The organism is Leptolyngbya sp. FACHB-8 (genome assembly GCF_014695575.1).
Classification (GTDB): Bacteria; Cyanobacteriota; Cyanobacteriia; order Elainellales; family Elainellaceae; genus Vacuolonema.
Genome location: NZ_JACJOO010000072.1, coordinates 57,672 through 107,162 on the forward strand (window position 1 = coordinate 57,672; position 49,491 = coordinate 107,162).

Genomic DNA, 49,491 nt, shown 5'->3' on the forward strand with positions numbered 1-49,491 from the left:
TTTCCCAAGTCTATAAAAATAGCAGGACTCATTTATTCACGATAGTCCTTGCTAATAAATCCGGGGATGTTTACAAGAGCTTACACATCTAGAGAGACCATCACAGCAACTTGAACGACCTCTGGAGTACTGTCAAGCTCCTGAAATTGCCAACTAAAGCTGGCTCCATAATCATTAATCATCGTCAAGATGCCAATACAGGATTCTCCAGTACCTAAAGCTGTTTTTTCAAGCTGTTGAGCATAGAGCATATCGGGGTCAGAATGGCTCAGCTCTTCAATGAATTGTTGATAGCTTTTGGTGGTGGAGCGATCGCTAAAATTGACCACCTGAAATACGATTTTCTGTTTGTAGAGGTAGAGAGAAATGGTGATGGGGCGATCGCCAACTGTTTCGCTGTATTTCACTGCATTTTCCAACAGCTCATTGGCAATAAAGCTAACAGCGGCCTTAACTGTATCACGCTGATTAATCTGCCCATTTGTGGGAGTATCGCCTGGAAAAAATGCAGCAAAATAATCTCCCAGAAAGTCAGCCGAGAGGCCATAGTTACGCCACCGTTGCTTGCGGGGAGCGTTGCTGGGGGAGAAATGCAGCGTTAGGTACTCATCACTAGCTGCAATTGTGGATGTGAACTCACCATAAACATGAGTTCCAGTAGTATCAATCATAGATGTGAGGAACCAGCAAGTAGGTTCGTAGTGTCTGAACTGCTTGTAGGATTGGCTTTGAGCGTGTGTTACACACCCGAAGTCAAGGCTGAATCTAGTATTCCTCAAGTTGAGGAGAGCTTAACATAGAGCCATGGGATAGGATGCCCCGGTAGATGATGCGTGCCCGACCCTGTTGTTTCGCCTGATAGAGGTGATGATCGGCCTCGTCTAACAAACCCTGAGAAGAACAGCTCATGTTGGGCAGCACGCTAGAAATGCCGATGCTAAGCGTTACGTAAGGCGACACCCGAGACTGTACATGGGGAATCCGCAAGGCTTCCACAGCCGTCTGCATTTGGCATGCCACCGCAATGGCTCCCCGCAGATCGGTCTTTGGCAACAAGCCGACGAATTCTTCGCCCCCATAGCGTGCGAGTAGATCCGTAGGACGTTTGAGAATCTGGGCTAAGGCTTGGGCAATTTGTCGTAGACAATCATCGCCGGCAAGATGCCCGTAAGTGTCATTATATTCCTTAAAGAAATCAATATCGCATAAAATAGCAGAGAGGGGTGCCATCTCCCGGGCCATCTGCCGCCACTGTTGTTCCAAATACTCGTCTAGGCGACGACGGTTGGGCACCTGCGTTAGCCCATCATAGGATGCGAGTAAGTTGGCATAGCGCAGCTTCTCGTACCACTGCATATCCAGAACGTCCCCATGCTCTGTAATCGTTTGCAAAATAATTTCTAAGTCTTCCTTTTGACGAGAAATTAAATGGAGTAATGTGCTTAGGGTAGATTCAGCCCGCCGCCTCTCGGTAATTTCGGCCTTTAATTGACGATTTGCTTCATGTAATTGAGACTCAATTAGGTCGCCATGTTCGGCTGTTGTTGTCAGGGAAATTTGTAAATCTTGATTGACTTGCTGCAGTCGTGCAAGCTCTCGTTCTAAATTTGTAATTCTGGCATCAACAGGCTGAGCATCTGACGTGTCGTTTGAGTGAGGTTCGATCATGAGAAGCGCTTCGCAAAGCGGAACAAAATTTCTTTTAAAAAGAGGTGTTCAGCCTTGCCCCTGATTGCATTTGTGCTGAAACTTTTTGAGTGAAGCTCATACACAGCATAAATATTTTGTGGAACAGATGCAAACTGCAGGGGCGATCGCAAGTCTCCACGTTTGTTAACCAACAGAAGTTTCGTAAAACAGTTCGGGAATTCTAAAGCTAACCTACCTGGCCAATCGATTTTAGAACCCATGAAAAAGTTAATTTTTTAGGCATGGAAAGCACAAAAAATTAACTTTTTATGGAATTTCTCAAATATTTCCTGCTGCCAGAGGCGTTCATCATTGGGTGCATCCCACTTTTGTAAGTGAGGCGGGCTTCACCCGCCTCACTTACAAAAGTGGGTTTCCAACTCTGCAAAAGTGGGATGTACCCTTCATCACTTCATCTATTTGTATTAGCCTTAGCTATTCTTAAAGGTTTTTATGCCACGCTTGTCCCGTCCCTCGTTGCGATTCGTTTTGATTGTTCCGTTTGTTCTACAAATTTTTGGAACGGTGGGGTTAGTGGGTATCCTGTCATTTCGCAATGGGCAACGGGCTGTCAATGATCTGGCCTCTCAACTCCGGGGTGAGATTGCGGCTCGAATCGAACAGCAACTACGCAGCTATGTCAATTCCCCCTTTTTGTTGAACCAGATCAATGTCAGTGCCATGCAACAAGGCAGCCTGAATATGACCCGCTTACCGGATGCCTATCCCCTCTGGCAACAGGCTCGAACCTTTCCTGCAACTAACTTGATCTATTGTGGCCGTGAGTCTGATGGGGCATTTATGGGGGTCGGGCGGCCTAACGTTCCTGCGGGCCAAGATACGTTTGAGGTGCAAACCAGCAACGCTTCCACGAACTACCTATTCCGATACTCGGCCATTGATACAGAAGGTAATGTGGACAAGGTCGTGCGGCGAGGCGATCGCCCCTACGATCCCCGGGTTCGCCCCTGGTACAAGGCCGCTCAGGAGACGAAACAACCGGTTTGGAGTGATATCTACCTTGATTTTGATGCTCGGGTTCCAGTGATTACCGCCAGTCAGCCCGTGTTTGAACGTAGAAGTGGGCAATTTCTGGGGGTGTGCGCCGTGGATTTTCTCCTCTCGCAGGAGTTGGATACCTTCCTGAGTCAGTTGAATGTGGGAAAGACTGGAGAGACCTTTATTCTGGAGCGCTCGGGCACCGTCATTTCCAGTTCTAGTTCCACAGAGGAGGATTTGCTCGTCGGGGAAGATGACAATCTGCGGCGGATTCAGGCGGTTCAGAGCAAAAATCCTACCGTACGAGCAACGGCCCAATTTCTGGAAGATCAATTCGGCACCCTGGCGCGAATTCAGGAGCCTCAGCAGCTAAGTTTCACCCGAGAGGGGGAGGGGCTTCGCTTCGCTGGGGGCGATCGCCAATTCGTTCAGGTTACTCCCTTCCAGGATGGCAAGGGGCTGGATTGGTTAATTGTGGTGGTGATTCCAGAATCAGATTTTATGGCCCAGATTCAAGCCAATACCTATAACACTGTCCTGCTTTGCTTTGGGGCATTAGGGCTGGCAACCGGGCTGGGCATTCTGACCGCTCGCCAAATCACCCGTCCTATTCTCAACCTCAGCACAGCTTCCCAAATCCTCGCTGCTAAGGCGAGCTCTGCTGATCTAGGTAAAGAAACGGGTATCGCCGCTATCAAATCCAGCGGTATTGCAGAAATTGAAAGTTTGGCCCAATCTTTTGAGCAAATGGCCCATCAGCTTCAGGATGCATTTCTAGCCCTGGAAACCACAAATGAAGCGTTGGAAGATCGGGTCGAGCAACGTACCCAGGAGCTCCAGGTTGCGAATAGTGAAATTACCAAACTGAATCAACAGTTACAGGCTGAAAACCTGCGCATGGGAGCGGAACTGGAGGTTGCTCGCCAGATGCAGCAGATGATTTTACCGCGGGAGCATGAGTTGACGGCGATCGCCGACCTTGACATTGCAGGTTTTATGGAAGTAGCAACGGAGGTAGGTGGCGACTACTACGACATTATCTGTAATGAGGGTCGGGTTACAGTGGGAATTGGAGATGTCACCGGACACGGGTTACAGAGCGGTGTGCTGATGATTATGGTGCAAACTGCTGTCCGCACATTGCTTGCAACCCGAGGAGAAGATTTGCCGCAGTTTTTGAATTTGCTGAATCAGGTGATTTACGAAAATGCACAACGGCTCAGTCCGGGTAAGAATTTAACCCTAACCCTATTGGATTACCGGGATGGACAATTGCATGTCAGCGGCCAACATGAAGAAGTGCTAGTGGTACGGGCCAATGGCGAGTTGAAGCGACTCGACACCATAGACTTAGGGTTCCCATTGGGTATGGTGTCTGATATTCGAGAATTTGTCGCCCAAACTCAAATTCATTTGGAGCCGGGGGATGGGGTTGTACTCTACACCGATGGCATTACCGAAGCGGAGAATGCTGACCGCCAATTTTATGGGATAGATAGGCTCATCACCGTGGTGAAAGAGCATTGGGATGAAACATCTCAATTGATTCTGGAAACTGTATTGGAAGATGTGCGATCGCACATTGGCGACCACACCATTTTTGATGACCTGACCTTAATTGTTTTAAAGAAGAAGCTTGCATAATCTTTTCGTAGTCGCCAAAACTGAAGCATTTTTGTTGACTGGGATGCATGAACCACTCCAACCAGAATGCACGAATACCAATTCAATAAGAAGCTGCGCCTTTTCTGCGTCCTGACGCATCAGGACACAGAAAAGGCGCAGCTTCTTATTGAAACTTCAGTTCGGGATAAGCTGAAGTGCCCATTTTGGCGTGCGCAAAGCGCACGCCAAAATGAGCGTTTTCGAGTGCCGCGCAACGCGCGGCACTCGAAAACACCCTTAACCCGAACTCAGGTTATTGAAAAGACATCACTGAGCCAACCAGTGGACGCACTGACACAGTGCATCCGCTAGGGGTGGATAGAAACCCAATAAACAGGTTGAAAAAGGGTATGCAGATGCTCTTGCAATGGCTTAAATTGCAAGAGCAATTCGGGCTTTATGATTCTGAATCTCGCACATAGGCGGTCTGCTTGGCTGATATTTGGGAATAGACCGGGGAACTCTCCGAGGCCGGAAGCAGCAACTCTTCTGGGGAATCATCCTCATCCTCATCCCACCGAGGAATATTCTCTCGAACCGGTTTAGAGGCACGGTTGGCAACGGTACCCAGCAGGGGTAGGTCGTATTCTTTAATTTTCTTGATGCTCTGAGCCACCTTGGAACGGCTGGTCTGGCGGACCGACACCACCATCAAAATTCCATCAGCGTTAGCGGCTATAAAATTAGCATCCACCGCTTCCACCAGGTTGGGGCTGTCATAGATCACCAAATCATAAAGCGATTCCAATTTGCCCATTAACCCCTTCATTTGAGGCGATGCCATCAGGCGTGTGAGCCCAGATGTAACCGGTCCGGTCGTGAGCACATCCAGGTTTTCTACCTCAGGTGCGGATTGAATTACCTCATCGTGACTGGCTTTGCGGCGCAGTATATCCGACAGACCCCGGTTGTTGGACAAGCGCAACTTCCGGTGAACCTGGGGCGATCGCAAATTGGTATCGACCAATAGCACCCGCTGCCCTGTTGCCGCCGCCGCCCGAGCCAGATGTAAGGAGGTGGTGGTTTTTCCATCCCCCGGAGTGGCTGAGCAGACAACGAGCGATCGCACGGGTGACGTGCTATGTAAGAACCTGAGATTGGTATGGAGGGTTTCAAATGCCTCCTGAAAATCAAACGACCCCTGGCTCAACTCTTCAATCTGACCATTGGAGTGGGAGATCGTAACCAGTTGGAGAGACGGATCGCCATCGGTGCAGACAGGGATGATGCCCAATCGTGGAGCGGGTACCAGATCCTTTACATCATCCACATCGTAAAAGGTATCTTGCTTCCGTTCGATCAAGATTGAAAGACCCAGGCCCAGAGCCAAACCAGCAGCAGCTCCCGCTGCCAACGCCTTCATGTTACTGCTGGGGGTGCCAATGGCATTGCCGAATTCATCCTTGGGTACCTGAGGTTCTGCAATGACTTCCCAGGGCACTTCGTTCTGAGCTGCGGCAACTCTCAAAGATTCTCGCTGGCTTTGTAACTGGTTCAGGGTTTGGGTTGCAATCTGCAACTGTCGCTGAAGTTCGATATAGCGTCGCGAAATTTCAGGAAACTGCTGCACTTGCTGTTCTACAGCGACCCGGTTTTGAGCCAGGATGCGGTTCCGTACCTCTAGAACTTGAAGCTGATTGGTAGTTTCAACTAATTGGTCAATTAACCCAAGCCGTACGTCGTCCTGGAAGGTTGTCAGTTCCGTATTTTGGTCAACCTGAGCCAGGCCTCCCAAAATCTGCTGACTCCGCTGGGACAGCAAGTTATAAAGATTGTCTCGCCGTTCAAGCAGGCGTTGTACGGGAGGGGCTTCATCGCTCCAACGGGCTCTTTCAGTGGCCAGTTGTGCTTCCAGGTCATTCATATTTGTCAGCAATTGCTGATAACGAGGGTCCTGGCTAATGGCAGCTACGGCGATCGCTTCATCTGGGGTGAGCTGCAATTGACGTTGAAGTGCCGTGTAGAGTGTTCGGGTTTCCTGTAAAGTTTGCTGGGTTTCTAACTGCCGATTGCCAATATCTTGCAAACGTGTGTTGAGATCTTGCCCCTGGCTAGTCGGGTCGAGCAAATCATAGTCTTGCTGTAAAGACTGGATTTCCTCTTCTAGAGCATTAACCCGCGTTTCCAGGTCAGGCAGTTGATCATCAATAAACTTAACCCCTTCACCGATGCGGCTCTTACGATCCTGCAAACTGTAATTGAGATACTTATCTCTCACCTGATTCAAGACATCCTGCACAACTTCAGGATTTGTGCCTTGATAGCTGACGTCAAGGATACGGGTTTGGCTCTCCTGAGTTTTGCCGCCAGCACGAGCTACGGTTAACCCTTGTGTCAGTGCAAAGTAGGTAAATTCCGGATGTTTAGCATGAACCGCTTCGTAAACATCTTGAAGTACCTGGGGGCTACGCAGGATTTCTATCTGAGTCGGATAGTCCAGTCGGAACATATCCTGGCTGGGAACCCCGCCCGCTGTACGTGAAAGGCTAGTCGGTTCCGCAATCCGCGCTTCTGACGTAACCGGCTCTACCAGCAGACGAAAGTTGCCGCTATAGACGGTTGGGTCAGCAGATGTGGACATCCAAGCTGCGGCCGTTGTTGCCCCGGCCAACCCTACGATGATGGGCCAACGACGGAGGAGCATACGAATCAACGGGAAAATAGGAAGCCCTTGTTTCGGTGTACTACTGACTTCAAGGGGTTCCAGAGAATCTTCGTCGAGTAGATCCAATTCTTTAACCATTACGACCTCGTAGGGGATGACGATCTTCGGCTTGATGCACTCTCAAAGCCCTATAGCTTAAGGGCGTGGTTAAAACCCGAACAGACGGAAAATTGAAAAGACACTCGTTACAGGTGTCAAAACGGTATCCAGGAAGTCTGATGTACTTGCAATCCCTGATCGTCCCACCACAATGATGTCATTATTCCTGAGCGAGGGGTTATTGTCTTCACTAATTCCCTCTGCAAAGTCGACTGGAATGGTTCGCTTATCAACGGTGCCATCGTTATTCAAACGAATGAGTTGGACGTCCCTACGACGAGCTCGCCGGTTATCAAACCCACCGGCGGCCAAAATCGCCTGATTGAGGGTCGCATTGGGCAGCACAGCCAGTTGTCCGGGGTTAACCACTTCACCTACAACGTTGACATTGATGCTTTCCGGAGAAAAGCTAGTGCTCGCCAGTTGCGTGGCTTCTTCTGGCGTCAGTGCGGTGACCTCAGGAATGACCAGCGTGTCTCCGTCTCGGAGTACTAAATCTTCGCTTAAATCACCAGTTTGCAGGAAACTCCACAGGTCAATGGAGATGTTTTCATCCCTACCGTTGGATTGGGGGCGGCGCACCTCAATGCCTCGAACATTGGCCAGTTGGGTAATTCCGCCCGCATTTTGAATAGCCTGGGTTACGGTAAAGCGCTGTGTATCGGTGGCATTGGCCGCAACGGTATAGACACCAGGACGGTTGACCTGCCCAACAACCCCAACTCGCAGGGGACGGGGGGTCAATAGCGTGACGGTAATTAACGGATCGTTGATGAAGCGAGCATATCGCTGAGATAAAACTTGAGCCGCCTGTTCCAGGTTTAACCCCTGTACGGGAACTTTCCCAACCCAGGGCAGGTTGAGGGTACCGTCAATTAGTACGGTGTATTGCCCGTTTTGCCCGCTGAACTCTGGCACATCAAAGATGTCGATTTGAATCCCATCGCCGGCCCCCAGGATGTAGGGTTCTAAGTCAGGTTGCCGGTAGGGGGAAATGCCGGGTACCACACTGCCTGTATAGGGCGTGTACTGAGCTTGCGGTGACTGAGATTGAGCCGATTGAGGTTGGGCCGGCTGGGCCAGGCTGGGGGAAGGCTGGGCGATCGCGACGACTGCTAACACCCCGAGGCTAATGAACGCTCGCACAGAGAAATTAGAACTCCAGGCACGGGTCGTGGAGATAGGGGAATCATGCATGGGACTAGCAAATGGCAATGACATGAAGTTCAGTGACTTGAGGGGGGGCAACGTCATCTTTCAGGAGTAGCAGGGAACTCAGGCTCGCGAAGCGGTCATGCTCTGGCGACGGCTGGGTACCTTCAGAATGCCCATCTCCTGTAACGGATCATCACAAATCCAAAAAGTTGCCCTGGACATCGTTACAAATACGGATCAGTCAGTATAGGTAGAACAACGCAACACTCTGATTACTGCTAATGCTGGCAAAAGATTGGGATAGGCTGATCCGTATTAGGAACAACTTTACATAAGCAACATTAACAAGCCAGCTTGATGAAAAAATTATGGAATTTGAAAAAAATCAGGATTATCCTCAGTGTCATGATCCAAACACTCTTTTTGTATTGTTGATTTTGTTCCTCCATTCAACGAATCTTGATGAAGTGCATTCCAAATCTTTAAATTTAAGAACTCAATGGCTTACGTGGTTGTCCTGCTCATTAAGCTGAAATTTTTGATTTCCTGCGTATAAGCTCTGTACAGGAATCACAGATTTAGAAGAAAGGCCTCCATGACTTTCCTCAAAACATCTGATTTTCCTGGGAAAAACTGGATGTTTCGGTTGTGTCATTGGAAGTCTAAAAGCGGAATTGCTATAGCAATTTCCTCCTGAAAATACAAGCAAACTTTACAAAGAATTTATAGACCTCTGTCCTGCCGTAAAATCTCCTTCCACGGAGGCGATCAATGCCAGTACCCTACGTCAGCTGACCTATGGTTAATAAAGAAATCAGGGTAGACAACCCTCTCCATCATGTAAATGAACTCACTCTTGGTTTTATAGTCTTACGCCCGGACTCATGCCCGACGTTATCTAGAAGGGAGACCTGGGAAACCTTTGAGAGGGTGACATTCGAAAATCACAATTTCTCTTGATCCAATGGGCTTTTCACGTCTCATTGTGTAATGTCTACTGTTTCCTCATCGAGCACGACCTATGGCGATCGCCTACTTTGTGAATCAATACCCAAAAGTGAGCCACAGCTTCATCCGGCGGGAAATTCAAGCATTGGAAGCGCAAGGGGTTCCCATTCGACGGTTTTCCATTCGGGCATGTGATTCAGAACTGGTAGACGAAGCGGATCAAGAAGAGTTAGACAAAACTACTGTTTTGCTCAAGAACGGCTTGAAAGGGTTACTTGCGCCTCTGCTACAGGTGGCGATCGCCCATCCACAAGGTTTGCTCGCTGCCCTAAAGCTGGCTTTTCAACTCAGTCGCACCTCTGATCGCAATCTGCTCTATCACCTGGTTTACATAGCGGAAGCCTGCGCCCTATATCAATACACGGCTCAAGATGGCATTCGGCATATCCATGCGCACTTTGGCACCAATTCCACGACAGTTGCCCTTCTGTGTAAAGCCCTGGGAGGCCCCTCCTATAGCTTTACTGTGCATGGCCCTGAGGAGTTTGACCGGCCCGAAACTCTGTCCCTAACCGAAAAAATTCGTCAGGCGGCTTTTGTGGTGGGGATTAGTTCCTTTAGCCGCAGTCAGCTTTATCGCTGGTGCGATCGCCAACAATGGGACAAAATTCACGTCATTCACTGTGGTGTCGACCAGCAGTTCCTGGCCCTTTCCCCTACGCCTGTTCCGGATGTGCCACAACTTGTTTGTGTTGGGCGTCTAAGTGAACAAAAGGGACATCTACTTTTACTGGAAGCGATTAAGCAACTGGCTGCCGAAGGGCTGCCGTTTAAGGTTGTGCTGGTAGGGGATGGCCCGCTGCGGCAAGAGGTGGAGGAGGCGATCGCCCAGTATCGTTTGCAAAACCATATTGAAATTACCGGTTGGGCCAGCGGCGCACAGGTTCAGAAACACCTCCAGGCTTCTCGTGCCTTGGTTCTTCCCAGTTTTGCTGAAGGGTTGCCCGTTGTCATTATGGAAGCGCTGGCTCTGGGACGGCCTGTGATTACAACCTATGTGGCAGGTATTCCTGAATTGGTAGAACCTGGGCAATGTGGTTGGCTGGTTCCACCCGGCTCTACAGAAAGTTTAGTGAAGGCTATGAAAGATTGTTTGAACACGCCTCTCGCAACCCTGGAGGCTATGGGGCAGAACGGGCGCGATCGTGTGCTTCAGCGCCACAATATCGTTACAGAAGCCACCCATCTGGCTAACTGTTTCAGGCGCTACCGGGCGCTACCCCTGTCAGAAACACCCCGCTCCGCACCCACCTCAGACGTGTCAATGCCGTCAACCCCCATTGTTTGAGCGTACTGCACCATCCCAGGAGATCATTGTTCATGGCGTCCACAACTTCGCTCAATAAGCTTGCTGTCAATGGGGCATTCTGGACTGTTTTAGGATACGGTGCATCCAACGGACTGCGCTTTATTGGGAACCTGATCCTAACTCGTTTACTGGCTCCTGAACTCTTTGGCCTCATGGCCCTGATGAATACGTTTCTGATCGGGCTGGCCTTGTTTTCAGATATTGGGATCGGCCCCAGCATTGTTCAGAATAAGCGTGGGCAAGATCCTATTTTTTTGAATACGGCCTGGACGCTTCAGGCCATTCGTGGCCTTTGCCTCTGGGTGATCTGCTGCATTCTTTCCTATCCCGTTAGTCGCTATTATGGTGACGCGCGTATTTTGATGATCATGCCCATTTTGGGCCTGAGCAGCCTCATGGCGGGGTTTAACTCTACATCCCTGATGCTGCTGAAGCGGGAGATGAATCTTCGAACCTCTACCCTGCTAGAGCTTGCAATTCAAGTGCTCTCGCTGACCATCATGGTGAGTTGGGCTTATTTCCAACCCACTATCTGGGCCCTTGTCGCAGGAACTATGATCAGTGTTGCGCTGAAGCTAATACTGAGCCATTTTTGGTTGCCCGGGGTGCGGAACCAGTTTGCCTGGGACAAGACCTGTGCTCAAGAGCTGTTCCGCTTTGGCCGCTGGATTTTTCTTTCTACTGCATTTACGTTCCTGGCAATGCAGAGCGATCGCTTGATTGTCGGAAAAATCGTCTCCATCGAAATGCTGGGGATTTACACCGTTTGTTTGTCCCTGTCGGATTTGCCGCGGCAAGTTGTGACGACATTAGGCTCAAATGTTATTTTCCCGATTATCGCTAAATCTGCAGACACTCCACGTTCAGAACTTCGTCGTAATTTTTTGAAGAAGCGATGGGTGTTACTGATGGGGGCAGCTGTGTTTGCAAGTATTCTGATAGCGGGGGGCGATCTGCTTGTCAAATTCTTGTATGACAGCCGCTATAGCCAGGACGCCTGGATTTTGACAGTACTGGCTATAGGATTCTGGCATACAGTACTTTACGACACAATGAACTCGTGTTTGTTAGGGTTGGGCAAACCCTACTATGGCACCACGGGTTACATGATTCGGTTTTTGATCCTGATACTGGGAGTTCCAGCGGCTTACAACGTTGCTGGTTTTGAAGCTGCCGTTTTTGTTATTGCCTTCCACGACTTACCCATGTACGTTGTCATCAGCTATGGGGCTGTCCGGGAGAAATTTAACAACCTGAATCAGGATTTAATGGCAACGGGAGTTTTTCTTCTGATTCTGGCTGCTGCCATTGGCATTCGGGTTGCTTGCGGCTTTGGTTTCCCACTTGAGCATCTGTTTCATTCCGCTGCAATGTGATGTTGCTTCTGCTAGGTCGCTTGATGCCTGCTTGGGATAGTTATCCCTGCGTCCACATAATGATCACCCCCTTTGAGCTATGAGCCCACTCGTCCCCCTGGTCATGTTTGGTTGGATACCCATGGTTTTGTACCTGTTTTCGAGGTATCCAGCCAGTCGGGCGATCGTGATCAGCTTTGTCGCAGCCTGGTTATTCCTTCCGCAGGCATCATTTCCATTGCCCGGTCTGCCAGACTATACCAAAATGTCGGCAACCTGCTATGGTGTTTTACTCGCGACGGCTCTATTCGATAGTGGGCGTTTTACAACCTTCCGACCCCATTGGATTGACATTCCTATTTTGCTCTGGTGCGCCAGTCCAATGGCCTCCTCTTTAACCAATGGTTTGGGGGCTTATGATGGTTTCTCCCAGAGTTTAGAGCAAACTATTTCGTGGGGCTTACCCTACTTTCTGGGACGGCTATATCTTGGAAATTGGGCAGGTCTCAAGCAATTAGCTATTGCCATTTTTATTGGTGGCTTAGCCTACATTCCCTTTATCTTTTTTGAGTTACGCTTTAGCCCGCAGTTGCATCGCATGGTGTATGGCTTCCACGCCCATGCAGATTTCTCCCAAACAATTCGCTACGGCGGATATCGACCCACTGTATTTATGCAGCACGGTCTAGCGGTTGGAGCCTGGATGATGGCGGCTACCCTTGTTGGCATTTGGCTCTGGCAAACAGGGGTGGTTAAAGAAGTATGGGGGATTAAGATGAAATGGTTAGTCCCTATCATCCTTGTTACATTCATTCTATGTAAATCAACAGGAGCTTATATGTTGCTCCTGTTTGGTCTTGCCATCCTCTATGCCGGAAAATATCTGCGCACGTCAATTCTGCTGCTGCTGATTGTCGCATTGGTGAATGTTTATTTGTATACGGCAGCAAGCGGTATGATTACCCCTGAACGCCGGGAAGTTTTAATCGAGAAGATTACTAACACGTTTGGTGAGGAACGTGCTCAATCCCTGGAATTTCGTATGAAAAATGAGGAAATTTTAGGGGAAAGGGCTCGGGAACAACCTGTGTTTGGCTGGGGCGGCTGGGGACGAGCTCGCGTTTATGACGAGAACGGTAAGGATCTGACAGTGACGGATAGCTTGTGGATCATTGCGTTTGGCGATCGCGGTCTCTTTGGGCTCATTAGCATGACAGCTGCCATGCTAATACCACCGATAATATTTAGCCTGGGAGCGTATCCTATTCGAGCATGGTCGCATCCCATCGCGGCCTCATCGGCCGTGCTTGTTACAATCATTACTCTCTATATGGTGGATTGTGTGCTCAACGCCATGATTAACCCAATCTATGTTATGGCTCTGGGTGGGGTATCGGGATTACTGGCTGCACATCCGCCAATCGTGAATCCTCGAAGGCGTTTGAGGCAGGCCCGATCCAAAGAGAAATATGCTCTGCCAAGCTCCTAGGGGTTGTTCTAAAAGGGTTTGTTTTTCGTGCGCAAAATACACGAAAAACGAACCCTTTTAGCGAGTTTTAAAGCATGTCCTATTAAATCAAGCCATGTTTGCAGGTGAGGGTGCTTCGCACCCCCACCTACAAACTCGGAAAGCTTAGCCGTCTGAGTATCAGCGACTAAGCATTGGAAATCAGCTTATGTTTGGCAGGGATAGGAAATACTTCCCGCTTTCAATCCCAGGCAAGGGCAAGAAACAGGGGGAAAGTGTAAAGCACCCACCTCCGCTTATTGCCTACCCATGATTGTTGTGATGCAAAATCCCTCTGGGAAATAGTATTTTTCGCAGTAGGGACAGCCATTTATCCCTGCATAAGGAAGCTTAAGTTGTGATGCTTGACTGGATGAATTTCCTAAGAGAATAGATAATCTGCTTATTCCTCATCAGAATATTCCTCTTCTTCCTCGTCGCTGTACTCTTCTTCCTCTTCTTCTTCCTCTTCTTCTTCCTCCTCTTCCTCGTCGCTGTACTCTTCTTCCTCTTCTTCTTCCTCTTCTTCTTCCTCCTCTTCCTCGTCGCTGTACTCTTCTTCCTCCTCTTCCTCTTCCTCTTCCTCTTCCTCTTGTCCACTACTGTTTCCGATTACGTAGTCATAGTCTTCATCTATGGCGTACTCATTGCAGAGTGTGTTCAGAGCTTCCAGAAATTCAGTAGCGTCCTCGATTGTTAGATCGAAGTTTCGGATTTCTAGATGAGTGAATTCTTCCTCAGATTCTTCGTAGTTATAGTCAAAGTAATAGTCTTCCTCGCTCTCAATGTACTCCTGACACAAACTATCTAGAGCTTCAGCAAAACCTTCAGGGTCTTCCGTCGTGATGTAAAAGTCATACAGAAGCAAAGAGTTTTCATCGGCGAAGTATGATTCATCTTCCTCCCAAACTTCTGATGTGAAGTCTAAATCGTTAACTGATTTGATAATCCAGGAATCATGACCGTTGTAATCCTGGTGCATTACATAGTCGTAAGGAATATAGCAATATCCGTTATCACCCCACTCTGGACCCCAGGAGTTTCGGACAATGAACATTTGATCTTTATCGGAATAGCCAACACAAAGCATGGCATGCCATGCATGGGTTTCGCGCACGTTCTCTGATTTTTTAGGGAGTGAAATACGGCCTCGATTTTCAGTCGCACTATTGAATGATTCAAATAGATTCAGGGCGAACGCAATAGGATAGCCTTCTGCTAAGGTATGTCGCCACAGATCTAAGTCTGTTTCAATAAACTCTGCTTCCGTAATTGTGAAATTAGCTGCATTCTCATAGGAAGTATCATCGGGTGACTGAAAAATCATGGCTTCATCATTCGGCCACAGATTTTCGCAACAGGCACCGTGTTCAATTAAGCTTTCAATCGCACAGTACATAGCTGTGCCGCTATCCTCATGTTGGCCGTTATGGCGAGCACGAGCGTTGTAATACACAAAGAGACGGCTTACATCACCAGATTCACCGTTCTCGCGTTTAGCTAAATATTCATAGGCTCCAACAAAGGCGTTGGCAACACAGCTATTGCCAACCTGCTCTTCTACGTCGGTCATAAATTTCCGCAGGTCAACACGAGGAGGAAGTTGCTTCTGCTGAAATCGTCCAATCTGATGAACTTTAGCCTGGCTGGGGCGGCCACCTGCTTGATAACCACCAATCCGATATTTCAAATTCGTACCCATTGAAACGTTCCCTTCTGGTACTAGCCCAAAAATCTTGTGTATCCAACTATTCCCAAGCGGGTTTATTGGCTCCCAAGCCTCATCAATTCTTCAAAACAGTTGTACAGCCCTGTACGGATTGGTTCAGTTCAAAAGAATGTGGTGTGAGGTGTGAAGAACACCTCCTACAAAATCAATCTATGAGGCACTTAAGCGAGAACTGCTAAGGTGTTTAGCAGATTAGGCAGAGCATGCTGATTTCTAGGTTTTGAGAGTTGGCAAGCTAAGGGTGACTTGCACAGCAGGATACCCTTAGCTAGGACATTTTGCTGGACAACAGAAAGGATTAAGCGCCGTGCAGCGCACGGCGCTTAATCCTAAACAGAGAACGATCGGGACAGAATGAACTTTAGAGAATATCCCGGCTCATAAATGATTGCAGTACCTCGGGAATCTTAACGGTACCGTCTGGTTGCTGATAGTTTTCCAAAATGGCAGCCATCGTACGGCCTACCGCTAGACCAGAACCATTTAAGGTATGCACAAATTGAGTTCCCTTTTTGCCCGCTTCCTTAAAGCGTATATTGGCACGGCGGGCCTGGAAATCCCAACAATTAGAACAGCTGGAGATTTCTCGGTACTTGCCCTGGCTGGGCATCCATACTTCCAAGTCGTAAGTTTTAATCGCAGAAAACCCCAGATCTCCAGTACAGAGTTCAATCACCCGATAAGGGAGCTTAAGGGCCTGTAATACTCCTTCTGCGTCCTTCAGAAGTGCTTGATGCTCACGCTCTGATTGTTCGGGGTGGGTGAACTTGTACATCTCGACTTTGTCGAATTGGTGTAAGCGAATTAGCCCTCGGGTGTCGCGGCCATAGCTGCCTGCTTCTCGACGGAAGCAAGGGGTGTAGGCACAGTAATGCAAGGGAAGGGATTCAGCTTCCAAAATTTCATCACGGTGGAAGCTGGTGATGGGCACCTCGGCGGTGGGAGTGAGCCATAGGTCATCGCGATCGCACTTAAAGCTCTCCTCCGCAAACTTGGGCAGTTGCCCCGATGCCGTAAGCGAAGCGGTATTAATCAGGAAGGGTGGCAGTACCTCGGTATAGCCCGCTTCCAAGTGGCGATTGAGCATGAAATTAATCAGCGCCCGTTCCAAGGCTGCTCCGGCTCCCAATAGGGTCACAAAGCGGCTTTGGGCAATACGGGTAGAGCGCTCAAAGTTGAAGATGCCTAACTTTTCCCCGATTTCAAAATGGGGCAAGATGTCAGGATTTTGAGAAATGAACTCGTCTCCCCAGCGGTACAACTCAACGTTCTCGTCTTCGTCTTTGCCTGCAGGAGTTGTGTCGCTAGGCAGGTTAGGCAGCTCCATCATGCGAGCTTCGATCTGGGCCTTGAGGTCACGTTCCTGCGGCTCCAAATCTGCGATCTGGGTTTTGACCTGGTTTCCTTCCTCTTTCAATGCCAACACAGAAGAATCATCAGGTTTTGTGCCCGACTTCATCTTCTGGCCAACTTCCTTGCCAATTTCATTGCTACGGGCCTGAAGTTGCGATCGCCGTCCCTCCAATTCCCGTTGCTGCCGATCCAGTTCCAAAATGGGAGTCAGATCATAGCCGCCCCCCCGGCGGTTCAGCCGCTCCTGGACGTACTCTGGATTTTCGCGAATCTGTTTAAGGTCCAGCATGCTCCGTTAACAATGATGAAGATAGGCCAACCATGAGTTTAGCGCGAGTTGGGGCGTTAGCTGAGCACCAGATTGTCCCGATGAATGACGGTCTCTGCCCCTTCGTAACCGAGAATTTGAACAATTTTGTCGGAATGGTGCCCCCGGATTTGTTGAAGCTCTCTACTACTGTAATTAACGATCCCTCGGGCGATTTCGTTGCCATGCTCGTCACACAATTGAACCGAATCGCGGCGGAGAAATTCTCCATCCACCTGAATTATGCCGGCGGCCAAGAGCGATCTGCCTGCGTGGGCGATCGCCCGTACCGCTCCCGCATCCAGGTACAACTTGCCCGACGGAATTAGACCATTAGCAATCCACCGCTTGCGAGCATTCTGACGTTGCGCCGCAGGTTCAAATTGGGTGCCCAAGGGTTCACCTTGGAGAATTTTCTCGATGTTTTGGGGCGATCGCCCCTCCATAATCACAGTGCGCACTCCGGCACTCGTGGCGATACGGGCAGCGGTGATTTTGGTGATCATGCCGCCGGTACCCCAGTTGGAACCGCGATCGCCCACCTGCACCTGAGCTTCCAGTTCTTTAATATTGCCGACCAGGCTGATAGGTTGTGCTTCAGGGTTGGAGCGGGGATCGGCGGAGTAGAGACGATCCACATCAGTCAGTAAGAAGAGCCAATGTGCCCCGATCAATCCAGCAACCATGGCTGATAGGGTATCGTTATCTCCAAACTTCAGTTCATCCACTGCCAGAGTGTCATTCTCATTGACGATGGGGATGACTCCTAACTTCAGAAGTTGGCGAAAGGTCCGATATGCATTGACGTAGCGGCTCCGTTGAGTCAAGTCGCCTCGGGTAATCAGAACCTGGGCGATGGGCTGATTTAAGGAGGTGAAGAAGTCGTCGTAGACCCGCATTAAACGCCCTTGTCCAACGGCAGCGACGGCCTGCTTCATGGCCATAGTACGAGGCCGTTCTTTGAGCCCCAGTCGTGTACACCCGACCCCAACGGCTCCCGATGACACCAGTACAACCCGATGCCCCAGCCGTTGCAATTGACACAGAACTTCTACAAGGGCCGTGATGGTAGAGAGGGCCAGCAGTCCTGTTTCGGGGTTCGTAAGGCTGGAGGTTCCAATTTTGATAACCAGCGTTTGCGGTTTCATAGGGTCTAGGCAGATGATGCAGAAATAGCAGGACGTCTGGCGTACGAGTAGAACGACGGGAACCGTTCCATCAAGAAATATGCCCGGTGGAGGCATTAATTTAAATAAAACGCCAGAGTAGAATTACTGGAACTGTTTCCTTCTGTAGAGAGAGGGCCCAGTAACACAATTTTCCAGTCTACCTGGGAATCTCTGCAATGGGAAAGCGCCAGCCTCAACAATAGAAACTGGCGCTATGCCCATGTTTATTAGGATTTATACTGTAGGGTCTTTATCGGTGCGACCCCATTTATCTATTACTAGAATGCCAGCGAAAAGACTGTCTCCATTTGTTTTTAATATTTTCTTTAGATTGCGAGAGGTCTCGAAAAACGGCGAAATGTTTACTTTTACTAAGTCTCTTTTTTGTTACATAGCGCACAACAAAAAAAACGGGTTTCCGTTGCTCTAGGCTTCTAAACTTACCGTAATAGAGTTTGTATCGGCGGGTTGCTTCAGTATCCAACCCTGCTTTACCTTATTGCTTTCCCTTATAGCAATGGTGAGTGTATTAGGTGCAGCAACGGTGGTGTGGGACACGAAGTGCCCTACACCACCGTACTTAATCAACGCGCACAGCGCTATAAAAGAAAGAAGTGTAATTTTTTACATGTAATACTTTTCAATGTGAAGATGCCGTTGATGATCTACGCCCTGTTTTATAGGGGATAGACCATCAACGGCATCTTCATGGTGATTTGGAATCAGTATTTTGAGACTAGCCCCGATCCCCAGGACGGTTAAGGGGATTCTGCCAGAGAGGCTCCCAGTTTTTGAGAAATCCAGACTTCCATACTACGGGTCATAGATTTACGGGCCGCTTGAGCAGGGTCAACCATGGGTTCCACCAGAATGGTGAACATCCCCAGGCGGTTGCCGACCAGAACATCGGTGAAGAGGCGATCGCCCACCATGGCTACCTGTTCCACTGGAATGTTCATCGAGTCGACAGCCTGGCGAACTTTCCGGCGGGAAGGTTTGCGGGCACCGGACAAAAAGGGAACATTCAACTCTTCGGCAATACGGCTGATGCGGGTGCGGCTGATGTTGTTGCTCACCAGCCACAGAGATACCACCGGACGAATTTGCTCAAACCAAGCTTTGAGTTCCTCCGAGGCCGCATCCAGGCTCATGGGAACCAGGGTTTCATCCACATCCAACACCATGCCCCGCACGTTGTTCTGGGTAAGTTGGTCAGCCGTCAGGCCAATAATTGGTCCTCCCAGCACTAGGTCAGGTTGTAGAAGTTTGCCCCAGGACATACGCGATCACAATAGAAGAATTAAGGTTGGCAATTAGTTGGTGGTCGTGTCTCTATTTGGCGTTTGCTCTGCCAGAGTGGCATCTACTGCATCTTTAGCCGCCTCATGCTCAGCGAGGGTGCGGCTAAAAATGTGAGTTCCATCGTAGCGGGCCATGAAGTAGAGATAATCTGTGTTTTCCGGCTTCAGAGAAACCTCAAGGCTGGCCAGCCCGGGTGCCGCGATCGGTGTTGGCGGAAGCCCTGCGTTGACGTAGGTATTGTAAGGAGAGGGGGTAGCGACCTGAGCGTAGGTCAGAGGTTTCTCGACGGTTTGCCGAATGCCTAAGCCATATTCCACCGTAGGATCAGCCCCCAACGGCATGCCCTCCTGTAGTCTTCGGGCGAAAACCCCCGCAATGGTAGGGCGTTCAGCATCTACGACTGCCTCCTTCTCGACAATACTGGCCAGGGTTACCCATTCCAGTAAAGTATAGGGGCTCTTATTCTTCTGAGCCTCGTAGACGGGTAGTGCGACCTGCTGAAACTGGGTGAGCATCTGGTCAATCGCCTTTTCCGCCGTTAATGTGCCCTCAAACACATAGGTGTCGGGGAACAGAAACCCTTCTAAATGGGGCAAATTCTCAGGAAGCCAGGGGAAGCGATCGCGCGGCACCTTCTTACTGGCCTGCACGAATTCCTCGGCCTTAAAAAAGCCCTGTTCCTCAAAGTAGTTGCCCATTTGCTGAATAGACCAGCCTTCAGGAATGGTGTAGCTAAGTTGCATCACCTGCCCTTGCCAGATCTGATCAGCAATCGCTGTCATGGGTACTGTGGGTGATAACGCATAAGTGCCTGCCTGGTAGCTACCCGCTTTGTCTTGCAGGGACTGCCAGCGTGTCCACAGTTCCCAGGCCCGATCTGACCGAATCAGCCCTAGTTCTTCCAAACTTTGGCCGATTTCCTCAGCCGTTGCTCCAGGGGGGATGTCTACCTGAATTGTGTCCTTGTTGGCTTCAGTAGCGGCACTGGCTTCAACCGGGGCATTAGCCCAACTCCACCAGCGCCATCCTTGCCAACCAGATACGCCAATCACCACGGGCAAAAGCGCCAGGTAAAACAACCACTTTGAGAATTGCTTCATGGTTTTGGTAGGGGGGTTAATCCGATAGAGGAAAACTAACTCGGACTTTACTCCAGCGCGTCAAACAATTGGGCCTCAAGCTGCGATCGCACCGCCTGGAACTCTTCTGGAGAGAGCAACTTGGCTTCGCCATTGGAATCGCGACGGGCAAAAAACAACAGGGGATCCAGGGGGGTACACACTTCGTATTCTTGCTCTTCGTGGTAGAAGTAGGCCAACCGCTGAAACTGCTCAGATTGCTCTGCATCGAGGCTGGCTTCGTCTTCGCCCACGTCCAGAGTAATAATATCCTCTTCCTCCACATCCGGCAGATCTCCGGAGGCGCTAAGGGTGAAGGCTGTACGCTTCAGTATCAAATCTTGCTCAGCTAAAACAGCCTTAGCGGTATCGAAGACAGTATCAATGTCTTCATCTGCCAGATCGACCATGGTTTCCACTTCTTCATCGTCATCTTCGGAAACCCATGCGAAGATTTCGATTGGAGAATCGACGGGTAGCAGCAATAAGTACTCGGCATCATCAACTTCCAACGTGTGCTCGACGTAGCACATGAGCGATCGCCCGGCTTCGTCAAATAGCTCAATGGTTGAGAGTTGATCGTCCTCCATATCACCCATTTCTGAAAAATCGCTTCCTTTCCCTGCTTTTGTCATTCCGTCTAATCCTAGCGAGTCTTGAGTTTTTGCTACGATCGCCATTTTTAGTGCGATCGCCCCATTGTAGCGGTCAAATGATAACCAGAGGCTATGCTACTTTCCTTCAGCCTAAAATTTCAGCACCTATAGGAAGATAACCTACGAAAAACTTTACCGCATGACCTGTACCCTTAGCGGTAAAGCCATCTGATACCGACAACTATTTGCTCCAGCGAGCGAGTACTTCGCACGCTATTGCTTAGGTAAACGGTGATCCTCTATAATCTTGCGCTTTTCTAGAACCAGGCGCAGCAGAGTAATGTTTCTGCTGCGCTGGTGCAAGCCTGGGGTAGATCCCGGTTAGCCAAGAACACTGTTCCGGCTAACTTATGGGTTCAGCCGCCGGACGTGGGTTAAGCGGGGATTCAGAATTGATAGCAGAAGGCTTTTGAGATAGTTTCTCGCGACGCTCATCCAACCATCGCTGCAAGATTAGGGCGGCAGCCTTGCGATCAATCAACCCCTTGTCGTATTGGAGCGATCGCCCCTCCTGTACCAGCATTTGCTCAGCTTCATGGGAGCTCAGACGCTCATCCATATAAGTGATGGGCATGTTGAGGGCTTTGGAAAGGCGATCGGCAAACTTTTGTACTTGACGGGCCTGGGCACCCAGTTCTCCCTGCATGGTGTAAGGCAGGCCAATGACTAGAATTTCGGCCTGACGTTCCTGGGCGATCGCACCAATTTTTGCCAGATCCTCAACAAAGCTGGTGCGTTGAATTGTTGTTAACCCAGTAGCAATCAGCCCAGTGCCATCACACCCGGCTATCCCAATCCGCTTGCGCCCCACATCTAAGCCGAGGGCAGAAATTCGAGAGCTACGGCCCATGACTATAACCGACCCCTCAGGCTCCCGACGGATGGAGTGGATCTTCAGGGGCGGGACGAGAAGTCTTACCCCGAGGCAGGCCGCTTTGCTCCAAACTGGAGGTACCGCTCGCTAAACCGTTGGCTTTGGCGGATAGCTTCTGCCACTGCCAAGAATCCAGCAGGGAAAAACGGCTAGGAATGGGAGTACGGGACGGTTGCAGGCTCTGTAGCATATCTGCAATCTGCAAGGCCTCCAGCGGACGAGCCTCCCGTACCTTGTGCCACACCGACCGAGATAACAACAAGGTGCGCTCGGTTGGGGCTGCGCCCAGCTTGTCGAGGTACTCTTCCCGCTCGGTCTGGTAGTCTGCAGAGGTTAACCGCAGGGATTGTGCTGGGTAGGCCTGAATGGCACGGGCCATCTGGCGCAATAACTCGGCGTAAAGCCAGGTGTATTCAGGATGAACGGTTAATTCTGCACTATGGGGCTGGGAGCCGTCCTTACACAGATTGAGATGGAAGTAGCCGATCGCTGCTTTCCGCTGGGGTTGAAATACATAGCCCCGTACCACTTCTGTGTGATCTGACCAGTGCCGCAGGCCACCGGCTACTGTTGTCAGCAGATTGCGACGGAAATCCACAATGTGACGGTCAAAGACCTGGCGCAACGTGGGCGGCATGGAGAAGGTATCAAGCTGATGGAGTAACCCTGCATCCGCGTTGCTGACAGGCAGTAGATTTGGCAGATCAGGTTCTTCCTGAGCCAAAGATTGGAGAAGTTCGGGAGCCATCGCCCAATAGGTTAGATGGGCCAGCGGCTGAAATCCGTTTTGCCGAGATAGCCCCAATAGCATCTCGTCATTCACGTCCACTTCCATCAACCACATCCGCGCTTCCCAAATGGATTGCAGACAATAGCGAATGAGCTGGGAGCCTACATCGGTTGGGAGAGATGTGCCGGCCTCACCTGTAATGCTATCCAGGAGTAAGCGATCGATGCGCCAGGTGCTACGGGTTTTGTTGAAGGGGGAAACCTGAATGACACCCCGAAGGCGATCGCCCTGCTCAGCTACATAGTTTGAAAAGACATGCTGGAAGGGATTCGGAAACAAACTCAGCCCTTTCAATAACCCGTACCAGCGGCGCAAGTGTCGCCATTCTAACGACTGAGCCTGGGAATCGGACGCCAGCATCCCTTCAATAGCATCCAGGTCGCGCCGTACAAATGGACGAATTTTCAGTTCGGGTGTTTCAGGCGTTTGAGAGGACATGAGAAATTTGCTCTCGTAGGCGAGTTAGGGAGGATCCAACTATCTTCTCTATCCTAGACCAAAACCTTAGAGAAGGCAGGAGACAGAGGGGAGAAGGCAGGAGGACAAAACCCCATATTTTTCCACCTTCTCCCCTTTATTCCCTTACGCCACTTTAAGCTCTGTCCCGCGCACCAAGCTGATCCCCGTGATACCTGGCTATACTTTTAGGGAATTCTAGGATTATCAGGATGAGGCCCTCGCTTCGCCATCGCCTCATCCTAATCCACTAAGGAGAGTGAAAATTATGTCGCAGTCATTGCTGTCGGATGCCAACCAGCGGTTGGAGAAAGCGCTGCGCTACGTCATGATCGATGAAGATGTAGCCATCCGTCTGCATTACCCTAAGTCCAGCCTCACCGTTTCTATTCCAGTGCGGATGGATGATGGTTCTCTGAGGGTTTTCCAGGGCTATCGAGTGCGCTATGACGATAGCCGGGGGCCCACGAAGGGAGGGGTGCGCTTCCACCCCGGTGTGAATTTAGACGAAGTCCAGTCTTTAGCTTTTTGGATGACGTTCAAGTGCGCTGCTTTGAGCCTACCCTTTGGGGGAGCGAAGGGCGGAATTCAGCTGAATCCGAAGGAGCTTTCGAAGTTTGAGTTGGAGCGGTTATCGCGGGGGTATGTGGATGCGATCGCCGACTTTATTGGCCCCGACATTGACATCCCTGCCCCCGATGTCTACACCAACGCCATGATTATGGGTTGGATGATGGATCAGTACAGCATCATCCAGCGGCGAATTGTGCCGGGAGTTGTCACAGGCAAGCCCATTGGCATGGGCGGTAGCCTGGGGCGTGAAACGGCAACAGCCATGGGAGCATTCTTTGTAATGCAACGCATCCTGGGACGCCTAGACCAGGCTCCGGAAAACACCACTGTTGCAGTTCAAGGCTTTGGCAATGCCGGGGCAACCATTGCAGAACTGTTGCACCGAGCCGGGTACAAGGTAGTGGCTGTGAGCGATTCCCGCGGTGCTATCTATGCCCCCAGCGGTTTGGATATTCCCAGCGTTCGCCAGTTTAAGGACTCTACCCGAAAACTTCAGGCCGTCTACTGTGAAGGAACGGTTTGTAATCTGATGAATGGTCACGATGACATCACCAACGAGGAGTTGCTGGAACTGGATGTAGATGTCTTAATACCTGCGGCTCTGGAAAATCAAATTACTGCCCAGAATGCTGATCGCATCAAAGCCCCTTACATTTTTGAGGTGGCGAATGGCCCCATCACTTCCGATGCTGACGCCATTCTGGAGCAGAACGGTATCCAGGTCTTCCCCGACATTTTGGTGAATGCAGGTGGGGTGACGGTGAGCTACTTCGAGTGGGTCCAAAATCGCAGTGGGATGTACTGGTCTCTGGAAGAAGTTAACCAGAAGCTCAAAGTGGCGATGGATCGGGAGACGGATCATATTTGGGCGATCGTTCAAGAGCTTCATGTGTCTATGCGTACCGCTGCCTATATCCATGCCTTGAATCGACTTGGCGATGCTATTCAGGCAAAAGGTACACGGGCGTATTATTTGAATCCGTAGGAGGGAAGGCAGAAGGCAGAAGGCGGAGGGCTAGAAGCCACAGTGGTTAACTTTCTTTCACTCTGCCCCTTATTCTTCAAAACTGTCCCTGCTCCCTCGCTACTGCGGCCTTATCTTCCCTTCTGCCCCCTGCCCTCTGCCTTCTGCCTTATTTCCACAACCCCGCTACAATTAGAAATTGGTCTACAAGCATCCGTGACTCTACCCCTGTTATGAACTCGACCCTGGTGTCTTCCTTAACTGAGATTGATAACGCCCTTTCTAACCGCTTTATTGAGTTGGATCCTGAGGGCTATTTTTTGATTTACCTGGATCGGGACGCCGGGCTCATTTGTGCCAAGCATTTCACCAACGTCATTGACGATCGGGGAGTAGCGCTTGATCCAGAAACGGGTAAACCTATTCCTTGCAAAGGCCCCGTTACTCGCACCCATACAACGGTCTTCACAGGGCGTACGGCGAAAGAACTTTGTGTCGAAATTTTTGAGAAAACAAAGCCTTGCCCTCTCAGTTACCTTGACCATGCGGCCTATCTGGGGCGTGAATTCGTGCGGGCCGAAATGGCCTTGCTGAGCGGTCAAGAATACATTCAAGACTAAATCTTCGTTAGGACCTTTATTGAGAAAGCCACAGCGTCGCTGTGGCTTTCTCAATAAAGGTCTTTTATCGATACTGGGGACAGCTTTTCAGAAAAGCTTCCCGAAGTTTATGTAACAGGGCTTACGCATTGTTGTTGTGGGTGGGGTGCTCCGCGCCCCACCCACAACAACAATGCGTAAGTCCTGTGTGAAATTAAACGCTGCCATAAACCGGTACGGCTGCCCCTCGGATATCTTTAGCCGCATCAGACGCTAAAAAACAAATCACTTCAGCTAAGGATTCTGCTGATACCCATTGGGCCGTGTTAGCAGCTCCCATGGCAGTGCGGTTGGTTGGAGTGTCGATAATGCTCGGGAGCACTACGTTGGCCGTGATGTTGGTGCCCTTGGTCTCATCGGCGATCGCCTGCGTCAGCGCTACGACCCCTGCTTTCGAGGCACAGTAGGCAGCGAGCTGGCCGCTTGGCTGCACGGCTCCACGCGAACCTATCGTTACGATGCGGCCATAATCGTGTTCCAACATGCGCCGCAAGCTGTGTTTACACACGAGGAAGGTGGTTTCCAAATTCAGCTTAAAATCCTTCTGCCATTGCTCCAGCGGGTATTCATGAGTTTTACCCATAGAGAAACCGCCCACCAGGTGAATCATCACATCGACTCGCTCCATGCCATCAATGAGCGATCGCACCGATTCTTCATGCGTCAGATCCGTTGATACAAAACGAATGCGTGCTATATCTCCTGGGGAGAGCCGCCCCTTCATCCGTTCCACTTCCTGAGGGCTGCGGTAAGGAATCGTGACAGAGTCTGCTCCTTGTAGCAGCACTGCTGGCGTGACACCCAGTCCCAGACCACCCGTTCCCCCAGTCAGCAGTACATGCTTGCCTTTCATGGTTGATGCTCCTCATCGCGAATTGGCTTGAGAATCATCCTAGTTTTATAGCCATTTCTGAAAAGAACCGGTGCTTGCACCCATTCTCTTCAGAAATGGCTGTAGTTACTTGTAGCAATCCGTTTCTTGTAGAACCTAATTTTGGGATCTAGAGTTTTTCGGTTAACGGTTGGCAGAAGTCATCCAGGCCTGTCTTCTGGGCATAAATGAGAAGGGCGATCGCCAGCGGTACTGGAAGGTTTGTAATCTCAACCAGAACAGGCACAGCATCTTTCAAATTCCCAGTAAGGATATGGGGCCGCAGATGGGCCTGGCATAGTTGCACGCGCCAACGCTTGGCAAACCCATCCAGCCAACCTTCCGACTCAGTTGGTTCTTGCCCTACTTTGAGGGCTAAATTGATAGCTGCGTCCTCTAGATTGCCCTCGCAGTCTTCAAGTACGTCCAGTGCCCGCAGAGCGGTTGAGTTATCGGTAAACTGCGACCGATATTGGTCAATTTCGTCCAAATTCACGATAATCATGCGGCCAATCTATCACCAGTCGAGTTATTGTGCTTCACTTCTAACGTTAGCTTGCATTGTGAGCCAAAACCCAGAATCCCTTTTTGTCATCGTAAAGCCGTGACAAAAAGGGATTTTGGGTTTTGGTGCAAGATGATTGAGTAAAGCTATACAAGGAGCCTATGCCTGCTATTGTGCATTTGTTTTTGGCGATCGCCAGTGAGGTTGTGGCTTCATCGGCCTTAAAAGCATCTCAGGGTTTTACCCGCCCTATTTTTACGGGTGTTATTTTGGGGGGTTATGGAATGGCTTTTTACTTCATGTCCCTGAGCCTGCGCCAAATTCCTCTGAGTATTGCTTACGCGATTTGGTCAGGGGTTGGTACTTTGGGAACCGCGCTAATTGGAGTATTTCTATTTCGAGAACGACTGGCTCCCGGAAGCATGTTCGGGATTGCTCTGATTGTATTGGGAGTTATTATTCTGAACCAGTTTGTCGAAAGCAGCTAACCCTGCTTCTTTAGGAATGAGATGGACTATAAAAAAAGGCCCTCTTGGGCCTTTTTTTAGTCCATCTTAGTGGTTTAGAAGAACCAGCGACGGCGACGGAGCAAGAGTACTGAACCCAGACCACTACCAAAGGCTCCCAGCGCAACAGAGGTTTGTTGGGCCCACCAGTGAGGTTTGTCGAAGCTATTTTGACTGATTTCGTCGATCTGGACGCCCTGGGCTGTCACCGGAACAGTCAAGATATCGCCATGATCGGTGCCAGGCTCGCCAATACGGATGCGCCAGTTTCCGGGGAGGGAGGTGTCAGGTGTGAAAGCAAAATTGCCACTTTCATCGGTGTTTCCTTCTAGCCAGGGCTGCTCAGTATTATTTGGAGCGTAGATTCGTACGGGAGCATTGCTGTAGGGCTCGCCGGTACTGTACACAGATGTAAGTTCAAACTGATCCACAAGCATCTGGTAGTCTGTCCAGGCGGCATGGGCCATAGCCTGGCTGGGGAAGCCAAACAGTGCAACCAGTAGAGAGAGCAGAACGAAGAGTCTTTTCATACGCGTAAGATTTAGAGAGGTGAGCAACGTCAGGTATCTGGAATGAATGCTGGTCACGAAGCAAGCGATTCAGGCGATCGCCTGGGCCGTCAATATCGCACCAATCGCCATAATCATAACGGCACTAGCGATAGGCAGATAACGCAGAATTGAAGAATTTACAGGAAGCTGATCAAACCACCGCCGCGAGTAGACCACGCTAATTCCCACTGCGACCAGTACTCCGGTAAGTCCCAGGCTAAAGGCCGTGACCAGAGCCATGCCATAGGCAGTCTGATGTAAGGCGATCGCTGACAACAGCAACACGAGCGCCGACGGACAGGGCACCAACCCTCCCGCAATCCCTAAAGCGACGAGATTGGGTTGGCTTTCGTGGGAATGGCTATGTGAGTGGCCATCATGGTGGTGCCCATGGGCATGGTCGTGATGGTTGTGGTGATGCTCGTGGTTATGGGAGTGGTCATGCCCATGGCTATGAGCGTGAGCGTGTTCATGCTCGGCTCCCGCTTCAAGGGCATTTAAACGCTGGTGAAGTAAGCTGCTACCGACTACCAGCACCATCACCCCACTGGCGAGACTGAGAATGGGATAAATTTGTTCAGACAAACCAAACTGAGCCGCAACGAGGGCGATCGCCCCTAACACAAACACTGCCAGCGTATGGGTGACCGTCGTCGTCAACCCCAGCACGACCGCCTGCCAGGGGGTACTGCGAGAACCGACAAGGTAGGCTGCGGCCATCGTCTTACCATGACCGGGGGTGAGCGCATGGCCAGCCCCCAAAACCATTGCGAGTCCTAAGCCCGTGAAGATCCAGGTGGGATTTTGGGTCTCATGCTCCAGCAGGTGTAGCAGGGAGGGTTCTCCATGGCCGGGATGGGCGATCGCCGCCTGGCCCATCAACGACCACAATCCGGCTGTTAGCCCTGCTGCCCCAATCCATCGCTGCATTACCCTGGCATACCACGCAACCATAGCCACCCTCAAAACTCATTGTGTGGAGATAAGAGATACCTTCAGAAGGCGATTGGGTTCGTCCGGGCGATCGCCTCTGGGAGTTTTGTCCTACTTTTAGCACGATTTGTTCCCCGCTGAACTTCAGGTTTATGGCTGGAAGAATCTTGCTTGTTACGGCGCTTTTTAGCGCTTAAAATCTGGGTGTTTTTGTGAGAGCCGCGCGGGGCGCGGCTCTCACAAAAACACCTGTGGCTGATTCAAGCGCAAAGCGCTGTAAAACGAAAGGGCAGGTATCTTACCTGCCCTAAAAGTGTTCGTCGTTTTAGAAAAGTTGGCGATCGCTACAGAACACGCTCTGTACTGATAACTCCGCTATCTCCAAGGGAAGCTTCATTTGAATCTGGCTTTTTTGGGAAAAAGCGATCAGTACCTTGCTTGATCAAAATGTAGATCATCGGAGTGATAAACAGGCTCAGCACTGTTCCAATAATGTAACCGCCAAACAGCGCTGTTCCAAGGGATTGACGACTGGCAGCGCCGGCACCGGACGCAATCACCAGGGGGAAGAAGCCGACAATACCGGTTAGGGAGGTCATCAGAATGGGCCGGAGGCGGTCTTGGGCTGCTTCAATAGCTGCCTGGGTGATGGTCAGCCCCTTCTCCCGCAACTGATTGGCGTATTCCACAATCAGAATGGAGTTTTTACTGACCAGACCAATTAGCATGACCAGACCAATCTGACAGTAGACATCGTTGGATAGCCCCCGCAGAGACTGAGCCCCCAAAGCACCTAATATCGCCAGTGGTACCGTAATCAAAATAATGATGGGGTCGATGTAGCTTTCGTACTGGGCGGCCAGCACCAGAAATACCATCAGGAGTCCTAGACCGAAAAATATAGGAGCCTGACCACCCGACTCAATTTCCTCGAGAGCTGTACCTGTCCAGTCATAGCCCATGCTGGCAGGAAGAACCTGTTTGGCAATCCCTTCTATGGCACCAATAGCCTCTCCTGAACTGCGACCCGGGGCGGCGTTACCCTGCACAGAGATTGAACGGAAGAGGTTGTAATGGGTGATGGTCTGGGCAGTGGTAGCCGGAGTCAGGGTTACCAAATTGGCTAGAGGCACCATTTCTCCAGACCCCGATCGCACATAAAGCTGTTGCAGGTCATTGGGTTCAGAGCGGAACGGTTCATCTGCCTGGACATAGACCCGATAGGTTCGCCGTTCCAGGTTGAAGTCGTTGACATATTCCGAACCCAAAAAGCTCTGGAGGGTATCGTAAATGTCTTGAATGTCGATATTTAGGGCTTTAGCGCGATCGCGGTTCACATCTACCAACATCTGCGGTGTGTTTGCCGTGAAAGTGGTGAACACGGCTTGCAGGTTGGGGTTCTGGTTCGCCGCTCCAATCATCTGGAACGTATTGCCCAGCAGTTCACCCAGGGATAAAACACCCCGGCGGTCCTGCACCTCCATTTGGAATCCCCCAAAGTTCCCCAAACCCTGAATAGACGGGGGGTTGAGTGAAAAGATCCGGGCCTCTGACATGCCAAAGAATCGCATTTGCACCCGTTGGATAATAGAGGCCACACCGCTGTCTTTAGCGGTTCGTTCTTCCCATGGCTTCAATAGAGAGAACATAATGCCCTGGTTGGGAGCGACCCCGGCAAAACTAAATCCTGTAATAGCGAAGTTGGATAGGATTTCTGGCTGTTCCAGAATGATTTCTGATGCCTCATCCAGAATCTTCTTCGTATGGGTGAGGGAAACTCCTTCTGGAGCCTGTACCAACGTAATAAAGTAACCCTGATCCTCCTCGGGTAGGAAGGAGGAGGGAACGATACGGTAGACCCATGCAGTCAGTGCCAGGGCCGCAACGAAACAGGCCAGCACAACATATTTCAACTGGGTCAGCAGCGATAGAGAGCGGCGGTAGCGGTTGCGTACGGCGTCAAACCCGGCATTAAACCAGTCAAAAAATCGCCCCAGGAGGCCATGGTGCCCCCCTTCCCGCTGCCGTAAAAGCAGGGCCGCAAGGGCGGGGGAAAGGGTTAGCGCATTGAAGGTTGAAATGACGATGGAAAAGGCAATTGTCAACGCAAACTGTTGGTAAATTGCCCCTGTGGTTCCGGGAAACAGTGCCACAGGCACGAACACCGCAATCAGAGCCAGAGATGTTGCCACTACCGCCCCGGAAAGCTCTTGCATCGCTTCGACAGCGGCCCGGAAAGGATGCATGCCCCGGTCTTGCACTTTGGCGGCGATCGCCTCCACCACCACAATGGCATCATCCACCACAACCCCAGTGGCCAGGGTCAGACCAAACAGGGTCAGGGTATTGATCGAGAAATCAAATAGCTTGGTGAAGATAAACGTGCCAAACAAGGATACGGGAATGGCCGCTCCTGGCACCACGATGGAACGCCAATCTTGCAGGAACAGGTACAACACCAGTACCACCAGGACGACCGATTCAACCAGGGTTCTAATTACGTCTTCCAGCGATCGCTCCACAAAGGTTGTGGAGTCGAAGGCGACTGCATAGTTTAACCCAGGGGGGAAAGACTCCTTCAGACGCTCGAGTTCTGCTCTCACGGCTTCAGCTGTTTCTAGCGCATTGGTTCCCGAACGCTGGGTAATTCCCAAACCCACAGCTTCCTGGTTGTTATAGGCGAGGAACGTGCCATAGTTTTCAGCACCTAGCTCCACCCGGCCGACATCCCTGAGTCGAGTTAACGTCCCTCCAGCATTAGATACGACAAGGTTTTCAAACTCCTCCACGCTCTGGAGGCGGCTGTCGGCCCGCAGGCTAAGCTGGTATTCCTGATCCGGATTGGCGGGTTGTTGGCCTAACTGACCTGCCCCGACCTGAATATTCTGTTCGCGAATGGCACCCGATACGTCCTGTACCGTCAATCCTCGGCTTGCCAAACGGTTGGGGTCAAGCCAGACCCGCATGGCAAATTTCCGTTCTCCAAAAATTTCAATAGAGCCAACCCCGGTAATGCGCCGCAGCGAGTTCACCATATAAAGGTCGGCGTAGTTACTCATGAATAGGCTGTCATACTCGCCATTCTCAGAGTAAATGGCGATCGCCATCAAAAAGTTACTGGACTGCTGTGATACCGTCACCCCCGTCTGGGTCACCAACCCCGGCAAACGCGGTTCTACCCGAGACACCCGGTTTTGTACGTTGACCGCTGCCAAATCGGGGTCTTGCCCTGCCTCAAAGGTTACTGTCACCTGGCTGGTACCATCACTCCCACTGCTGGAGCTGATGTAGCGCATCCCCTGTACCCCGTTGACCTCCTGCTCAACCAGGTTGGTAACGGCGCTCTCAACGGTTTCGGCGTCAGCTCCGGCATAGTTGGAGGTCACCACCACCTGCGTGGGGCTGATGTCAGGAAACTGGGCAATAGGCAGAGTGGGAATTGCCAGAATACCCGCAACGACGATAATGAGCGAACAGACCGTCGCAAAGACCGGACGTTCAATGAAAAACCTCGAAAACATGGTGTAGCCTACCCCAGAAAACTACTTGCACACGGGAGGGCGATCGCTCAGCACTGAACGCTGAGCGAACTGCACTATCTCGTTGTCTGTCTTGACCTCCAGCCCCTGGTTGAAAAGCCCTGAGAAGGGTTATTTCTCATGCACCTTGTGCAGAAAAAACAATTCAAACCATCTTCAGGCTCTAGGGTTGCCCCATAGCCTGTTCCAGCATGATGGGTGCACCGTCTTGCAGGTTAAGCACCCCAGAAACGACCACCTGTTCCCCAGATTTCACCCCGGAAATCACCTGATAAGAATTACCCTGAATCTCACCCAGGTTCACCTGCCGTTGACGGGCAACTTGTTGAGGTTTCCCGTCTTCAGTTGTCCCTTCTCCTTTCTCGGCAACGAACACAAAGGTCTGTCCTGCAATTCGCGTAACGGCTATCGTTGGGATGAGAACCCCAGGCTTGCTGCTCCAGATCAGTCGCGTCCGTACAAATTGTCCATCTTTTAAGGAACCATCGTTGCGGAAGCTGGCTTTTGCCAGTACTGACTGCTGTCCAGAATTCACCTCGGGAGAGATAAAGCTAATCTGTCCGCGGGAAACAGACTTTCCGCTCGCATCCAACAACTCCACAGGTAGCCCTACCCGCAACTCAGGAGCTCGTTCGATGGGAACCGATAGATTTAAATCCAAAGTGCTGTTTTGGATGATGTTCGTGAAGGTGTCACTCGAACTAACCAGGTCGCCTACTTTAAAGGGAATGTCGCCCACAATGCCACCAATAGGGGCGGTGAGGCGGCGATCGCTCACATCCTCCTGGGCAACTTCCTGGTCAGCCCGAGCCCGACCGAGTTGGGCTTGAGTTTCAGCCAGCGCGGCTTGAGCTGCCCCTAAATTTTCTTCCGCAACCCGCAGCGAGGCTAGGGCTGTTGTCCGTTCATTGGCTGCACGGTCAAGTTCTTGTTGAGATAGAGCCCCTTCCGCTGTGAGGGTGCGGGTACGCTCGTATTCTCGGTTCTGCAATTCCACATCCGCTGCTGCCCGAGCACGTTCTGCATCCGCTGCACGGACACGGGCCTGGTTCGTGGTGACCGCAGCAGATGAAGCGGCCACATCAGCGGCGGCACCGCTGGCTTGGGCACGGGTTTGGTCAGCACGCAGTTGTGCTATGACGGTCCCGGCCTCAACTCGCTGCCCTGGAGTGACAAAAACCTCAACAACTCGAGCGCTTACTTCTGGGCGGAGGGCAACCTTTTCCTGGGCCTCTAATGCCCCCACAAATTCTGAAAACTCCTGGACCGTGTCGGCAGAAACTTGTTCCAGTTGTACCGGGGTAGGAGGTTGCCCTTGGCCCATGGCTGGGCCACCTCCCCGACAGGAACTCACCATCAAGGAGAGGGCTAAGGCTACACCGATTGATGAATGACGGCGAATGAACCGAAGACTAAGCATGGGATTGGGGTAGTCAGCGAGGGAAAGGGCCAGATCGGATGCTTCAAGCAGTGGTGTTTCTTAAGAACGATAAACCAATGTCGATTCATTCCCCTGGAGGTTAAGAAATTCTAGTAAAAGGAAGTAGAACCATTGGTTCCATCCACACCAGACTGTCATGAAGGATTTTAGAAAAGGAGCATAGCAGTCTATCTCGCAAGGCACATCACCCACATGGGCTAGCCAATTTTTCTAGCAATAATTGATGTTGCTGGGGTGAGGCTAGAGTATTTGCGGTGATAAAGCTGCTGGCTGCTACAGCAGGCAACCCAATGCCGGGGAAGGTAGAGTCTCCGCAACACCAAAGCCCTGGAATCGGAGTGCGAGCGCCAGGAAACATTCCCCTGCCAGCAGGAATCGCAGGGCCATAGGAGCCTCGATGACGGCGAAGATAACGAGCATGGGTTAAGGGGGTGCCTGTTAGTGTCACGTCACAGCGCGATCGCACTCCCGGAATGACTTGTTCTAAGGCTTGCCACATAACCGCTGACCGAGCTTCTTTCTGCTGCATGTACGCATCGCTGTGCCGATCCAATCCTTCCCAGAGTTCGAAGGGCTCATTGCCCGGTGTGTAGGCATGAATGACGTGTTTACCTGGGGGAGCCAGAGACGGATCAAGAACAGAGGGAATAGATATCAGCACAACGTTTTGCGGCGCATCAATACCCTGTGCCCAATCGCCTACCCAAATAAAATGGCAGGGCAAATCCGCCGGAAGCCCTGTCGCGTCAATGCCTAGATGCAAGTGCATGAAGCTGGCACAGGGAGGAATGGCCTGTCGCTGTTTGAGAAACCGCTGCGGTAGCTGATCTGCTGGTAGTAGCTTGAGGGTATCCCATACAGATGCATTGGAGATAATGGCACGACGCGCATGAATTCGCTGGCCATTTCGAAGCTGAACGGCGATCGCCCGCCCCTCTTTCAGGACCACCTGCTCCACATGGGCATTCAACCGTAGCTGGCCCCCATGTTTCTCCAGCCCACGCACCAGGGCTGCTACTAATCCTGCACTCCCACCAACGGGATAATCCAACTGCACCTCAGGACGGTACCAGTCCGCAAACATAAAAGCGACTTCAGCGGCACTGGTGCTATGAGCGGGCAAACCTGAGAGCAGAAAACACAGCATATCTAACCAGTTGCGGATAAAGGGGTCCTGAACAACTTTGTCCATTAACGGACCAAAAGCCCCTGTGATCCGAGCCACGTTAGGCAAGTGGGAAAGCAGAGTTGGAATGTAACGGTGGAGAATTTGTGGAGCTCTCCAGTCTAAGCGGAAGGCGGCAGTGGGAAGGGCGATCGCTGCGTCTTTGAGGGGCTCCATAAACCGTTGAAGTTGCCGCCATTCTTGTACCGCAGCTTCTCCTCGCAGGGCATGCAGCACTTCACAGAATTGCTCTGCCCCCACAGATGTATCAAAGCGGCCTTCAGGTAAGAGGCACCCCCAGGTGTCATAGGTTAAACAAGGAACTGTTTCATCGAGCGCATCGAGAACCTGTCTGAGAGGATTGGCGGATGGATAGGACAAGCCAGAATACAGGGATGGACCAGAATCAAACCGAAAGCCCTGTCGCTCGAAGCCATGGGCTGCACCACCGGGGATGCTATGACTTTCGCAAACGACTACTTCAAAGCCGTACTGCGCTAATAACGCACTACAGCAAAGCCCTCCAATTCCGCTACCAATAACCACAATATCTACATCCGCTTCAACCATAAGCTGATACGAGGTCCTGTAAAAATCCTTACCAAAGTGCATTCAGAGCGGGTTGGAACGTTGTCCCTCTAGGGTGAGGCTCCCATGAATCAACCCTTTCAGAACCTTTTCATCATTCTCTTTAGTATTGTGCTGGTACTGAGCATCAAGCACAACATCTATTAATGAATGCTGGAATTAACTTAGGATCTTCTACAGAAGAAAACAGGGTTTTATGAAATTCACAGTCCTTAGTTGGGGGCGCATTTCTGATGGCTGCACGTTACATAGCCATCAAGAAACATAATCATGAACCACGAAGATGAATCATATATGCTCGCAAAATACACTTTTAGAAGTGTGCAATTTGTTAGAGGCATCCTATCTTTTGATAGACGGTCTGGAGATAGAGGGCAAAACGGAAGACTTCCCATAGACTGCTTTAATACACGAGCTTGAGACTATCTGGGGGATGGGTTAATGTTTCATACGTTGGAGGCCGCTGTAAGACCGTTAATGCTAAATAGCCGAGTTCTGGATGTCGCCTATGAACACTACTTAAAGGCGTCTCAGTCCAGCTCGCCCACCATTAACCTGAGAGCGATCGCAAAAGAAACGGGTGAAAGTTTGTTGACTTGCCGAAACGCAATTGTAGAAGCAAATAGTCTGGGTCGGTTCCCTAATTGCACATTAGAAAGTTAATGTGTGTATCCAATGTCATGAATGGCTGAAGAAACCAAAATAGTCATCAAGTACGTTTGGAAAAATCATTCAAAATATGAGCTTTATGAGATGAGCATTTTGCCCGACCAAAACACGGTCCGGCAAAATGCTCATACACAAAGCTGAGTTTGTGAGAAATCAAACAAAATTGGTATTGCAAAGCTGGGTCTGTTATGCAGATTGAACAGAATCTGTCAGGTAACCAGCGGCGATCGCTTCTGCAATCTGTGTTTCTACAAAACCCCATAGAGCAGGGGCTCCGATTTTTACCGCTTGCAGACGTTGTAAGACCCGCTCACGTGATACTCCGTACTTGCGCCAGGTACCACCCTGGGTCTGGAGGTTATGAAGAAATGGTTGGAAACAGTCCATCGCTCGGGCAAATTGGGCTTCTGGGGTTTCACCGGCCTCAAACTCATCCCACAAGGCCCGAAAAGTGACAGCCAGATCGGTAGGCAGCAAACCAAAAATTCGTTGAGCTGCTTGTAATTCACGTTCTACCTTACTCTGGTTGCTCTGCTCGTCAAAGCAGAAAGTATCGCCAGCATCAATTTCGACCACATCATGCAACAGCAAAAGTTGAACAGCATGGTTAGTATTGATGGGTTTATGGGCATACTCTGAGAGGGCGATCGCCATCACTGCCAAGTGCCAGGAGTGCTCAGCACTATTCTCTCGACGCGAGTTATCTGTCAGGGACGTTTGTCGCAAGATTTGTTTGAGGCGATCGAGTTCCAGGATAAATTGCAGCTGTGCAATGAGTCGAGGATCGAAATCAGTGGAATTGGGTAATATCATCTGCGGAATTCTACGGAGTATGCCTGGTCATTTAAATGACATGGTCTAAAGCCTGCAAAACTTTGCCAGCTGATTTCTCAGGAAAATTGCAAAGTTTTGAATTAGATTTTCCCCTTCTTTAAAAAGAAAATTAGGTGTTTTGTCCCATGGTGATACGGTTTAGCCTATGTCAGTTTAATATTTGATTGAACAGTCGTACATGGTTGTTCAATGTGCGTCCCAGTTCCTTGGGAGCTACCCCTGTAAAGTTGTGAAGCACGGTGTACCAGACATGAGTTCCTCTTTTACGATCGTGAAGCCAGTCGGTGTCCTCGATGCTACCCAGACTGCTCAGCTCAGAAGCCAAATTGATGATGCTATGCAGTCAGGCGCATCCACGGTGCTAGTCGATTTCGAACAGGTGAGTTTTATGGACAGCTCAGGGTTGGGTGCATTAGTTGGAGCGTTTAAATCCCTACGTGCTCGGGGTGGAAAACTCTACGTTTGTTCTATTAACGAACAAATTCGAATTTTATTTGAGCTGACCAGTATGGATCGCGTGTTCGATATCTTTTCTAGCCAGGAAGAATTCAGTCGCAAAGCTTTTTCTGGCACCTCTGCATGAGGCGATAGACGGACGTAAAAGCATCCTTTACTCTCCATAGATTGCAGTCAATGGCCATCTGGATCATAGATGGCTTTTTTACGGCTCAATTCTTCAAGAAATCAGCAATTCTCATTTTGGAATCCAACCCGAAAATAGCCCGCCGAAGACGGGCTATTTTCGGGCTTCAAAGCTGAGAATTACTGTCAAGAAATAGCCGTACACCATCGGGTAATACTTTCGCCATTTTTCTCAAGCGTTTGAGAAAAATGGCAAGTATGTTGAGCGGGTTAAGACAGTTCTGAACCTTCAGTGCTGCGTATCTCACACCTATCAACAGCTGTGGAGGAAAGGCCATAATGTGTCCCTTCCTCTACACTAGACCTCCTGTGTGAATCGTTGCGCGACTCCGCCGCGCAACGATTCACGCTCCAAAAAACGATTCATACAGGAGGTCTACTTAATGGATGGTCTAGAAGACGATCGGAATCGAGTGCCACGCTGAGAAAGCAGCAAAACCGGGCTTGCTGATGATACTGTGTGCTTCTATGCCAGATCTAAATATTGTTCATCCATCAAGAATACGCCTCGGTTAAAGCGAATTCCCCAGTAACCTCCAGGGCGGCGGTCTAGGATAACTCCTTCTTCCCCTAGAGTAATGACGTTGGGAGGCCGCAACATAGGCATGGGGTCAGCGGTTTTGACATAAGGAGGTAGCATAGCGATGCGGACGCGATCGCCTACCTTAAAGGATTTTGCTGGCTCGGACATAGTTTCTTCCTTGGCTTCCGCCATCACTTTGTTGTATGGCGGGTAAAAGTTCCCACACATTAATTATCGGCTTGAAAGTCGGTGTATTGTCCCCCCAGATTTTCCACAATGGCTTGCGTATTTGAGACGACCATGCCCACATAGGTGTCGCCCGCGCTGCCGGGTGCCCCAATGGAATCGGAATAGAGATGGGTATCAGCGAGTTTCACACCTGCTTCTTCTGCCACAGTTGTGATGAGGCGAGGATTAATGGTGGTCTCGGCAAAGATAGCAGGAACCCCTTGAGAGCGAATGGACTCTGCTAATTTTTGCACTGTCTGAGCACTGGGCTGCTCCTCAGTACTAATACCAATTAGCGTGCCTGTCACCTTCAAGCCATAGGCATTGGCATAGTACTGAAAGGCATCGTGAGTGGTAATCAGCTGTCGGTGTTCAGAGGGAACTGTGGAAATCTGCACGTTCACCCACTGGTCAAGTTTTTCCAGCTCTGCAATAAAGGCCTCGGCGTTAGTGGTGAATTCTGCCTCATCCTGCGGGGAGAGTTGAATCAACTCATCACGAATTGATTTCACCATTTTGATAACGTTCTGAACATCTCCCCAGACATGGGGATCTGGTACTGTGCGTCCTTCATAATTTAGGTCAAGGGGCTGTACCACTTCCCCAACAGCTACCTTACGGGCATTCACGCCCGCTGCATTCATCATCTTGATAAGACCAGGTTCGAGATTGTAGCCGTTGTAAAGGATTAAGTCTGCTTTTTCAAAGGCAATGCTATCTGCAGGTACGGGCTCGTAAACGTGGGGATCGGCTCCCGGTTGCAAAAGGCCGGTCAGCTCAATCTCATCCCCTCCGATACGAGCAGTCCAATCGGCAATCATGGTGCTGGTGGCGACAACATCCGGCCGATCATCTGAATTGTCTCCCGCCGAAGGGGAGGACTGATCACAGCCTCCCAGGGAGAAGGCGATCGTCCCCAGACCAATCAGTAAGGCTTGTCTAAGCCACGATGGGTAAGTCCGCACTCGCATAGTTGTTACCTTATTTCATAATCCTTTCATATTTTTAGAGTACAATGGCTTTCATAATCGTTTCATAATTGTTGTTTGGTTTGGCTGTATACAGGCGGGATTCAGCGTTTGAATCGTAGCGCCGGGGTCGGAATTGAGAATCACTACTGGGATAGAGACACAGGGAGAAGTCAGGATATGGAAGGGTATGGGGCGATCGCCATCGATCATTTAAGCGTGAACTATCGCAGCCTCCAGGCATTGCGAAATATCAACGTGACCTTGCAACCTGGGCAACTCGTGGGGATCTTTGGCCCGAATGGTGCGGGTAAAAGCACGCTGGTAAAAGCTATGCTGGGCCTGATTCCAGTAGTGACAGGACAGGTGCAGTGGGGAAGCCGCCCCCTGGGCCAACAGTTGGATCGTACGGCCTATGTGCCTCAGCGCTCACAAATTGATTGGACATTCCCGGCAACAGTGTGGGATGTCGTGATGATGGGCCGTGTTCGGCAAACGGGCTGGTTTAATCGCTTTTCGACGCCCAGTCGCCGCCTCGCCGCTGAAGCTCTGGAACGAGTGGGGATGAGTGAGTTTAGCGATCGCCGTATTGGTGCCCTTTCCGGTGGGCAACAGCAGCGGGTTTTCCTGGCTCGGGCATTGGCTCAACAGGCAGATGCTTTCTTCTTTGATGAACCGTTTGTCGGGGTTGATCAAAAAACTGAAGAGGTGCTGTTCCGTATTTTTCAAGAATTGGCAGAAGACGGCAAGATTGTGATGGTTGTGAACCATGATTTGGGTGAATCGATTACTCACTTCAACCATCTGCTGCTGCTAAACCGAGAACTGATTGCCGCAGGCCCCCGTGATCGTGTGCTCACTCGTGACAACATGACTCGTGCCTATGGTGGCCATGTCCAGTTCTTTAGTAATGCAGCGTAGATACCATGATGGAATGGCTTCTCGATCCGTTGCAGTATGCATTCATGCAGCGATCGCTTATTGTTGCGCTTCTGGTTGGCGTGATCTGTTCTGTTGTAGGTAGCTATTTGATGGTGCAGCGATTGGCACTATTGGGAGATGCCATCAGCCATTCGCTGTTGCCAGGTTTGGCGATCGCCTTTCTCTTGGGTGTAAATATTTTTATTGGTGCGTTCATTGCTGGTGTGATCAGTACGGTGATCATTGCGTGGATTCATCGGCGATCGCCTATTAAAGAAGATGCGGCAATGGGCATTGTATTTTCAGCATTTTTTGCATTTGGAATTGTATTAATTACTGTTATTCAAAAAGATAATAAAATTGATCTCAACCATTTTCTCTTTGGCAATATTCTAGGTGTCACTTTAGGTGAAGTGCGTGATACCGCTATCATTGCCGCTTTGGTATTGCTGAGCGTGTTTTTGCTCTACAAGGAACTGCTGTTTTATAGCTTTGATCCGCAAGGAGCACAAGCCAGCGGGTTGCCCATCGGTCTGCTCAATTCAGGTCTGATGATTTTAATCGCACTGACCGTTGTTGCCAGCATGAAAGTGGTTGGGGTCATTCTGGTGCTGGCTCTGCTCATTACTCCCGGTGCGACGGCCTACCTTCTGGTACCTCGGCTGCATCAGGTCATGCTTCTGGGAGCGGCGATCGGCGTTTTCTCCAGTATTAGCGGCATGTACCTGAGCTATTACTTTAATTTGCCTTCTGGCCCTGCGATTGTGCTGGTGGCCTCGGCTTTGTTTGCCCTGGCGTTTCTGTTCAGCCCTAGTTATGGTGTGTTGACCCAGCCTCGTACCAGTGCAGAAAATCCTCAATTTTTGCAGGATGTCAAGCGGTTAATGAGGCGCAGTTGACGCAACAAGGCAACCGTCCTATCCTCTACTTCTCGACCCAGCAATGAGCTTCAAAGCTGAGAGTTCGCGCCCGACGGGCGCGAACTCTCAGTTTTGAAGCCTGAAAATAACCCGCCGAAGGTGGGCTATTTTCAGGCTTCAATTCAAAATGAGAATAGCTGGCCTCTACTCCTCCGCCTTCCCTCTTTTCCCTTCTATCTCTTACAATCGGAATTTAGAGTCTACGAAACAACTGCCTCATGGTCATGATTGATACGACGGATTTGAAGCGGAGTGCTGAAGTGTTGTCGCAGCGCCTGGGTACCACCCAGGACTATCTTTGACATCCCGGCACTACAGGCTCGCATTGAAGATTTAGAGCAGGTAGCCTCTCAGCCTGAATTTTGGGACGACCAGGCCAATGCTCAGAAAACCCTGCAAGAATTAAATGATCTCAAGTCCAATCTGCAAAACTTTGAGTCCTGGACGTCGCGGTTGGAAGATACAAAGGCCATCCTGGAGCTGTTGGAGTTAGAAGCCGATGAGGCACTGCTCCAGGAGGCCCAAGATAACCTTACCCATTTGAGCCGCTCTCTCGATCAGTGGGAGTTGCAAAAATTACTTTCAGGCCCCTACGACGAACGGGGTGCTGTGCTTTCAATCAACGCTGGAGCCGGCGGTACAGACGCGCAAGACTGGGCTGAAAGCCTGTTACGAATGTATACCCGTTGGGCCGAAAGCCACGGATATAAGGTTCACCTCTCTGAAATTTCGGAGGGGGATGAGGCAGGACTGAAGTCAGCCACTCTGGAGGTGGATGGGCGTTATGCTTACGGCTACCTCAAGGTAGAGAAGGGAACTCATCGCCTTGTGCGGATTTCGCCATTTAATGCCAATGGCAAGCGACAGACTAGCTTTGCTGGCGTAGAAGTGATGCCAATTCTGGATCAATCCATTGAGTTGGAAATTCCCGATAAGGATTTGGAGATCACGACTACTCGTTCGGGTGGCAAGGGCGGTCAGAACGTGAACAAGGTGGAGACCGCAGTACTTGTTCGTCACCTTCCTACGGGCTTGATGGTGCGTTGTACTGAGGAGCGATCGCAACTCCAAAACAAAGAAAAAGCCCTGGCTCGCCTCAAGGCGAAGCTGCTAATAATCGCTCAAGAGCAGCAAGCCAAAGCGATCGCTGACATCCGGGGAGACATTGTAGAAGCCGCCTGGGGTAACCAGATTCGCAACTACGTGTTCCATCCCTATCAGTTGGTTAAAGATCTCCGTAGTGGAGTGGAGACGACGGACATCAGCGGCGTTATGAATGGCGATCTGGATCCCTTCATCGAAGCCTGTCTGCGGCAAGATAACCAGATGGTTGAGGCCACAGCGGTTTAATCAAGGAGGCGGGATGCGCCCGCCTCCTTGATTCATCACGTTCAGGTTCCTGAAGATCGAGTCCTTCTCAAGCGGCAATTCGTCTGAGCAGAGTTCTCTTCTGGGATGGGCCTCTTAACGGCCTTCTTGCGTTGACAAAATGCGGTCTTACAAGAGCTAGAAAAGCAAAGTGTATAGTTCGGCTTCTTGAGGTCTCACAGGGGCGTTAAGAATCCTTCATAATAGAATTAATAGGATTTAGGTTTGATTGAAAGCGGCATCCAGTACAAATTAGGCTTAAGTGCAGAATTGAGTAGGCTGCCCTTCCTTCAAGAATGATGAGCGAAGCCGAGGGGTTTTACATCTTTAGGGACTCACCGGATGGCGATCGCCCCCGGCATAATTGAGAGAGAAGAGCCCCAGAGGGGCGACTGTTAGTGCTGTTAGCGGGAAGCAGAATCACCATTGAGCCAAGGTTATTCCATTCAAACTGAAACGTTAGATCTATTAGAGTGGTCGCGGCTATGCCAGCACGTGGCGACGTTTGCTGCGACAAAATTGGGGGCGATCGCCCTCCGCAACCTTCGCATTCCTGAAACTCTAGCTGAGAGTCAGAATTTATTAGAGCAGACGAAAGAAGCGTATCTGCTGGAGAATCGCCTGCCTGGCGGCCTCAAATTTGACGGTATTGAAGATATTGGTGAAGCGCTGGAACGAGCACGTTTGCAGGGTGTGCTGAGCGGGGCTGAGTTGCTGGCGATCGCCACTACTCTGGCGGGTACCCGCGCCCTTCGCCGTGTTTTGGATGACCAGGAAAATATTCCCGCGCTGCAAGCGCTGCTGGAAGATCTGCGGACCTATCCCGAGCTGGAACAGGAAATTTATCGTTGCATCGATGATCGGGGTAAGGTAACCGACCGAGCCAGTCCTAAACTGGGCGGTATACGGGAGCAGTTGCGGCAACAGCGCGATCGCATCTATGACAAGCTGCAAAATATTCTGCAACGGCATCACAATGCTGTGCAGGATACGCTGATTACCCAGCGGGGCGATCGCTTCGTGTTACCGGTCAAATCCACCCATAAGGATGTGATTCCTGGTATTGTCCACGATGTTTCGACCAGTGGAGCCACGTTGTATGTGGAGCCACAGTCGATTGTCAGTTGGGGAAACCATCTGCGGCAATTGCTGCGCCAGGAGCAGGTAGAGGAAGAGGCTGTACGCCGGGTGCTAACGGAGCAGGTGGCGGAGGTCGTGGATGATTTGGAGGTGTTGTTGGCGATCGCCACGACTCTGGATTTAGCGACGGCCCGCGCCCGCTACTCCCTCTGGTTAGGTGCGAACCCGCCCCGCTTTGTCGAGTTTGGAGCCGTACAGCCGAATCCATCTGGTGAGTCTGTTCAAAACGCAGCAGAATCTGTTGTGCTGCGACAACTGCGCCATCCTCTGCTGATCTGGCAACATCAGCACGAGCACGGCACAGCGGTAGTTCCCATTGACCTGACCATTCGCCCAACGATCCGGGTTGTCGCCATTACTGGCCCCAATACCGGGGGGAAAACCGTTACCCTTAAAACCTTTGGGTTAGCCGCATTAATGGCGAAAGTGGGGCTGTTCATTCCTGCCCGTGAGCCCGTGGAGATTCCCTGGTTCTCCCACATCCTGGCGGATATTGGTGATGAACAATCGTTGCAACAAAGCCTTTCCACCTTCTCCGGCCACATCCGCCGCATTTGTCGTATTCTCAACGACATCCAACCTTCTGACCCTTCAACCTCCCAACCCCTCACACCCCTGGTTCTACTCGACGAAGTTGGTGCGGGTACGGACCCTACGGAAGGGAGTGCACTGGCGATCGCCCTTCTCCGCCATCTCGCGAACCATGCCAGTCTCACCATCGCCACGACCCACTACGGCGAACTCAAAGCCCTGAAATACCAGGATGAGCGGTTTGAGAATGCCTCAGTAGAATTTGACGATGTTTCTCTATCGCCTACCTACCGCTTGTTGTGGGGTATTCCGGGGCGCTCAAATGCGTTGGCTATCGCAGGCCGTCTAGGGCTCAGCAATGACATTATTTCGGCGGCTCAGGAAGAGGCAGGGGTAGAAGCGGCTCAAGACGTAAACCAGGTCATTGCTGGATTGGAACAGCAACGCCGCCAGCAGGAAGAGAAAAATCAGGCTGCGGCTGACCTGATGAAGCAAACTGAGCGCCTTTACGCAGAGGTGTCGCGTAAAGCGGAAACCCTGAAACTTCGGGAAGAGGAACTGAAGCAACAGCAGGAAGCGGCGGTGCAGGAGGCGATCGCTCAGGCGCGTCGGGAGATTGCCCGAGTGATTCGCGATTTGCAGCGTGGCCCTGCGACGGCCCAGGACGCTCAGCAGGCGACCGATGCTATCAGTGGTGTGGCCGAGCGGCGTCTGCCCTCACGTCAGAAACCGGCTAAGCCAAAACCGGGTTTTCGGCCCAAAGAGGGCGATCGCGTTCGCATTCCTCGCCTGGGCCAAACGGCTGAGGTGCTGTCGAACCCTGATGCTGACGGCAATCTGACGGTACGCTTTGGCATCATGAAAATGAATGTTTCCCTGGCAGACATCGAATCGCTTCAGGGAGAAAAGCCAGAGGTGCCGGCCAAGAAACCTGTGGAACCGAAACCCGCCGAGGTGCGAGCCAAAGCTAGAAAGGAAGCGGAAGAAGCAGAGACTGAAACCCGTGCCCAAGCCCCTGCTGTGCGTACTTCGCGCAATACACTGGACTTGCGGGGAAGCCGGGTGGCAGATGCGGAAGTGGAACTGGAGCGGGCGATCGCCAGTGCCCAACCTGGCCCCTTATGGATTATTCATGGTCATGGCACTGGTAAACTCCGTCAAGGGGTTCATGAGTTTCTCAAACAGCATCCTCAAATTGCTCGCTTTGAACCCGCTGCCCAGGCTGATGGTGGTAGTGGTGTTACCGTCGCTTATGTAGAATGAGCCATGACAGCGCTTCTCAAGCGCTTAAATATCTGGTTGTTTTTGTGGGAGCTGCGCTCCCCACGGCTCTCACAAAAACAATTGTGGCTGATTCAAGCGCAAAGCGCATTGATGAGGAGAGGTCAGGTGCTTTGCACCTGACCTCTCCTCATTAATACTTAAAGATGACGGGGTAGTTTGACGATGAATGTTGTTCCAGTGCCCACTTCACTTTGTATATGAATGGTGCCATTACACAGCTCTAAGCATTTTTGCACTACGGCTAATCCCAATCCGCTACCTGTCACACTTTCAACATTCTGCCCTCGGTAGAACGGATCAAAAACTTTATCGATATCCTCCCTTAAAATGCCAATGCCCTGATCCTGAATCATAAAACTAACTTCATTCTCTTCACATTGAAGAGTTAGATGAATAGGGCTCTCGGGAGAAGAATATTTAATAGCATTGAGTAACAGATTGTTCAGAATGGAATACAGCAGTTTTTCATCAAAAAAAGTACGGTTACAGTCGCCTTTACAGGTAAATTGAAATTGATGAAACTTTGTGTCTGCAATCTGAATGGAGTCTAATAGATTTAAACAAAATGCTTCAATATCTAGTGGCTCAGGTTTATGGTCGAGTTTGCCTGCTTCTGCTCGGGTAAGGGTGAGAATATCTGTTAGCAGATGATTCATTAATTTGGCAGAGGACTGAATCCGGCCCAGGTTTTTCAAATACTGCGATTCAATTTGAGTTTCTAGAATCTCTTCGAGCAATTGGGACGAGGCTAAAATTACACTCAAAGGGGTACGAAATTCATGGGAAATCATTGAAAATAAACGTAGCTTTAAATCGCTGAGTTCGCGCTCTTGTATGAGAGCCTGTTCCAGCAATTGAAGCTTCTTCTTCCGCTGCTGTTCCCAATAAAAGATATAAATAAGACCCAAAATAATGACACAGCCGAGCAGCGTTCCCCATCGTTCAATCCAAGCTCGGGCCTGAATATTGGTTCGAGTTATAGCTAGGGATTGCTGTAATTGTTGATTCTCCTCATCCTTAATATCAGTCAATGTTGCCTGGATTCTTTCTCGGAGTAAAACGCTACGGTCTGTAATTTGTTTTTGTGCTTGCATGGCGCTGGGGGAGCGATCGCGCTGATATAAACTAATCGACTCCTCCAGCAAACTTAAACGCTGGGACACCAGGCCATTAAGAACATTCAATCGCGATTGTTGGGTGACATCCTTTTCTATTTGATTTTGCAGCTGGTCTAATTCGGAGCGCATGATAATGACGGCACCACGATAGCGCCCTAAATCTTCATTTCTACCCGAGAAAATGTAACCTCGTCGGCCAGATTCGGCTATCGACATCGCCGCAAAAAAATCTGTCAGATTGCCTAAGATCTCATAAGTATGTTGGATTTGATTTGCGTTGGTTAGTAATTCAGATGTATTTTTAGAGGAAATCTGATTGATCAACCCTAATAAAAGAATAATGACACCAATGCTCAGGGCGAATGTTTTTTCTTCCAGAGCCCACTTCATGTCGTCGACCTCTCCGTGAAAGATGCATCTGGGTTTTTCGAGGGATATCTGTTCTCGTAAAACTCAAATGCAACCCCCATTAACGGTTCAATCCTGACACATTTAGGAGTTTTGTTCTTCTAATTTATGCGTATTTTAATTGTTGAGGATGATATTCAATTATCGGAAGTTTTAACGGAGGCGCTTACCCGTCGTCAGTATGTGGTTGATGTAGCGAAAGATGGGATCACGGCTTGGAGCTTAATCGAGGCGGTTACGTACGATCTAATTGTGCTGGACGTCACCCTGCCCAAGATGAATGGGATTCAATTATGCCAGCGCTTACGATCAGCGGAGGGCTCCCCTGGTAAGAACTTTCGCAGCACAGTTCCCGTTTTGATGCTGACCGCTCGGGATACGGTAGCTGACAAAATTATCGGTTTAGATGCTGGAGCGGATGACTATGTCACCAAACCCTTTGATTTAGAAGAACTAATGGCACGGGTTCGGGCCATGCTGCGCCGGGGTAACTCGAACAGTGAAATTTATATTGGGCGGGGTGATCTGCAACTGAATCCCAGTACCCACGAAGCTTTTTACAATCACCAACCTCTGGCACTGACTCCGAAGGAGTTTGCCCTACTAGAACTGCTTGTAACCAGTGGACGACGAATTCTAAGTCGTTCAGGCATTATCGATCAACTCTGGTCAGCGGAGGGATCGCCTACGGAAGAAACTGTCACATCGCATATTCGAGGGTTGCGTCACAAGTTACGAGCTTTAGGTGCGCCGGATGATTTTATCGAAACTGTGCATGGCTTGGGCTACCGGCTGAAATAGCCTAACGGCAATTCGGCTGAAACAGTCTGCACAATTTCTGCATTTTTTCTGCACTATGGTTGCATAACGCTGCGCTATCCTCCACAGAATATCTTTATAACTAGTGTTTACAAGGTTGATTTCTTTCGATTTTTTCTAAAGATATTTCTTAGCGAGTCACTAAACGCATCGTAAACGCGAACATGGCTACTAAAGAGTTCTACAACGGTTGGCTGATTCAGATTTCACGGGAACAGCTCGGCTATTCCTATCAGTGTTCGGCACCCGAACAGCAGACGATGAGGGCTGACATGTGCCGATATGCCACTGTTGATGCAGCGCTTCATGCTGCGAAGTTGCGGGCAGATCTGGAAGGGGTTCGATTATCGTTAACAACGTTTCTGCACGGAAAACTACAGCTTCTACTTCTTTGCCCTGAAGAACGAAGTTTGCTAGAAGATTCTATTGCTCAGTTTATTGACCTGACTCAGCACCAGTGTAATTTGTGATTTTGCTACCATGTTAGCCATAGGGCTCGTTTAACAATTGGTAGCGAATTTCTTTGAGTTGTTGTCTAAGTAGAGCTTGGAATTAGATGTCTTCCCCTACGCTTCGAATGGCTGAGGCTAAGCTGGTTTACTACAAAAATATAACTACCTTGCTTCAGACTATTCACCTTTTTCACGGTAATCATCAGTACTTTGAAAAAGTTGTTTTTCCAGGGGAATGTTTAATTCTTGAAGCTTTACCAGATTCAGAGCTAGAAATTGCTATAAATGTAGCTTCCGGAATGGTTTTACGAGACCGCTTCCCCTGTAATCAATTACAGGAAATTGAGCCTACTCGTTAAAGTGCGGCCACATTGGTTGCTACAACATGTGAATGCTAAAGCCTCATGATTTGGGGTTTTCTGTAGGGGTATCCAGAGCTATTTTAAAGGGTTGTTTTTGTGATTTTGGCATAAAAGAACAATCCTTTCTATGAGTTCTAAAATATGCTCTAGTCATTACTCTTATAGGAACGACTACTTCGAAATGAATTTGTATGAGATATTGATGTTCGTTTAGTTGTACGAATAATCAAGCATTTCTAATTCTTTTCAATCAGCTTCTAAGTGTAGTGAGTTACCTATGCTAAAGTCGTGTGTTTTTCAACAGCCTCATCAATTAACCGATCTTAAAATCGGGGATAGGGTTCGTTATATCGGTTTGGACTCTAGGATTCGAGCGGATTATGGAACAGAAGACCTGTTGATTTTACTGATTGATCAGTTTAGTGGCATAGCGGTTTGTGAGAATAAAGCAGGCCATCGTCTTGTGGGTGTTGCGTCCCGCGATTTACAATGCCTTCAATAGAGTATTAGGACGTGCTTTCAAGCTTACCCGCTTCAAAAGCCATTTTTGTATCCGCAAAGCGAATGAAAAAATGACTTTTTTAGACAGCTTTAAAACACCTCCTAATGTCGTGTCCACAAAGTTAATTCTCCTGGCAGATAAGTGGTGATTCGCTTCCTTCTCCAAACTTTCTCAAATTTCATTAATAGACTAGTACTCGGCGGCATAAATAAGCCTATGGTTTAGAACGCCAGTAACTTACCCTTGAATGTCCATTGAAAGGGCTTTGCCATCGTTTGGTTGAAGTAGTCAATAAAGGAAAG

Annotated in this window: 39 protein-coding genes; 16 read left to right on the forward strand and 23 right to left on the reverse strand. The window is 50.2% G+C overall.

The annotated features are described in order from the left end of the window. Positions 1 to 80: 80 nt before the first annotated feature. Both H6F91_RS19835 and H6F91_RS19840 read right to left on the reverse strand, forming a co-directional pair. Positions 81 to 671 carry an ATP-binding protein gene (locus H6F91_RS19835; RefSeq protein WP_190774593.1) on the reverse strand — a complete coding sequence of 197 codons (591 nt, stop codon included), beginning with the start codon at positions 669 to 671 and terminating at the stop codon, positions 81 to 83. Between the two features lie 94 nt (positions 672 to 765). Next, entirely contained in the window at positions 766 to 1,668 is a 903-nt protein-coding gene (locus H6F91_RS19840) for a diguanylate cyclase (RefSeq protein ID WP_190774594.1), read from the reverse strand. Positions 1,669 to 2,142: 474 nt separating this feature from the next. Between H6F91_RS19840 and H6F91_RS19845 the strand changes: the two genes are divergently transcribed. Then, positions 2,143 to 4,332 carry a SpoIIE family protein phosphatase gene (locus H6F91_RS19845; protein ID WP_190774595.1) on the forward strand — a complete coding sequence of 730 codons (2,190 nt, stop codon included), beginning with the start codon at positions 2,143 to 2,145 and terminating at the stop codon, positions 4,330 to 4,332. Between the two features lie 418 nt (positions 4,333 to 4,750). Here the strand turns inward: H6F91_RS19845 and H6F91_RS19850 are convergent, their stop codons facing one another. Continuing rightward, positions 4,751 to 7,096 (reverse strand): tyrosine-protein kinase domain-containing protein, encoded by a 2,346-nt coding sequence (locus tag H6F91_RS19850; RefSeq protein ID WP_190774596.1) that lies wholly within the window; start codon positions 7,094 to 7,096, stop codon positions 4,751 to 4,753. A gap of 69 nt (positions 7,097 to 7,165) precedes the next feature. Continuing rightward, positions 7,166 to 8,314 carry a polysaccharide biosynthesis/export family protein gene (locus H6F91_RS19855; protein WP_190774597.1) on the reverse strand — a complete coding sequence of 383 codons (1,149 nt, stop codon included), beginning with the start codon at positions 8,312 to 8,314 and terminating at the stop codon, positions 7,166 to 7,168. 979 nt (positions 8,315 to 9,293) lie between these two features. On the opposite strand from H6F91_RS19855, the gene H6F91_RS19860 reads away from it, so the two are divergent. From H6F91_RS19860 to H6F91_RS19870, 3 genes are all read left to right on the forward strand, one after another. Next, positions 9,294 to 10,568 carry a glycosyltransferase gene (locus H6F91_RS19860; RefSeq protein ID WP_190774598.1) on the forward strand — a complete coding sequence of 425 codons (1,275 nt, stop codon included), beginning with the start codon at positions 9,294 to 9,296 and terminating at the stop codon, positions 10,566 to 10,568. 32 nt (positions 10,569 to 10,600) lie between these two features. After that, positions 10,601 to 11,965: an oligosaccharide flippase family protein gene (locus H6F91_RS19865; RefSeq protein ID WP_190774599.1), complete on the forward strand. Its 1,365-nt coding sequence runs from the start codon at positions 10,601 to 10,603 to the stop codon at positions 11,963 to 11,965. A gap of 79 nt (positions 11,966 to 12,044) precedes the next feature. Continuing rightward, positions 12,045 to 13,433, forward strand: coding sequence for an O-antigen ligase domain-containing protein (locus H6F91_RS19870; protein WP_190774600.1), 1,389 nt, complete (start codon positions 12,045 to 12,047; stop codon positions 13,431 to 13,433). Positions 13,434 to 13,854: 421 nt separating this feature from the next. On the opposite strand, the gene H6F91_RS19875 is transcribed toward H6F91_RS19870, so the two are convergent. The 8 genes from H6F91_RS19875 to H6F91_RS19910 all read right to left on the reverse strand — a co-directional run bounded on the left by H6F91_RS19875 (position 13,855) and on the right by H6F91_RS19910 (position 23,187). Continuing rightward, entirely contained in the window at positions 13,855 to 15,153 is a 1,299-nt protein-coding gene (locus H6F91_RS19875) for a C1 family peptidase (protein WP_190774601.1), read from the reverse strand. A 388-nt stretch (positions 15,154 to 15,541) separates the two neighbouring features. After that, entirely contained in the window at positions 15,542 to 16,822 is a 1,281-nt protein-coding gene (gene serS, locus H6F91_RS19880) for a serine--tRNA ligase (RefSeq protein WP_190774602.1), read from the reverse strand. Between the two features lie 56 nt (positions 16,823 to 16,878). After that, positions 16,879 to 17,988: a glutamate 5-kinase gene (gene proB, locus H6F91_RS19885; RefSeq protein WP_190774603.1), complete on the reverse strand. Its 1,110-nt coding sequence runs from the start codon at positions 17,986 to 17,988 to the stop codon at positions 16,879 to 16,881. 779 nt (positions 17,989 to 18,767) lie between these two features. Next, complete coding sequence (locus tag H6F91_RS19890) at positions 18,768 to 19,289, reverse strand: YqeG family HAD IIIA-type phosphatase (protein WP_190774604.1); 522 nt, start codon at positions 19,287 to 19,289, stop codon at positions 18,768 to 18,770. Between the two features lie 33 nt (positions 19,290 to 19,322). Then, on the reverse strand, positions 19,323 to 20,411 hold the full coding sequence (gene mltG, locus H6F91_RS19895) for an endolytic transglycosylase MltG (protein WP_190774605.1): 1,089 nt from the start codon (positions 20,409 to 20,411) through the stop codon (positions 19,323 to 19,325). 47 nt (positions 20,412 to 20,458) lie between these two features. Then, positions 20,459 to 21,109 carry a DUF3727 domain-containing protein gene (locus H6F91_RS19900; protein ID WP_242035886.1) on the reverse strand — a complete coding sequence of 217 codons (651 nt, stop codon included), beginning with the start codon at positions 21,107 to 21,109 and terminating at the stop codon, positions 20,459 to 20,461. A gap of 319 nt (positions 21,110 to 21,428) precedes the next feature. Continuing rightward, complete coding sequence (ruvX, locus tag H6F91_RS19905) at positions 21,429 to 21,935, reverse strand: Holliday junction resolvase RuvX (protein ID WP_190774607.1); 507 nt, start codon at positions 21,933 to 21,935, stop codon at positions 21,429 to 21,431. 16 nt (positions 21,936 to 21,951) lie between these two features. Then, positions 21,952 to 23,187 (reverse strand): GNAT family N-acetyltransferase, encoded by a 1,236-nt coding sequence (locus H6F91_RS19910; protein ID WP_190774608.1) that lies wholly within the window; start codon positions 23,185 to 23,187, stop codon positions 21,952 to 21,954. A gap of 286 nt (positions 23,188 to 23,473) precedes the next feature. On the opposite strand from H6F91_RS19910, the gene H6F91_RS19915 reads away from it, so the two are divergent. Beyond that, the gene (locus H6F91_RS19915; protein ID WP_190774609.1) at positions 23,474 to 24,763 is read left to right on the forward strand and encodes a Glu/Leu/Phe/Val dehydrogenase; all 1,290 of its coding nucleotides are present in this window, start codon (positions 23,474 to 23,476) and stop codon (positions 24,761 to 24,763) included. Positions 24,764 to 24,975: 212 nt separating this feature from the next. Next, positions 24,976 to 25,362, forward strand: a complete 387-nt coding sequence (locus H6F91_RS19920) for a DUF4346 domain-containing protein (RefSeq protein WP_190774610.1) — start codon at positions 24,976 to 24,978, stop codon at positions 25,360 to 25,362. A gap of 193 nt (positions 25,363 to 25,555) precedes the next feature. On the opposite strand, the gene fabG is transcribed toward H6F91_RS19920, so the two are convergent. Together fabG and H6F91_RS19930 are read right to left on the reverse strand one after the other, a co-directional pair. Beyond that, a complete protein-coding gene (fabG, locus tag H6F91_RS19925) occupies positions 25,556 to 26,254 on the reverse strand; it encodes a 3-oxoacyl-ACP reductase FabG (RefSeq protein ID WP_190774611.1) in 699 nt (232 codons plus the stop codon). Positions 26,255 to 26,402: 148 nt separating this feature from the next. After that, complete coding sequence (locus H6F91_RS19930; protein WP_199307939.1) at positions 26,403 to 26,777, reverse strand: hypothetical protein; 375 nt, start codon at positions 26,775 to 26,777, stop codon at positions 26,403 to 26,405. Positions 26,778 to 26,938: 161 nt separating this feature from the next. Between H6F91_RS19930 and H6F91_RS19935 the strand changes: the two genes are divergently transcribed. Then, positions 26,939 to 27,265 carry a multidrug efflux SMR transporter gene (locus H6F91_RS19935; protein WP_190774612.1) on the forward strand — a complete coding sequence of 109 codons (327 nt, stop codon included), beginning with the start codon at positions 26,939 to 26,941 and terminating at the stop codon, positions 27,263 to 27,265. A 74-nt stretch (positions 27,266 to 27,339) separates the two neighbouring features. Here the strand turns inward: H6F91_RS19935 and H6F91_RS19940 are convergent, their stop codons facing one another. From H6F91_RS19940 to H6F91_RS19960, 5 genes are all read right to left on the reverse strand, one after another. Further along, entirely contained in the window at positions 27,340 to 27,813 is a 474-nt protein-coding gene (locus tag H6F91_RS19940) for a carboxypeptidase regulatory-like domain-containing protein (protein WP_190774613.1), read from the reverse strand. Between the two features lie 69 nt (positions 27,814 to 27,882). Then, positions 27,883 to 28,788 carry a sulfite exporter TauE/SafE family protein gene (locus H6F91_RS19945; protein ID WP_199307940.1) on the reverse strand — a complete coding sequence of 302 codons (906 nt, stop codon included), beginning with the start codon at positions 28,786 to 28,788 and terminating at the stop codon, positions 27,883 to 27,885. A gap of 323 nt (positions 28,789 to 29,111) precedes the next feature. Next, on the reverse strand, positions 29,112 to 32,288 hold the full coding sequence (locus H6F91_RS19950; protein ID WP_190774614.1) for an efflux RND transporter permease subunit: 3,177 nt from the start codon (positions 32,286 to 32,288) through the stop codon (positions 29,112 to 29,114). A 181-nt stretch (positions 32,289 to 32,469) separates the two neighbouring features. After that, a complete protein-coding gene (locus H6F91_RS19955; protein WP_190774615.1) occupies positions 32,470 to 33,726 on the reverse strand; it encodes an efflux RND transporter periplasmic adaptor subunit in 1,257 nt (418 codons plus the stop codon). Positions 33,727 to 33,931: 205 nt separating this feature from the next. After that, entirely contained in the window at positions 33,932 to 35,482 is a 1,551-nt protein-coding gene (locus H6F91_RS19960; RefSeq protein ID WP_190774616.1) for an NAD(P)/FAD-dependent oxidoreductase, read from the reverse strand. Between the two features lie 459 nt (positions 35,483 to 35,941). On the opposite strand from H6F91_RS19960, the gene H6F91_RS19965 reads away from it, so the two are divergent. Then, on the forward strand, positions 35,942 to 36,163 hold the full coding sequence (locus H6F91_RS19965) for a hypothetical protein (protein ID WP_190774617.1): 222 nt from the start codon (positions 35,942 to 35,944) through the stop codon (positions 36,161 to 36,163). A 192-nt stretch (positions 36,164 to 36,355) separates the two neighbouring features. Here the strand turns inward: H6F91_RS19965 and H6F91_RS19970 are convergent, their stop codons facing one another. Then, complete coding sequence (locus tag H6F91_RS19970; protein ID WP_190774618.1) at positions 36,356 to 36,982, reverse strand: HD domain-containing protein; 627 nt, start codon at positions 36,980 to 36,982, stop codon at positions 36,356 to 36,358. Between the two features lie 271 nt (positions 36,983 to 37,253). On the opposite strand from H6F91_RS19970, the gene H6F91_RS19975 reads away from it, so the two are divergent. Continuing rightward, the gene (locus H6F91_RS19975; protein WP_190774619.1) at positions 37,254 to 37,586 is read left to right on the forward strand and encodes an STAS domain-containing protein; all 333 of its coding nucleotides are present in this window, start codon (positions 37,254 to 37,256) and stop codon (positions 37,584 to 37,586) included. 525 nt (positions 37,587 to 38,111) lie between these two features. On the opposite strand, the gene sipA is transcribed toward H6F91_RS19975, so the two are convergent. Both sipA and H6F91_RS19985 read right to left on the reverse strand, forming a co-directional pair. Next, complete coding sequence (sipA, locus tag H6F91_RS19980) at positions 38,112 to 38,336, reverse strand: regulatory protein SipA (protein WP_190774620.1); 225 nt, start codon at positions 38,334 to 38,336, stop codon at positions 38,112 to 38,114. Positions 38,337 to 38,395: 59 nt separating this feature from the next. Then, positions 38,396 to 39,367, reverse strand: a complete 972-nt coding sequence (locus tag H6F91_RS19985; protein WP_190774621.1) for a zinc ABC transporter substrate-binding protein — start codon at positions 39,365 to 39,367, stop codon at positions 38,396 to 38,398. A gap of 177 nt (positions 39,368 to 39,544) precedes the next feature. Here H6F91_RS19985 and H6F91_RS19990 point away from each other — a divergent pair, with 177 nt between their 5' ends. The 4 genes from H6F91_RS19990 (at position 39,545) to H6F91_RS20005 (ending at position 45,507) form a co-directional block, all read left to right on the forward strand. After that, a complete protein-coding gene (locus H6F91_RS19990) occupies positions 39,545 to 40,285 on the forward strand; it encodes a metal ABC transporter ATP-binding protein (protein WP_190774632.1) in 741 nt (246 codons plus the stop codon). A 5-nt stretch (positions 40,286 to 40,290) separates the two neighbouring features. Then, positions 40,291 to 41,184: a metal ABC transporter permease gene (locus H6F91_RS19995; RefSeq protein ID WP_190774622.1), complete on the forward strand. Its 894-nt coding sequence runs from the start codon at positions 40,291 to 40,293 to the stop codon at positions 41,182 to 41,184. 248 nt (positions 41,185 to 41,432) lie between these two features. Next, positions 41,433 to 42,555, forward strand: a protein-coding gene (gene prfB, locus H6F91_RS20000) for a peptide chain release factor 2 (RefSeq protein WP_190774633.1) whose coding sequence is annotated in 2 segments (ribosomal slippage) — positions 41,433 to 41,504 and positions 41,506 to 42,555 — 1,122 coding nt in all. Because the reading frame shifts where the segments join, the coding sequence is not laid out codon by codon here. Between the two features lie 444 nt (positions 42,556 to 42,999). Then, the gene (locus H6F91_RS20005) at positions 43,000 to 45,507 is read left to right on the forward strand and encodes an endonuclease MutS2 (protein ID WP_199307941.1); all 2,508 of its coding nucleotides are present in this window, start codon (positions 43,000 to 43,002) and stop codon (positions 45,505 to 45,507) included. A 158-nt stretch (positions 45,508 to 45,665) separates the two neighbouring features. Here the strand turns inward: H6F91_RS20005 and H6F91_RS20010 are convergent, their stop codons facing one another. Beyond that, the gene (locus H6F91_RS20010; protein WP_190774623.1) at positions 45,666 to 47,036 is read right to left on the reverse strand and encodes an ATP-binding protein; all 1,371 of its coding nucleotides are present in this window, start codon (positions 47,034 to 47,036) and stop codon (positions 45,666 to 45,668) included. A gap of 126 nt (positions 47,037 to 47,162) precedes the next feature. On the opposite strand from H6F91_RS20010, the gene H6F91_RS20015 reads away from it, so the two are divergent. The 3 genes from H6F91_RS20015 to H6F91_RS20025 all read left to right on the forward strand — a co-directional run bounded on the left by H6F91_RS20015 (position 47,163) and on the right by H6F91_RS20025 (position 48,684). Continuing rightward, complete coding sequence (locus H6F91_RS20015; RefSeq protein ID WP_190774624.1) at positions 47,163 to 47,855, forward strand: response regulator transcription factor; 693 nt, start codon at positions 47,163 to 47,165, stop codon at positions 47,853 to 47,855. Between the two features lie 182 nt (positions 47,856 to 48,037). Continuing rightward, positions 48,038 to 48,343 carry a hypothetical protein gene (locus tag H6F91_RS20020; RefSeq protein ID WP_190774625.1) on the forward strand — a complete coding sequence of 102 codons (306 nt, stop codon included), beginning with the start codon at positions 48,038 to 48,040 and terminating at the stop codon, positions 48,341 to 48,343. A gap of 86 nt (positions 48,344 to 48,429) precedes the next feature. Further along, a complete protein-coding gene (locus H6F91_RS20025; RefSeq protein WP_190789438.1) occupies positions 48,430 to 48,684 on the forward strand; it encodes a DUF1830 domain-containing protein in 255 nt (84 codons plus the stop codon). Positions 48,685 to 49,491 lie beyond the last annotated feature (807 nt).

Bases quoted from the DNA above. Each gene is read 5' to 3' on its own strand.
- H6F91_RS19835 (WP_190774593.1), bottom strand. From the start codon at position 671: ATGATTGATACTACTGGAACTCATGTTTATGGTGAGTTCACATCCACA.
- H6F91_RS19840 (WP_190774594.1), bottom strand. From the start codon at position 1,668: ATGATCGAACCTCACTCAAACGACACGTCAGATGCTCAGCCTGTTGAT.
- H6F91_RS19845 (WP_190774595.1), top strand. From the start codon at position 2,143: ATGCCACGCTTGTCCCGTCCCTCGTTGCGATTCGTTTTGATTGTTCCG.
- H6F91_RS19850 (WP_190774596.1), bottom strand. From the start codon at position 7,096: ATGGTTAAAGAATTGGATCTACTCGACGAAGATTCTCTGGAACCCCTT.
- H6F91_RS19855 (WP_190774597.1), bottom strand. From the start codon at position 8,314: ATGCATGATTCCCCTATCTCCACGACCCGTGCCTGGAGTTCTAATTTC.
- H6F91_RS19860 (WP_190774598.1), top strand. From the start codon at position 9,294: ATGGCGATCGCCTACTTTGTGAATCAATACCCAAAAGTGAGCCACAGC.
- H6F91_RS19865 (WP_190774599.1), top strand. From the start codon at position 10,601: ATGGCGTCCACAACTTCGCTCAATAAGCTTGCTGTCAATGGGGCATTC.
- H6F91_RS19870 (WP_190774600.1), top strand. From the start codon at position 12,045: ATGAGCCCACTCGTCCCCCTGGTCATGTTTGGTTGGATACCCATGGTT.
- H6F91_RS19875 (WP_190774601.1), bottom strand. From the start codon at position 15,153: ATGGGTACGAATTTGAAATATCGGATTGGTGGTTATCAAGCAGGTGGC.
- serS (WP_190774602.1), bottom strand. From the start codon at position 16,822: ATGCTGGACCTTAAACAGATTCGCGAAAATCCAGAGTACGTCCAGGAG.
- proB (WP_190774603.1), bottom strand. From the start codon at position 17,988: ATGAAACCGCAAACGCTGGTTATCAAAATTGGAACCTCCAGCCTTACG.
- H6F91_RS19890 (WP_190774604.1), bottom strand. From the start codon at position 19,289: ATGTCCTGGGGCAAACTTCTACAACCTGACCTAGTGCTGGGAGGACCA.
- mltG (WP_190774605.1), bottom strand. From the start codon at position 20,411: ATGAAGCAATTCTCAAAGTGGTTGTTTTACCTGGCGCTTTTGCCCGTG.
- H6F91_RS19900 (WP_242035886.1), bottom strand. From the start codon at position 21,109: ATGGCGATCGTAGCAAAAACTCAAGACTCGCTAGGATTAGACGGAATG.
- ruvX (WP_190774607.1), bottom strand. From the start codon at position 21,935: ATGGGCCGTAGCTCTCGAATTTCTGCCCTCGGCTTAGATGTGGGGCGC.
- H6F91_RS19910 (WP_190774608.1), bottom strand. From the start codon at position 23,187: ATGTCCTCTCAAACGCCTGAAACACCCGAACTGAAAATTCGTCCATTT.
- H6F91_RS19915 (WP_190774609.1), top strand. From the start codon at position 23,474: ATGTCGCAGTCATTGCTGTCGGATGCCAACCAGCGGTTGGAGAAAGCG.
- H6F91_RS19920 (WP_190774610.1), top strand. From the start codon at position 24,976: ATGAACTCGACCCTGGTGTCTTCCTTAACTGAGATTGATAACGCCCTT.
- fabG (WP_190774611.1), bottom strand. From the start codon at position 26,254: ATGAAAGGCAAGCATGTACTGCTGACTGGGGGAACGGGTGGTCTGGGA.
- H6F91_RS19930 (WP_199307939.1), bottom strand. From the start codon at position 26,777: ATGATTATCGTGAATTTGGACGAAATTGACCAATATCGGTCGCAGTTT.
- H6F91_RS19935 (WP_190774612.1), top strand. From the start codon at position 26,939: ATGCCTGCTATTGTGCATTTGTTTTTGGCGATCGCCAGTGAGGTTGTG.
- H6F91_RS19940 (WP_190774613.1), bottom strand. From the start codon at position 27,813: ATGAAAAGACTCTTCGTTCTGCTCTCTCTACTGGTTGCACTGTTTGGC.
- H6F91_RS19945 (WP_199307940.1), bottom strand. From the start codon at position 28,788: ATGGTTGCGTGGTATGCCAGGGTAATGCAGCGATGGATTGGGGCAGCA.
- H6F91_RS19950 (WP_190774614.1), bottom strand. From the start codon at position 32,288: ATGTTTTCGAGGTTTTTCATTGAACGTCCGGTCTTTGCGACGGTCTGT.
- H6F91_RS19955 (WP_190774615.1), bottom strand. From the start codon at position 33,726: ATGCTTAGTCTTCGGTTCATTCGCCGTCATTCATCAATCGGTGTAGCC.
- H6F91_RS19960 (WP_190774616.1), bottom strand. From the start codon at position 35,482: ATGGTTGAAGCGGATGTAGATATTGTGGTTATTGGTAGCGGAATTGGA.
- H6F91_RS19965 (WP_190774617.1), top strand. From the start codon at position 35,942: ATGTTTCATACGTTGGAGGCCGCTGTAAGACCGTTAATGCTAAATAGC.
- H6F91_RS19970 (WP_190774618.1), bottom strand. From the start codon at position 36,982: ATGATATTACCCAATTCCACTGATTTCGATCCTCGACTCATTGCACAG.
- H6F91_RS19975 (WP_190774619.1), top strand. From the start codon at position 37,254: ATGAGTTCCTCTTTTACGATCGTGAAGCCAGTCGGTGTCCTCGATGCT.
- sipA (WP_190774620.1), bottom strand. From the start codon at position 38,336: ATGTCCGAGCCAGCAAAATCCTTTAAGGTAGGCGATCGCGTCCGCATC.
- H6F91_RS19985 (WP_190774621.1), bottom strand. From the start codon at position 39,367: ATGCGAGTGCGGACTTACCCATCGTGGCTTAGACAAGCCTTACTGATT.
- H6F91_RS19990 (WP_190774632.1), top strand. From the start codon at position 39,545: ATGGAAGGGTATGGGGCGATCGCCATCGATCATTTAAGCGTGAACTAT.
- H6F91_RS19995 (WP_190774622.1), top strand. From the start codon at position 40,291: ATGATGGAATGGCTTCTCGATCCGTTGCAGTATGCATTCATGCAGCGA.
- H6F91_RS20010 (WP_190774623.1), bottom strand. From the start codon at position 47,036: ATGAAGTGGGCTCTGGAAGAAAAAACATTCGCCCTGAGCATTGGTGTC.
- H6F91_RS20015 (WP_190774624.1), top strand. From the start codon at position 47,163: ATGCGTATTTTAATTGTTGAGGATGATATTCAATTATCGGAAGTTTTA.
- H6F91_RS20020 (WP_190774625.1), top strand. From the start codon at position 48,038: ATGGCTACTAAAGAGTTCTACAACGGTTGGCTGATTCAGATTTCACGG.
- H6F91_RS20025 (WP_190789438.1), top strand. From the start codon at position 48,430: ATGTCTTCCCCTACGCTTCGAATGGCTGAGGCTAAGCTGGTTTACTAC.